Annotated in this window: 46 protein-coding genes; 26 read left to right on the top strand and 20 right to left on the bottom strand. The window is 64.0% G+C overall.

Translation table 11 applies throughout. The features are described from left to right. The 3 genes from VNK82_04655 to VNK82_04645 all read right to left on the bottom strand — a co-directional run. Window positions 1–453: hypothetical protein (locus tag VNK82_04655; protein HXE90236.1), on the bottom strand; the 453-nt coding region annotated here is incomplete at its 3' end. Between the two features lie 136 nt (window positions 454–589). Beyond that, window positions 590–1,453 carry an energy transducer TonB gene (locus VNK82_04650; protein HXE90235.1) on the bottom strand — a complete coding sequence of 288 codons (864 nt, stop codon included), beginning with the start codon at window positions 1,451–1,453 and terminating at the stop codon, window positions 590–592. Window positions 1,454–1,543: 90 nt separating this feature from the next. Continuing rightward, entirely contained in the window at window positions 1,544–1,912 is a 369-nt protein-coding gene (locus VNK82_04645; protein ID HXE90234.1) for a hypothetical protein, read from the bottom strand. A gap of 6 nt (window positions 1,913–1,918) precedes the next feature. Between VNK82_04645 and egtB the strand changes: the two genes are divergently transcribed. The 4 genes from egtB to VNK82_04625 are packed head-to-tail and all read left to right on the top strand — an operon-like array spanning window position 1,919 to window position 5,180. Further along, window positions 1,919–3,202: an ergothioneine biosynthesis protein EgtB gene (gene egtB, locus VNK82_04640; protein ID HXE90233.1), complete on the top strand. Its 1,284-nt coding sequence runs from the start codon at window positions 1,919–1,921 to the stop codon at window positions 3,200–3,202. Continuing rightward, a complete protein-coding gene (gene egtD, locus VNK82_04635) occupies window positions 3,199–4,158 on the top strand; it encodes an L-histidine N(alpha)-methyltransferase (GenBank protein ID HXE90232.1) in 960 nt (319 codons plus the stop codon). Before egtB ends, egtD begins: the two co-directional genes overlap by 4 nt. A gap of 59 nt (window positions 4,159–4,217) precedes the next feature. Further along, window positions 4,218–4,976, top strand: coding sequence for a hypothetical protein (locus VNK82_04630; protein HXE90231.1), 759 nt, complete (start codon window positions 4,218–4,220; stop codon window positions 4,974–4,976). A 36-nt stretch (window positions 4,977–5,012) separates the two neighbouring features. Further along, the gene (locus VNK82_04625; GenBank protein HXE90230.1) at window positions 5,013–5,180 is read left to right on the top strand and encodes an FmdB family zinc ribbon protein; all 168 of its coding nucleotides are present in this window, start codon (window positions 5,013–5,015) and stop codon (window positions 5,178–5,180) included. A 29-nt stretch (window positions 5,181–5,209) separates the two neighbouring features. Here VNK82_04625 and VNK82_04620 read toward each other — a convergent pair whose 3' ends face one another. Beyond that, window positions 5,210–5,836: a protein-methionine-sulfoxide reductase heme-binding subunit MsrQ gene (locus VNK82_04620; GenBank protein ID HXE90229.1), complete on the bottom strand. Its 627-nt coding sequence runs from the start codon at window positions 5,834–5,836 to the stop codon at window positions 5,210–5,212. An 8-nt stretch (window positions 5,837–5,844) separates the two neighbouring features. After that, window positions 5,845–6,804, bottom strand: a complete 960-nt coding sequence (msrP, locus tag VNK82_04615; GenBank protein HXE90228.1) for a protein-methionine-sulfoxide reductase catalytic subunit MsrP — start codon at window positions 6,802–6,804, stop codon at window positions 5,845–5,847. A gap of 175 nt (window positions 6,805–6,979) precedes the next feature. Here msrP and VNK82_04610 point away from each other — a divergent pair, with 175 nt between their 5' ends. Next, window positions 6,980–8,815: a M2 family metallopeptidase gene (locus tag VNK82_04610; protein HXE90227.1), complete on the top strand. Its 1,836-nt coding sequence runs from the start codon at window positions 6,980–6,982 to the stop codon at window positions 8,813–8,815. Window positions 8,816–8,871: 56 nt separating this feature from the next. Here the strand turns inward: VNK82_04610 and VNK82_04605 are convergent, their stop codons facing one another. The 3 genes from VNK82_04605 to VNK82_04595 are packed head-to-tail and all read right to left on the bottom strand — an operon-like array spanning window position 8,872 to window position 12,269. After that, window positions 8,872–10,092, bottom strand: coding sequence for an ABC transporter permease (locus VNK82_04605; GenBank protein ID HXE90226.1), 1,221 nt, complete (start codon window positions 10,090–10,092; stop codon window positions 8,872–8,874). 5 nt (window positions 10,093–10,097) lie between these two features. Further along, a complete protein-coding gene (locus tag VNK82_04600) occupies window positions 10,098–10,886 on the bottom strand; it encodes an ABC transporter ATP-binding protein (GenBank protein HXE90225.1) in 789 nt (262 codons plus the stop codon). A 21-nt stretch (window positions 10,887–10,907) separates the two neighbouring features. Next, entirely contained in the window at window positions 10,908–12,269 is a 1,362-nt protein-coding gene (locus tag VNK82_04595; protein ID HXE90224.1) for an efflux RND transporter periplasmic adaptor subunit, read from the bottom strand. Window positions 12,270–12,369: 100 nt separating this feature from the next. Here VNK82_04595 and VNK82_04590 point away from each other — a divergent pair, with 100 nt between their 5' ends. From VNK82_04590 to modC, 4 genes are read left to right on the top strand one after another with little or no spacing between them, the layout of a single operon-like run. Then, a complete protein-coding gene (locus VNK82_04590; GenBank protein ID HXE90223.1) occupies window positions 12,370–12,780 on the top strand; it encodes a TOBE domain-containing protein in 411 nt (136 codons plus the stop codon). Between the two features lie 16 nt (window positions 12,781–12,796). After that, on the top strand, window positions 12,797–13,555 hold the full coding sequence (modA, locus tag VNK82_04585) for a molybdate ABC transporter substrate-binding protein (GenBank protein HXE90222.1): 759 nt from the start codon (window positions 12,797–12,799) through the stop codon (window positions 13,553–13,555). Further along, window positions 13,552–14,226, top strand: a complete 675-nt coding sequence (gene modB, locus VNK82_04580) for a molybdate ABC transporter permease subunit (GenBank protein ID HXE90221.1) — start codon at window positions 13,552–13,554, stop codon at window positions 14,224–14,226. Before modA ends, modB begins: the two co-directional genes overlap by 4 nt. Beyond that, complete coding sequence (gene modC / locus VNK82_04575) at window positions 14,211–15,350, top strand: molybdenum ABC transporter ATP-binding protein (GenBank protein ID HXE90220.1); 1,140 nt, start codon at window positions 14,211–14,213, stop codon at window positions 15,348–15,350. Before modB ends, modC begins: the two co-directional genes overlap by 16 nt. Here the strand turns inward: modC and VNK82_04570 are convergent. After that, window positions 15,325–16,587: a hypothetical protein gene (locus VNK82_04570; protein HXE90219.1), complete on the bottom strand. Its 1,263-nt coding sequence runs from the start codon at window positions 16,585–16,587 to the stop codon at window positions 15,325–15,327. The two genes, modC and VNK82_04570, sit on opposite strands and share 26 nt — an antisense overlap. Next, window positions 16,587–17,528: a multicopper oxidase domain-containing protein gene (locus VNK82_04565; protein HXE90218.1), complete on the bottom strand. Its 942-nt coding sequence runs from the start codon at window positions 17,526–17,528 to the stop codon at window positions 16,587–16,589. The genes VNK82_04570 and VNK82_04565 overlap by 1 nt, the downstream gene beginning before the upstream one ends. A gap of 280 nt (window positions 17,529–17,808) precedes the next feature. Between VNK82_04565 and VNK82_04560 the strand changes: the two genes are divergently transcribed. Further along, a complete protein-coding gene (locus tag VNK82_04560) occupies window positions 17,809–18,648 on the top strand; it encodes a hypothetical protein (protein HXE90217.1) in 840 nt (279 codons plus the stop codon). A 5-nt stretch (window positions 18,649–18,653) separates the two neighbouring features. Here VNK82_04560 and VNK82_04555 read toward each other — a convergent pair whose 3' ends face one another. Then, the gene (locus tag VNK82_04555) at window positions 18,654–19,709 is read right to left on the bottom strand and encodes a UDP-N-acetylmuramate dehydrogenase (GenBank protein HXE90216.1); all 1,056 of its coding nucleotides are present in this window, start codon (window positions 19,707–19,709) and stop codon (window positions 18,654–18,656) included. Between the two features lie 176 nt (window positions 19,710–19,885). Here VNK82_04555 and aroF point away from each other — a divergent pair, with 176 nt between their 5' ends. The 7 genes from aroF to VNK82_04520 all read left to right on the top strand — a co-directional run bounded on the left by aroF (window position 19,886) and on the right by VNK82_04520 (window position 28,452). After that, window positions 19,886–20,944, top strand: coding sequence for a 3-deoxy-7-phosphoheptulonate synthase (aroF, locus tag VNK82_04550; GenBank protein ID HXE90215.1), 1,059 nt, complete (start codon window positions 19,886–19,888; stop codon window positions 20,942–20,944). A 13-nt stretch (window positions 20,945–20,957) separates the two neighbouring features. Further along, on the top strand, window positions 20,958–22,097 hold the full coding sequence (locus tag VNK82_04545; protein ID HXE90214.1) for a cytochrome D1 domain-containing protein: 1,140 nt from the start codon (window positions 20,958–20,960) through the stop codon (window positions 22,095–22,097). 7 nt (window positions 22,098–22,104) lie between these two features. Then, entirely contained in the window at window positions 22,105–23,037 is a 933-nt protein-coding gene (locus VNK82_04540) for a deoxyribonuclease IV (protein ID HXE90213.1), read from the top strand. 32 nt (window positions 23,038–23,069) lie between these two features. Beyond that, window positions 23,070–25,667: a leucine--tRNA ligase gene (gene leuS / locus VNK82_04535; protein ID HXE90212.1), complete on the top strand. Its 2,598-nt coding sequence runs from the start codon at window positions 23,070–23,072 to the stop codon at window positions 25,665–25,667. Between the two features lie 46 nt (window positions 25,668–25,713). Then, a complete protein-coding gene (locus VNK82_04530; GenBank protein ID HXE90211.1) occupies window positions 25,714–26,709 on the top strand; it encodes a hypothetical protein in 996 nt (331 codons plus the stop codon). Between the two features lie 155 nt (window positions 26,710–26,864). Beyond that, entirely contained in the window at window positions 26,865–27,878 is a 1,014-nt protein-coding gene (locus VNK82_04525; GenBank protein HXE90210.1) for a tagatose 1,6-diphosphate aldolase, read from the top strand. A gap of 94 nt (window positions 27,879–27,972) precedes the next feature. Beyond that, window positions 27,973–28,452: a cupin domain-containing protein gene (locus VNK82_04520; protein ID HXE90209.1), complete on the top strand. Its 480-nt coding sequence runs from the start codon at window positions 27,973–27,975 to the stop codon at window positions 28,450–28,452. A gap of 95 nt (window positions 28,453–28,547) precedes the next feature. Here VNK82_04520 and guaA read toward each other — a convergent pair whose 3' ends face one another. The 6 genes from guaA to VNK82_04490 form a co-directional block, all read right to left on the bottom strand. Continuing rightward, a complete protein-coding gene (gene guaA / locus VNK82_04515) occupies window positions 28,548–30,098 on the bottom strand; it encodes a glutamine-hydrolyzing GMP synthase (GenBank protein HXE90208.1) in 1,551 nt (516 codons plus the stop codon). A gap of 67 nt (window positions 30,099–30,165) precedes the next feature. Beyond that, window positions 30,166–30,903, bottom strand: coding sequence for a ribonuclease PH (gene rph, locus VNK82_04510; GenBank protein ID HXE90207.1), 738 nt, complete (start codon window positions 30,901–30,903; stop codon window positions 30,166–30,168). Between the two features lie 66 nt (window positions 30,904–30,969). Further along, the gene (gene murI, locus VNK82_04505; protein HXE90206.1) at window positions 30,970–31,809 is read right to left on the bottom strand and encodes a glutamate racemase; all 840 of its coding nucleotides are present in this window, start codon (window positions 31,807–31,809) and stop codon (window positions 30,970–30,972) included. Then, entirely contained in the window at window positions 31,806–32,396 is a 591-nt protein-coding gene (locus VNK82_04500) for a GerMN domain-containing protein (protein ID HXE90205.1), read from the bottom strand. Before VNK82_04500 ends, murI begins: the two co-directional genes overlap by 4 nt. Then, window positions 32,393–33,886, bottom strand: a complete 1,494-nt coding sequence (locus VNK82_04495; GenBank protein ID HXE90204.1) for an N-acetylmuramoyl-L-alanine amidase — start codon at window positions 33,884–33,886, stop codon at window positions 32,393–32,395. Before VNK82_04495 ends, VNK82_04500 begins: the two co-directional genes overlap by 4 nt. Before the next feature lie 24 nt (window positions 33,887–33,910). After that, window positions 33,911–35,212, bottom strand: coding sequence for a DUF1015 domain-containing protein (locus tag VNK82_04490; protein ID HXE90203.1), 1,302 nt, complete (start codon window positions 35,210–35,212; stop codon window positions 33,911–33,913). A 152-nt stretch (window positions 35,213–35,364) separates the two neighbouring features. Here VNK82_04490 and VNK82_04485 point away from each other — a divergent pair, with 152 nt between their 5' ends. From VNK82_04485 to VNK82_04470, 4 genes are all read left to right on the top strand, one after another. Next, window positions 35,365–36,429: a VWA domain-containing protein gene (locus VNK82_04485; GenBank protein ID HXE90202.1), complete on the top strand. Its 1,065-nt coding sequence runs from the start codon at window positions 35,365–35,367 to the stop codon at window positions 36,427–36,429. Further along, complete coding sequence (locus VNK82_04480; GenBank protein ID HXE90201.1) at window positions 36,413–37,417, top strand: VWA domain-containing protein; 1,005 nt, start codon at window positions 36,413–36,415, stop codon at window positions 37,415–37,417. The genes VNK82_04485 and VNK82_04480 overlap by 17 nt, the downstream gene beginning before the upstream one ends. Before the next feature lie 106 nt (window positions 37,418–37,523). After that, window positions 37,524–38,480, top strand: coding sequence for a cysteine synthase A (gene cysK / locus VNK82_04475; protein ID HXE90200.1), 957 nt, complete (start codon window positions 37,524–37,526; stop codon window positions 38,478–38,480). A gap of 220 nt (window positions 38,481–38,700) precedes the next feature. After that, on the top strand, window positions 38,701–39,849 hold the full coding sequence (locus VNK82_04470) for a PLP-dependent aspartate aminotransferase family protein (GenBank protein ID HXE90199.1): 1,149 nt from the start codon (window positions 38,701–38,703) through the stop codon (window positions 39,847–39,849). Window positions 39,850–39,917: 68 nt separating this feature from the next. On the opposite strand, the gene cutA is transcribed toward VNK82_04470, so the two are convergent. After that, window positions 39,918–40,250, bottom strand: a complete 333-nt coding sequence (cutA, locus tag VNK82_04465; GenBank protein ID HXE90198.1) for a divalent-cation tolerance protein CutA — start codon at window positions 40,248–40,250, stop codon at window positions 39,918–39,920. Window positions 40,251–40,331: 81 nt separating this feature from the next. Between cutA and VNK82_04460 the strand changes: the two genes are divergently transcribed. Together VNK82_04460 and VNK82_04455 are read left to right on the top strand one after the other, a co-directional pair. Beyond that, complete coding sequence (locus VNK82_04460) at window positions 40,332–41,744, top strand: phosphoglucomutase/phosphomannomutase family protein (GenBank protein HXE90197.1); 1,413 nt, start codon at window positions 40,332–40,334, stop codon at window positions 41,742–41,744. Between the two features lie 65 nt (window positions 41,745–41,809). Next, a complete protein-coding gene (locus tag VNK82_04455; protein HXE90196.1) occupies window positions 41,810–42,253 on the top strand; it encodes a septum formation initiator family protein in 444 nt (147 codons plus the stop codon). A gap of 220 nt (window positions 42,254–42,473) precedes the next feature. Here VNK82_04455 and VNK82_04450 read toward each other — a convergent pair whose 3' ends face one another. Next, the gene (locus tag VNK82_04450; GenBank protein ID HXE90195.1) at window positions 42,474–42,791 is read right to left on the bottom strand and encodes a hypothetical protein; all 318 of its coding nucleotides are present in this window, start codon (window positions 42,789–42,791) and stop codon (window positions 42,474–42,476) included. Between the two features lie 113 nt (window positions 42,792–42,904). Here VNK82_04450 and VNK82_04445 point away from each other — a divergent pair, with 113 nt between their 5' ends. Together VNK82_04445 and VNK82_04440 are read left to right on the top strand one after the other, a co-directional pair. After that, window positions 42,905–43,222, top strand: coding sequence for a GIY-YIG nuclease family protein (locus tag VNK82_04445; protein ID HXE90194.1), 318 nt, complete (start codon window positions 42,905–42,907; stop codon window positions 43,220–43,222). Window positions 43,223–43,330: 108 nt separating this feature from the next. Beyond that, complete coding sequence (locus VNK82_04440) at window positions 43,331–44,101, top strand: thiazole synthase (GenBank protein HXE90193.1); 771 nt, start codon at window positions 43,331–43,333, stop codon at window positions 44,099–44,101. A gap of 38 nt (window positions 44,102–44,139) precedes the next feature. On the opposite strand, the gene VNK82_04435 is transcribed toward VNK82_04440, so the two are convergent. Beyond that, entirely contained in the window at window positions 44,140–44,454 is a 315-nt protein-coding gene (locus VNK82_04435) for a hypothetical protein (GenBank protein HXE90192.1), read from the bottom strand. 15 nt (window positions 44,455–44,469) lie between these two features. Between VNK82_04435 and VNK82_04430 the strand changes: the two genes are divergently transcribed. Further along, on the top strand, window positions 44,470–44,967 hold the full coding sequence (locus VNK82_04430) for a hypothetical protein (protein ID HXE90191.1): 498 nt from the start codon (window positions 44,470–44,472) through the stop codon (window positions 44,965–44,967). Window positions 44,968–45,142: the final 175 nt, after the last annotated feature.

The raw sequence follows: 45,142 nt of genomic DNA, 5'->3' as shown, positions 1-45,142 counted from the left end.
CACGACCGCCACTCGCATTCCGGTGGGCGGCAGCTTGGGCCGCGGCAGGTAGCCGAAGTTGCGGCGGACGTAATCGACGACAAAGGCTTCCAGCTTGCCGATGTTCACCGGTTTCTCGCGGGCGGCCAGAACGCAGGCGCCCTCACACTGCTTTTCCTGGGGACAGATGCGGCCGCACACGTCGGGGAAGTTGGAGTTTTCCAGGAACACGCGCGCCGCGCCGACGATGTCGCCCTGGCTCAGCAGGAACATGGCGGTGGGAATGTCGTTGTGCAGGGGGCAGCCCTGGGTACAAGGGGAGTGCTCGCACATGAGACAACGCTGGGCCTGCTCGATGGCCTGCTCCGGCGTGTAACCCTGGAAGACTTCGTCGAAGTTGTGCAGGCGTTGCTCGGGAGACTGCTTCGGGGGCTTGGCGCCCTCGATGTCAAAACGCTCGCGGCGAGTGAGCATCCTCCGACCTCCCGGGGCACGCTCAGGGCAGGCCCGGTCGCTGAGACTGTCCTTAGCCTGCCTCAAGAGGAGCGCGGCAGGCTGTGTCATTCGTCACAAACGGGGGTGATGAACGAACCACCGAGCGGGAGAACGCTCAGTTGGTGCTGATGTTGAAGTTGATGGTGATGTAGGTCTCGGTCTCTACCGGGCGCCCATTGAAGTAGTAAGGCCGGTAGCGCCATTGGCGGGCCACCTGGATGGCGGCCGGGCCGAGTTCGGTGGGGCCGCTGACTACCGCCAGCTCCTTGATAGCTCCCTCAGCACTGATGACGGCACGCAGCTTCACCGAGCCGTTTACATTGGCTTCCTTGGAGATGATGGGTCCGGGGGTGATGCGCATGCGGTCTGCGGCCTTGGGAACGGCCTCCGCATGCTGGCTGGTGCCCTTGTCCGCCAGATTGATGATCCGCTCGCGGGGCGCGGGGGAAAAGCGCCGGTCGCGGTTATCCACGACTTCGACGCCGAAAGGGAGCTTCGACGGATCCTGGCGGACCACTTCGATGCCGCCGGCAAAGGGCCGCTCGGGAAGCGCCGCGGCTGCGACTGTAGCTGGTTCGGCCGGCGGCGTCGCAGTCGGCGCACCGGGCTTCGCGGCCGGGCGAGCGCCACCAGCCTTTCCCTTGGGCCGCGGCTGGGCAACTGACGCATCCGCGGCAGGGGACGGAAGGATCGGCCCGGAATCATCGGACGATGTACCGTCAGTCCAATCGCGAACGGTGAGGGCGAGCGGGGTCAGCACTTCGTCGGGAAGCATGAGTGGTTGGCTCGCCAGGAAGCCCAGCAGGCCGACCAGAAGCAGCAGGACCGCCAGGTTCTTCTTGCGCTGGCGTGCGGCTGCCGAAGCGTCCTCCGATTCCTTCTCGGAGAGACCCCGCAGCTTGCTCCACTCTTCACTGTCGTCCACCGGAAGGGAGGAGTAACCCTTGGAATCCGGTGCGTCTTTTGCGCCTTCGCTCATCGCAAACGGCCTCCCAGCGTGCGCGGGGGCACACCAAGTATGCGCTCAAATGGTACGGTTTTCCATACGCGCGAGGTCCGGGGTCTCATTCTAGTTTCCCCCGAGGCCGAGGACCGCGGCGATGCGTGTAATCAGATTGTTCACCTCGCCCACGGCCAGCCGGATGACACCCACCGCGGCCACCAGGCAAATCAGCATCACGAGCATGGACTCGGCCAGACCGTCCGGCTGCTTCTTGCGGCGCGGCGCGGAAACGGAAGGTTGGGTTGAGTCCGGGGACGGCATCGTCCAGAAAAGTAGCGCAAAATCGGCCTCTGCGCATTCGCTTTCTTGGTTCTGCCAGCCGGGCCGCTCGATCGCCCGGGTCGACCCGGCAAACTCTTCCGTCACCCAGGAACGGGTTGCGCATCCAATCAAAGGGAAAAAGTAGTGGAATCTAGGAAATACAGTCAGTAGCATTGTCGGATGCCTTCAGCCGTCAGGAGCGAATCGGGGGTGTTGCGGGGCGATTTGCGTCCCGCCGACCGCCTGCGGGAGGCGTTCCTGCGGGTGCGCAACCAGACTGAGCGGCTGGCCGAGCCGCTCACGCCCGAAGACATGCTGGTGCAGCCTATGACCGAGGCCAGCCCAACCAAGTGGCATCTGGCGCACACCACGTGGTTCTTCGAGACGTTCGTGCTGGCGGCACATCATCCCGGCTACAGCGATTTCAACCCCGACTTTCGCTTTCTCTTCAACTCGTACTACAACGCCGTGGGCGCACGTCCGGACCGCGACAAGCGAGGCACGTTCTCGCGGCCGGGATTGGAAGAGGTGCGCGCGTACCGCCGGTTCGTGAATCAGCGGATGCAGGAATTCCTGGCAGAGAATCCTGAGCGGGAGGCGCTCTCAATCCTGGAGCTGGGGTTGCACCACGAGCAGCAGCACCAGGAGCTAATGGTCACGGACATCAAGAATGTTTTTGGGAGTAACCCACTGCGGCCGGCGTATCGCGAGCGGGCCACGGGAGCTGCAGCGACGCCGGCGGCGCCGCTGCGGTGGCTTGAATTCGAAGGCGGCATCCAGGCGGTGGGCTCCGACGGCGATGGGTTCTGCTTTGACAACGAACTGGCCCGGCACGAGGTGCTGCTGCGGCCGTTCCGGATGGCTTCCCGACTGGTAACCAACGCCGAGTACCTGGATTTCATGGCCGACGGAGGCTACACGCGCCCCGAACTCTGGCTTTCCGATGGTTGGGACACGGTTCGGGCACAGGGCTGGGAGGCGCCCCTCTACTGGGAGAGAAAACAGGACGCCTGGCACGCCTACACCTTGGCGGGGCTAAGGGCGGTGGAGCCCGCTGAGCCGGTTTGTCATGTGAGCTTCTTCGAGGCCGATGCCTACGCCCGTTGGGCGGGCGCGCGTCTGCCCACTGAGTTCGAGTGGGAAGCCGCGGCCGCTGTCGAGCCGGTGGAGGGGAATTTTCTCGAGTCGGAAAGATTCCATCCGGCAGCGGGAATGGCGTCGCGGCCGCTGGCGCAGGTCTTCGGTGATGTTTGGGAATGGACCGCCAGCCCTTATGTGGCATATCCCGGATTCCAGGCAGCGAGCGGCGCGCTGGGCGAATACAACGGCAAGTTCATGTCCGGCCAGATGGTGCTGCGGGGAGGGTCGTGCGCGACGCCGCAGTCGCACATCCGGGCGTCGTATCGCAACTTTTTCCCGCCCAGCGCCCGCTGGCAATTCACGGGGATCCGGTTGGCCCAATGACCGCGCTGAGCCGAGAGATGGTTATTCCGGAGATTGCGTCCGAGGTCTATGAAGGGCTGACCTCGCAGCCGAAGAAGTTGTGTCCCAAGCTGTTTTACGACGCGGCGGGCTCGGCGCTGTTTGAGGAAATCACGCGGCTCCCGGAATATTACCTGACACGGACGGAAGAGCAGATCCTGCGAACGCACGCGGACGCCATCGTGGCCCAGGCCGGCGACGACCTGAGCCTGGTGGAATTGGGAGCGGGCTCGGCGCGGAAGACTTCGGTGCTGATCGGCGCGCTGCTGCGCCGTCAGCGAGAGGCGCTGTACTGTCCTATCGACGTTTCCTACGACGCGCTGCAGGCAGCCAGCCGGCGGTTGCGCGCCGGTTTCCCCGACCTGCGCGTCCGTCCGGTGGTGAGCGACTACACCAGCGACATGGAGGTTCTGCGCCAGCTTCCCGGGCGGAAACTGGTATTGTACATCGGCTCCAGCATCGGCAACTTCGAGCCGGAGGATGCGTTGCGCGTGCTGCGCCGCATGCGCGCCCGGCTCGGCGCGGGGGACGCGCTGCTGCTCGGCACGGACCTGCGCAAGGATGCGACTGCGCTGATCCCGGCGTACGACGATGCCCAGGGCGTCACCGCGCGGTTCAACAAGAACGTGCTGGCGCGCATCAACCGCGAGCTCGGCGGGGAGTTCGACCTGGACGCTTTCCGCCACCGGATCCGCTGGAATCCGGAGGCCTCGCGCATCGAGATGTACCTGGAGAGCCTGGCAGCGCAGTCGGTGTGGATCCGGCTGCTGCGGCACAAAGTCCGGTTCGAGTCCGGCGAGCTGCTGCACACGGAGAACAGCTACAAGTACACGGATGAGTGGGTACAGGAGATGCTCGAAGAGAGCGGCTTCGCACGGGAGAATTCCTGGAAAGATGCCCGCTCCTGGTTCGCTGTCCACCTGGCGCGCGTTCATTGACCGGCTTGTCCAAGGAAGTCCGGCCCGTTTAGCTTGGTTCCCACCTCGCAGAACTTCACATGCGCGACCCGGATCGCAAGAAAGAACTGCTGCGCACCCTGTGCGACGCGCGGTTGCGCCGGCAACTGCCGGCGGACTTCCCCCTTTCCGCCAGAAAGGCACACCGGGCGGCGAGATTGCTGGCGCACCGATACTACAACGGTCGCATGAAGCGCTCGTTCCAGTATTCGAGGGCGCTGTCCAGTCGTACGGGACGCCAAGCCACGGACGTGCTTGGGGGCCCGGCGTTCGATGGGTTTGTCGCGGATTGCGCGCTGGGCTCGTTCGACTCCGCCCGACGCCTGGGGGAGATGGCGGTCGTGCACCTGGACGGCGCCGCACACCCGGGTCCGTGGTGGCGCGACCTGGTGCAGTACGAGTTCGCCTACTTTCTGCAGACGGCCACGACGCAGACTACGATCCAGGTGATGCGCTACCGCCGCCGGGCCGGCGCCTGGTGCCGGTTGTTTTCCTGGCGGCTGCCGGAGGTGTTGGAGCGCTTACGCGCGGGACAAGCGGTGACCGACGACTTGCGCCACGAATGCACGCTGCTCTTCTGCCGTGGAGAAGGGAATCGCGTGATTGTGGCCGAGGTGGAGAAGGATGCGGAAGCGGTGTTCCGCGCGACCAACGGGCTGCGGCTTCCTGCGCAGATCGCACAGGCAGCCGGGCTGGATCTGGAATCCACCCTCCAGGTGCTGGAACAGTTTGTCGCGCTGGGCGCGGTCGAACCTCCCCTTCCCGAAGCGGGCATTGAAGAGGCGGCACGGAAGGCCTAGAATTTTTCCGGTGGGCGTCTACCGGCGGAGGTGCTTATGCCGCAGTACGATTTCTTCTGCCAAGCCTGCAAGAAAGACTTCACCAAGGTCCTGACGCTGGCGGAGTACGAAAAGGGCGGCGTTACGTGTCCCCACTGCGGGAGCGGGAAGGTGGAACAGAAGTGGTCCGCCTTCTACGCAGTCACGTCGCGCAAGAGCGCGTAGGACCGCTGCTTCCGTGGGCACGCGGGCGCTCAGCCCTGCTCAGGTTGGGCCGCGGCCTGTGGCGCCTGCTGGGCTCGCGCCAGCAGCCAGCGGACGATCCGGTAGCCGAGCAGCACGGCCAGCACGGTGCCGTACGCGGCAGGCTCGCGGATATCCGCCTTGACCAGCCACCAGAAGTGCACAACGGCCAGAGCCGTGCTCACGTAGATAAGCCGGTGCAACGCCTGCCAGCGCTTGCCGCCCAACCGCCGCACCCAGCCGCCGGTCGAAGTAATGGCCAGCGGGACCAGCAGGACGAAGGCGGTGAATCCGGCCGTGATGTAAGGACGCTTGTAGACGTCGGCCACGATGCGATCCCAGTCGAAGTAGTGATCGAGAACCACATAGGTGGCCAGGTGCAGGCAGGCATAGAAGAAGGCGAACAGGCCTAGCAGGCGGCGCAGTTGGATGAGCCAGTACTGCCGGGAGATCCGCCTTAGCGGCGTGATGCCGAGCGTGATCAGCAAGAAGATCAGGGCCGTCAGTCCGGTGGAATGAGTGATGAACTCGATGGGATTAGCGGTGAGGTCGTTCTGCCGATAGCGCCACAGGAGGCGGGCGAGCGGTCCCAGCGAGGCCAGGAACACGGCAAGTTTGAGCCAGGAAATCGGTTTCATCCGCTGCTTCAGTAGTTCACCCGCAGGTCCATGCCGGTGTAGAGGCCGGCGACCTGGTCGCCGTATCCGTTGAACATCAGCGTAGGCCGGCGCCGGAACTCGCCGATGCGTCGCTCGGTAGCCTGGCTCCAGCGGGGATGGTCCACGTTCGGGTTCACGTTGGAGTAGAAGCCGTACTCGCTGGGCTGCATCTTGTTCCAGGTGGTTTCGGGCATCTGCTCGACGAAGCGGATCTTCACGACCGACTTGATGCTCTTGAATCCGTACTTCCACGGCACCACCAGGCGGATGGGAGCGCCGTTCTGGTTGGGCAGCACTTCGCCGTACAGGCCGACGGCCAGGATAGTGAGGGGATGCAGGGCTTCATCGAGCCGCAGGCCCTCGACATACGGCCAGTCCAGCACGCCGGATTTTTGGCCGGGCATTTGGGCGGGATCGTAGAGCGTGACCAATTGCACGAACTTCGCCTTGGAAGTCGGCTCCAGGGTCTTGATGAATTCACCCAACGGGAAACCCAGCCAGGGGATGACCATCGACCAGGCCTCGACACAACGCAGCCGGTAGATGCGCTCTTCGAGCGGGAACATCTTGATGAGAGCGTCAATATCGTAGACCTTCGGCTTCTTGACGTGGCCCTCGACGGCGACCGTCCAGGGGCGTGTGCGCAGGGTGCCGGCGTTGGCGGCGGGATCTTCCTTGTCGGTGCCGAACTCGTAGAAATTGTTGTAATGAGTGATGTCGCGCAGGGAGTTCGGCGTTTCCGTGGTGCTGAATGCGCTTTTGCTGTGCGGCAGCTTGGCGCCAGCGGCGACTTCGTCCTCGGGCTCGGTCAGCTTCTTCAGCGCCCAGCCGCCTGCTACGAGTCCCGCTCCGGCCGCGGCCGTGAGGATGAATTGCCGGCGGTTCTGATAGGTCTGCTTGGGTGTGATCTCCGACGAAGGAATATCCGACGCTCGTTTGATCAGCATGAGGGTGCCTGGCTCCCGCCTCGATATTATGAACGCATCCGGGCCTGAAGCGGATGTTTCCCGCTGCCGAATCGACCCACTGAATAGGACGCCCGGGACGGCGAAAAGTTTCGCTGCCGCGTTGGCCGGCCGAGTCGATGGCATTTAGAATCAAAAGGATGGAGGAGAGACCTGAATGGCGCTGAAGGTGCGAGGAACCCGACTACTGACGATGGCCGCGATGGCGGCCGTTTTTCTTGTCTGTGCAGATCGGCCTGCGTCCGGCCAGGGCGCCGACAAGCCCAGCGTGGCGGAAGCCAAGGCGTTCGTCGACGACGCCGAAAAACAGTTGCTGGAGCTGAACAACAAGCTGGGCCGCGCGTCGTGGATCAAGGCGAACTTCATTACCTACGATACCGAGCAGCTGGAAGCTGATTACCAGAGCCAGTTCACTGCGGTGACCACGGACCTGGCCACCAAGGCGGCACGCTTCGATGGCCTGGAACTGCCGGAAGATGTGGCGCGCAAGCTGAAGCTGTTGAAGCTGGCGCTGACGGTCCCTGCACCCAATAATCCGGAAGAGCGCGATGAGCTGACCAAGATCACCGTCGGACTGGATGCCACATACGGCCGCGGGAAGTACTGTCCCAAGGGGAAGGACCAGTGTTTTTCACTGAACGACCTGGAGCGCACCCTTTCCAAAAGCCGCAACTACGAGGAACAGCTTGATGCCTGGCAGGGCTGGCACGCCATTGCCGTCCCTATGCGTAAGGACTTCGAGCGCGAGGTAGTGCTTGCCAACAAGGGTGCACGCGAGTTGGGCTTCAAAGACGTCGGCGCGATGTGGCGCTCGAACTATGACATGCCGGCGGACGAGTTCGCCAGGGAAGTGGACCGGCTGTGGGAGCAGGTGAAGCCGCTCTATCTCTCCCTGCACGCGTATGTGCGCGCGCAACTTGCCAAGCAATACGGCGCCGACAAGGTTCCGGCGACCGGGCCGATTCCGGCGCATCTGCTGGGCAACATGTGGGCGCAGGAATGGGGAAACATTTATCCGCTGGTGGAGCCGCCCGGCAGCCGCGGGTACGACCTGACGGAACTGCTGAAGCAGAAGAAGGTGGATGAGGTGGAGATGGTCCGCTACGGCGAGCGGTTCTTCACCTCACTGGGCTTCGAGCTGCTGCCCGAGACCTTCTGGGAGCGGTCGCTGTTCGTGAAGCCGCGCGACCGCGACGTCATCTGCCACGCCAGCGCCTGGGACGTGGATAACGATCAGGACCTGCGGCTGAAGATGTGCATCGAGGTCAAGGACGAGCATTTCTCCGTCGTTCACCACGAGCTGGGACACAACTTTTACCAGCGAGCCTACCGGCACCAGCCGTTTCTCTTTCGCGGGAGCGCCAACGACGGCTTCCATGAGGCGGTGGGCGATGCGATCGCACTTTCCATCACGCCCGAGTATTTGAACCAGGTCGGATTGCTCGAGAAAGTCCCCGGGCCCGAAGGCGACCTGCCCTACCTGATGAGAATGGCGATGGACAAGATCGCCTTCCTGCCTTTCGGTCTGCTGGTGGACCAGTGGCGATGGAAGGTGTTCTCCGGCGAGATCAAACCTGAGAACTACAACCAGTCTTGGTGGGAGCTGCGCAAGAAATACCAGGGCATCGCGCCGGCGCTGCCGCGCAGCGAGCGGGACTTCGATCCCGGCGCCAAGTATCACGTGGCGGGAAACGTGCCCTACACGCGCTATTTCCTCGCCCGCATCCTGCAGTTCCAGTTCTACCGGGCCTTGTGCCGCGAAGCGGGATACACCGGGCCGTTGCACCGCTGCTCGATCTACGGCAACAAGAAGGCGGGCGCGAAACTGAACCAGATGCTGGTCATGGGCCAGAGCCGGCCGTGGCCGGAGGCGCTCGAGGCCCTGACCGGCAGCCGCCAGATGGACGCCACCGCCATCATCGACTATTTCGCTCCCCTCAAGAAGTGGCTGGACGAGCAGAACCAGGCCCAGGGAAACAAGGTCGGCTGGTAGCGAGATTCGGCAGGCCGGCCGAGTGAGAGGAAAAGGCGCCCCGTCGGGCGCCTTTTCTATTCGTAGCGCAGGGCTTCGATGGGGTCGAGCAGCGCGGCCTTGCGTGCCGGATAGAAACCGAAGAACACGCCCACGGCCACCGAGAAAACCACGGCGATCACGATGGCCAAGGGCGAGACCAGCACCGGCCAACCAAGCGTGTTGGTGATGAGCAGGGAGGTACTCACGCCGACCGCGATCCCCACTACTCCGCCAATCATGCTGAGCACCACGGCCTCGATGAGGAATTGCCGCTGCACGTCCTGTTCCGTGGCGCCGATGGCCATGCGGATGCCGATCTCGCGCGTCCGCTCGGTCACCGACACCAGCATGATGTTCATGATGCCGATGCCGCCCACGAGTAGGGAGACGCTGGCGATGGAGGCCAGCAGCAGGGTCATGATCCGGCTGGCCTGGTTGGCCAGGTCGGCCATGTCGGCGAGGTTGCGCACCATAAAGTCGTCATCCTGGCCGGGACGGATGCGATGCCGGTCGCGCAGGAGCGCGGTGATCTGTTGCTGCGCCGCGTAGCTGGCCTGGCGCGACACCGCGGAGACCATGATGAAGCGCAGCCAGGTGTCGCCGGTGAGCTTCTTCTGGTGAGTGGTCAGCGGAATGACGATGATGTCGTCCTGATCGTCACCCATCGCCGCCGACTGACCTTTGACCGCCAGCACTCCCACGACCTTGAAGGGCAAATTTTTGATGCGGATGGTTTGGCCGACGGGATCGATGGCGCCGAAGAGATTCTTGCGCACCGTCTCTCCGATGACAGCGACGTTAGCTGCGGCCTGGACGTCCTCCTGTGTAAAGGAAGTTCCGTCCTGGAAGGCCCAATTGCGGATGTCAAAGTACTGCGGCTCGGTGCCGGTGATGCGCGTGTTCCAGTTGTCGTTCTCGAAAACGACCTGCGCCGAGGTCATGGTGCCGGGCGCGGCCGCAGCCACGGCCGGGCACTCGCGCAGAATGGCCAGCATGTCGTCATAAACCAGGGTCTTGGTCTGGCCCCAACCCATGCGCAACCCGCTGCGGTTCACCGTGCCCGAGCCCACGAAAAGCATGTTCGAACCCATGGCCGCGATCTGCTCCTGCACCTGCTGTTGCGCGCCCTGACCCAGGCCCACCATGGCGATGACCGCGCCCACGCCGATGATGATGCCCAGCATGGTCAGGCTGGAGCGCATCTTGTTGCGTGCCAGCGCGCGCAACGCGATGCGAATGATGGCGGCCGCGTTCATGGCTTCTAGTCCTCCAGCCTGGGCAGAGTTTTGAGCACCTCGGTGGCGCGTTCGGGCTGCTGGTTGAGGTCGTCGTGGCGAATCCTGCCGTCACGGAAGATCACGTTACGTCGCGCGAATTGCGCGATATCGTGCTCGTGTGTCACCAGAACGATGGTCAGCCCGTGCTCTTCGTTCAGGCGCTGCAGGATTTCCATGATCTCCACTGCAGTGCGGCTGTCCAGGTTGCCGGTGGGCTCATCGGCCAGCAGGATAGCTGGACGGTTCACCAAAGCGCGAGCAATCGCGACCCGCTGCTGCTGCCCGCCGGAGAGCTGCGAAGGATAATGGCCTTCCCGGCCGGCGAGGCCCACCATGGCCAGCGCTTCGCGGGCCCGCGCTTCGCCTTCTGCCGGAGTCAGGTGCGCATACAGAGTTGGAAGCTCGACGTTTTCGAGCGCCGTGGTACGGGAGAGCAGGTTGAAGCCCTGGAAAACGAATCCAATCTTTTGGTTGCGAATACGCGCCAGCGCCCGCTTGTCGAGACCGGACACATCGGTGCCTTCGAGCAGGTAGCGGCCGCTGCTGGGCTTGTCCAGGCAACCAAGGATGTTCATGAAAGTGGACTTGCCGCTGCCACTGGCGCCCATGATGGCCAGGAATTCACCGCGTGCAATCTCAAGGCTCACGCCGCGCAGGGCGTGGACCCGCGTTTCGCCCAGCTCGTAGTACTTGTGGATGTCCTGGACGCGAATCACCGGCTCCCGGGTCACGCCGGCCCGGGTGCCGTTCTCGACTTGGGGCGCCGTAGCCATGCTGTCGATTAGGGCGCGAGCTTACCGCCGCCTCGGCGGCCCGGCGAGGGGAGATTGTGTTCCGGAGATGCCTCCGCCCGCCGTGGCGGCTCCGATCACCAGCACGTCGCCTTCGTTCAGCGTACCTTCCAGCACGCCCACGAGTTCCGTCACGGTGCGATCGGTGATGCCGGTGCGGATGTGCACCGGCTCCAGAGTCTTATCCGGCCGCAGCTTCCAGATGATGGCAGTGCTCGCACGCGAGGCGCGAGGTTGCGGAGCCGCCTCCTCCGAGCCGCCTCCCGGCTGTTCGCGACGCCGCTGGCGCTCTTCGTTGGGGCCCAACGCATCCTTGATCCCGTATTTTGCGTACAGCGCGCGAATCTCCTCCGGCGCCATGTCAGGCTTGTAGCGCAAGGCGCCGTTTGGAACCTTGAGCACATTCTGCGCGCTGGCCACGGGAATGGTGACGTACGCTGTCATGCCGGGAAAGAGTTTCAGGTCCGGATTCTTGAATTCGATGACGGTATCGTAGGTCACGACGTTCTGTACGATGGTGGCGTTCATCCTCACCTGCGCGACGCGGCCTTCGAAGTTATCGCGGGGAAACGCATCCACCTTGAACGTGGCCCGCTGCCCGACCTGGATCTGGCCGACATCGGACTCGTCGGTTTTCGCATAGACCTGCATTTCCGTCAGATCCTGGGCGATGGTGAAAAGCGTCGGAGCCTGCAACGAAGCCGCCACGGTCTGCCCCACATCCACGTTGCGGCTGACCACGGTTCCGTCAATGGGAGCGATGATGCGGGTGTGGCTCAAGTTGGTCCGGGCGACCTCGACAGCCGCGGCACGCTGTTTGACCTGGGCCGCAGCCTGGGTGACCTGCGCCCGTCCGGCGGAGACGGCGGCGTCGGCGGATTCCGCGTTCGCGCGGGCGACCTCGAGTTGCTGCTGGCTCAGGACGCCTTCTGCCTCCAGGCGCTTGGTGCGCTCGTATTCGGCGCGGGCCTGGACCGCCGTCGCCTTGGCACGTTCCAGGTTGGCCTGCGCCGCGGCGAGATTGGCGCGGGCGTTTTCCAAATCGGCCCGGGCCTGGAGCAGGGCGCCCTCAAACAGCGAGGGCTCGATCTGGGCGATTAACTGGCCCTTTTTCACACTGGAATTGAAATCGGCGAACAATTGCGACACCGTGCCCGAGACCTGGGATCCCACCTGCACGGTGGTGACGGCGTTGATGGTGCCGGTGGCCTCCACCACTTCGCGGATATCGCCGCGCTCCACGCGGGCCGTGAAATACTCGGGCGGACTCTTGCGTCCCATGCGGAAGGCGGCGAACAGAGTTATGGCGACGACCGCAGCTCCCAGCAGCACCCACTTGTTGCGCACGTACTTCACCTCGGCCACTATCTCCTAAACCCTGATTCTATCCAAGAGTTGTGTGTCCAGCAGAACTGGAGTAAACCGTATTGCTATATCCAGTCTATACGAAGTATAGTGTATCGTCATGGCAGGGCAGGAACTTCTGCGGCCGGGCGACGCAGCTCGCATGCTGGGCATCAGTTACCCCACGCTGAAGCAGTGGATCTACCGGCGCAAGCTGCGGACGGTGCGCACCGCCGGAGGCCACCACCGCGTTCCGCAGAGCGAGATGGACCGCTTCCTGCACCGGTTCGGGGAACCGCCCGGGCCGGGGCGAAGGCGGGGCTTCCGGCGGATCAGCGGGCGGAACCAACTGGTGGGACGGATCGTCGAGGTGCGCACCAGCGGCCTGCTGGCCCAGGTGGTGTTGTCGATTGGCGGGCAGCGCATCACCTCCATCATAACGGCAGACGCGGCGCGTGAAATGCGCTTGAAAAAGGGCGAAGTGGCTGCCGCGCTGATCAAGTCCACAGAAGTCATGATCGTACGACCCTGAGCCCAAGAGAAGAGCCATGCGTGCGAGCTTCCTGCTGTTCACACTGACTTTCGGGATGTTCGCCTCCGCTGAGGAGCTTCGCGTGGCCGCCGCGAGCGATCTCACGTTTGCCCTGCCGGAAATCGTGGCCGCTTTCGAACGGCAGACGGGGCACAACGTGCGCGTCACCTACGGGTCGTCGGGGAATTTCTATGCGCAGATCCAGCATGGTGCGCCCTTCGATGTGCTGCTCTCGGCCGATGTCGAGTATCCCCGGCGGTTGGAACAGGCTGGAATTGCGGGTGCTCCGGTCTTGTACGCCATTGGCCGCATCGTGGTTTGGGCGCCCAGGAGTCGGAAATTGAATGTGCGTGTGCGGGGGCCGGAAGTTCTTCGCGATCCTGCAGTCCGCAGGATTGCCATCGCCAATCCGCGCCACGCTCCTTATGGCCGCGCCGCGGAGGCGGCTTTGAAGCACTTTGGACTGTATGAGCAGGTGGCCTCGAGAATCGTCCTCGGAGAGAACATTTCGCAGGCGGCCCAGTTCGTGCAGTCCGGCAGCGCGGAGGTTGGAATCATCGCGCTGGCCCTAGCCGAGGCACCGACAATGCGCACGAGCGGCGAATACTGGCTTGTCCCGCAAGAGGCCCATTCCCGGCTGGAACAGGCGGCGGCGATTCGCCGATCATCGCCGCACGCCAACACGGCCCGGCAGTTCCTGCAATTCCTGCGGAGCCAGAGCGCTCAAGCCGTGCTTCGTCGTTACGGGTTCGAGCTTCCGGAGGTGAAGCCGTGAACTGGGAGGCGATCCTACTGACGCTGAAGCTGGCCCTGGTTGTTTCCGCCATCCTGTTGCTGCTGGGCCTGCCCATCGCCTACTGGGTGGCTTTCGCGCGCTGGCGCTGGAAGTTCCTGGTGGAAGCGCTGGTGGCGTTGCCGCTGGTGCTGCCTCCCACCGTGCTCGGGTTCTACGTCCTGGTGGCGCTGGGACCGCGTAGTCCGGTGGGCGCCTGGTACGAATCATGGTGGGGGAGCGGGCTGCCCTTCACCTTCGAGGGACTGGTCGTGGCTTCGGTGCTGTACAGCCTGCCGTTCGCAGTGCAGCCTTTTGCGGCTGCCTTCGCTGGCATTGACCCGCGCCTGCTGGCGGCTTCGGCGACGCTGGGCGCATCGCGCCTGCGAACCTTCCTGCGAGTGATCGTTCCGTTGTCGCTGCCCGGGATCATCACCGGCACAGTGCTCAGCTTCGCACATACGGTCGGTGAGTTCGGCGTGGTCCTGATGGTGGGCGGCAACATACCGGGCGTGACACGCACGGTCTCCATCGACATCTATGACTCGGTACAGGCATTGGACTACGCGGCTGCGGGACAGACCTCGCTGGTGTTGCTGGTGTTCTCGTTCACGGTGCTTGCGGTCGTGTATGCCGTGAACCGGAGGGCGTGGGCGCCATGGGCGGCGACGTAGCGCTCGAGGTCCGCCTAAGAAAGCGCCTGTCCCAGAATGGCGGACCGGGTTTCGAACTGCAAGCGGAGTTGGCTGCGCCTCCGGGCATCACCATTCTGTTCGGGCCTTCGGGAGCGGGCAAGACCACACTGCTGGAGTGCGTCGCCGGACTGCTCCGGCCAGACGGCGGCCGCATTGCCGTGGGCTCGAAGGTCTTCTTTGATTCGGAGCGGCAGACAGACCTCGCCGTCGAGCGACGCTCGGTGGGCTACGTTTTCCAGACGCTCGCCCTGTTTCCGCATCTGACCGTGGATCAGAACGTGGCTTACGGCCTGGCGGGGTTGGGCCCGGAAGAACGCCGGCGGCGCACAGAAGCCGTTCTGGAGTCTTTCCACATTGCGCATCTGGCCGGGCGGCAGCCGGCGGAGATTTCGGGGGGCGAACGCCAGAGAACAGCCCTGGCACGGGCGCTGGTCATCGAGCCTTCTCTGCTGCTGCTCGATGAACCGTTGAGCGCGTTGGACCGGGCAGTGAAGGCGAAAATCATCGAAGACCTCAGAGCCTGGATTGCGCGGCATCCCATCCCCGCGCTCTACGTGACACACGATCGAGATGAAGTGTTCGCGCTGGGCGAGCGGGTCATCTTTCTTGAGCAGGGAAGGGTCGTAGCCTCAGGCACGCCACGAGAAGTACTGGAAGCGCCACGACGCGAAGTGATTGCCCAGGCGGCCGGCTTCGAGAACATCTTCGACGCCACCGTGACCGCACTGCATCCGGCGCAGGGAACGATGAGTTGCCGTCTGGCCGGGTCTCAGGCAGAACTCGAAGTGCCGCTGGTCCGGCTGGAGGCCGGAGCCCCCGTGCGCGTCGCCGTGCGTGCCGGCGATATTCTGCTGGCCACGGCCCCGCCCTCACAGTTGAGCGCCCGCAACGTGATCGAAGGGCGAATCAGCGGCCTCCGACAAGTGGACGTTACGCTGGTCGCGCGCGTGGAGTGTGGCGTGGAGTTCGAGGTTCACCTCACGCCCGGCGCCGCACAAGCGCTCCGGCTCGAGCCTGGAACGCGGGTGTGGCTTGTCCTGAAGACCTACTCCTGCCACTTGCTGGCGGAAGATGCGGTTACACCGTCACGAATAATCCGGTGACGTACATGACGGCGAGGCCCGCCGCGAAACCCGCTACGTTGAAGGCATTGGCCAGAGAAGCCGCGCCAGATTCGCGGATTTGGTGGCGCGTAATCTCAATCACGACCTGGATGATGGCGCCGGCTCCAACGGCCAGAAACAGCACCGACCATAGCGCGCTGTAGGCCAGCGCGCCGGCCATGGTGCCGGCGATTGTGGGCAGCCCCGCGATGAGACCCAGCCACAGCAGATGCCCCCAGCGGAACCGGGCACGAACCACGGGTGCCACCACGGCGACGCCTTCGGTCAGGTTGTGCAAGGTGAATCCCAGCACCAGCAGGGTTCCGGTCGCGATTTCGCCCAGTGCATAAGCGCCTCCGATGGCCAGTCCCTCACCCAGGTTGTGCACCCCGATGCTCAGCGCGATGGTGTAGGCCAGGAGCAAGCCGCTTCCCCCCGATCCTTCCCGGTCTTTCACGCGGCCCGAAATGGCGTAGAGCAGCAGGATGCTGAGACTCAGGCCGATCAGAATCAGGGCAACGCCCTGGTAGGGGCCGGGAACCCGCGCCGCGCTTTCCAAAGCTTCGTGAAGCGCATCCACGCCGAGGAACACCAGCAGCCCGACAGTAAGATTCAAGAAGAAGTAGTACCAACGCTGCGGCAAGGCACGCAGGAACGGCAGCCAACCGATCCCGAGAAATACCGGAATTACACCGACGTAAACACCCAGCAGAGCCAGACTGGCGAGGGTGGAGCCGCCAGCCACGGGTGTCTCAGCGGCGATGGCGATCTCGTGGGTGAAGACCAAAGTGTTTGCGGTCAGCAAGACCACCTCATAGGGTTCGCCGGCCACCCAGGGGTAGGGAATCCGGACTATGGCGCGGCCCAGCCGCGGAATGGTGGCATTGGGTGTAACGGTGAATTCCCAACTGGCTCGATTGAGCCAGCCGACCTGGACTTGGGCGATAGTCACGGGTTCGGGGCCGGTATTGATGACGTGGGCGCGGATCTCTCCCGGATAAAGCTCGACGCGCTCGAATTCGACCCGCTCGATGGGCGCCGGTGGTGCGAGATTGAGGCCGGTGCCGCGCCGCACCAGGAAATACAGAATGCCTGCCAGCAGCATGACGGGAAGCAAGGCGCTGGCGATGATCGCAATGCGCGAATGGGCGAGTGCGCCCGATTCTGCCGGGGCTGGCTGCGCGTCGTCCCGCAGGGTAGAAGTCCCGACCGGTTTCTCTGCCACGGTCCCAGCCATCAGCGCCGCTCCTTCTGCGCTACCAGCGCCTTGGGTTCGACCACGTTGAACCAGCCCATCAGGCCTTGCTCCATGTGCTCGCTCACATGGCACTGGAACATGTAGAAGCCGGGGAAGTCGTACTGGAACTCAAGCACGGCGCGTTCGGCGATGTTGAGCGTCTTGACGTCCGTGTACTCGGCGGGCTGCAACGAGGTCCCTGACGGATAGAGCTGGTACATGTTTCCGTGCAGATGGGGCACCATGCGCTCCTCGAACATGTTGAGCACGTACATGCGCACTAATTCGCCCCTGGTCAGCGTCACGGGGTGGTCGGCGTACTGGAAGGCGCGGCCGTTCCAGGCGTAGAAATCCGCTTCGCCGTCGCGGTCGAGGTCGAACGCGCTCATCACCATGGCCAGCTCACGCATCGGCTTGCGTCCCTGCTTGGGATCGATGATCAGCATGCCGTAGAGCCCGTTGTGGATGTGCTGCGAGGTGGGCATGGTGTGGCAGTGATACGGCATGATGCCGAACGGCGCGGCCGTGAATTCATAGGTGAACTGCGCGCCCGGCGCCACGATCTCGAATACCCCGTCCATCTTCGCCGGGTGGATGCCGTGAAAATGAATGCTGTGCGGCAGCCTCCCTTTGTTCACCAGAGTGACGCGAATGGTGTCGCCCTCCGTCGCCCGCAAGACCGGGCCGGGCAGGGAGCCATTGAACGTCCAGGCCGGCATCTTCACCCCTGGGGCGACTTCGTGCATCTGGTCCTCCTCCAGCACGAGCGTGAACTCGCGAATGCCGTTCGGAGCGGGCGTGGGTGGCGGCAACTCAGGATTGAACACCTGTTGCGGATCGAAGCGTCGACGCCCGGGATGTTCGTACTGGTAGAGGCCGCTGCCCAGAGTGGGCGGGTGGTGATGTCCATTGGCCCGCGCCGCCTGTTCGACCGAGATCACCGGCCGATCTCTATCACCGGCGCCCAGCAGAAGGAAGCCGGTCGCGATTATGGCGATTAGGCTGACGACTGCTGAAAGTCTGGCACGCCCACTCATTGCAAACCCTCCACCGAGAACACTGAACAATATGTTAACATACGTTAACGATCACATACCAATGTCAATTAATCGTAGCGTCTTGGCCATAGCTTATCTCGCTTTGCGCCTCCTCCTGTGTCTGGTTGTGCTTCCGTGTGTCCCGGGCGGCTTTGCGCAGGAGGGGGCGCCTTTTCAGGCTCCAGTGGGCCAGTCCCACAAGGCCGAGGAGTCTGAAAGTCCATCCAAGTCGCCAGCGGCTTCCCCGTCTGATGAAGAGCCCGCTCCCATTGCGGACAACAGCTTTCTCATCGAAGAGGCCTACAACCAGGAATGGGGGGTGGTGCAGCACATCCAGAGTTTTCAGCGCTTCTGGAACAGTCGCGACTGGACCTATACGTTCACGCAAGAGTGGCCGGTCAACGCTGCGCCGCGGCATCAGTTGAGCTACACGCTGGCGGCGGGACACGCCGGCGCTCTGGCCGGTTCCGGCTGGGGCGTCGGCGACCTGGCGTTGAACTACCGGTATCAGGTTACCGGCGACTCGGTCGCGCGCATCGCCTTTGCACCTCGGGTCAGCTTGTTGCTGCCCACAGGCGACCACGCGCAGGGAAGAGGCGCCGGCGGGGTCGGCGTCCAGACCAACCTGCCCCTCAGCTTCCGTGCGACCCGGCGGCTGGTGACGCACTGGAATGCCGGCGCTACGTTCATCCCCAATGCCAAAAACGAAGCCGGCGCCAAGGCGTTCGTCGCAGGGTACAACCTGGGCCAGAGCTTCGTATGGCTGGCCCATCCTCGCGTCAACGTCATGTGGGAGGCCTACTGGAGCAGCATGGATGGCGTCGTGGGTCCCGGCATGACGCAGCGCGAAAACACGCTGCTGCTGAGTCCGGGCATCCGCTGGGCGCACAACTTTTCCAACGGGCTGCAAATCGTTCCCGGGATCGCGGTGCCCTTCGGCGTTGGCCCGAGCGGTGGCGAGAAGGGCCTGATCCTCTATCTGAGCCTGGAGCATCCGTTCCGCAAGAAAAAGGACGGAATGTAGAGCGCCTAGCCCTTCTCAAACCCCAGGAACACCGGTTCAGGAGCCAGCCGGATGCCAAACGTCTCCTCGACGCGAGCTTGAATGGCATCCTTCAGAGCTACGATCTCGGCCGCCGTGGCTCCGCCGCGGTTCACGACAGCCAGGGCGTGCCTGCGTGAGATCCCGACAGCCCCGCGCGCGTAGCCTTTACCAAAACCTGACTGTTCTACCAGCCAGGCTGCCGGTACCTTCAGCTGTCCATTCGCGGCCGTGAAGCGTGGAACCTCAAGGCCCCGGCTTGCTGCCACTTGGGCCAGTGTGCGGTACTGTTCCTCGCTGACCACGGGATTCTTGAAGAAAGATCCGGCCGAGCGGCAATCCTCATCGCCTTCGACGATCAGCATGGCTTTACTGAGCCGGATCTGTCGCACAGCCTGCCTCGTTTCCGCCAGCGACGGCGTGCCATCACGTCCGGCAAAATGCTTCTTGAGGTCGGCATAGGCAATGCGCGGTGCGCCACCCGGTTCCAGGGCGAAGCGCACTGCCAGGACGACGTAACGCCCGCGCCGGCTGGTGTTGAAGATGCTGGAACGATAAGCGAACTCGCAAGCAGGGTTGCACAGTTCCTGGATCTGGTTGCTTTCAAGATCCAGGACGCGGACGGAATCGATCGTTTCTGCGACTTCCTGCCCGTAGGCGCCCACGTTCTGAATGGGCGTGCCACCGACGGTGCCGGGAATGCCGCTCATGCACTCGAGTCCGGCACATCCTTGGGCGACGGTGTGAGCCACAAACGTGTCCCAGTCCTCGCCCGCGCCGGCTTCAAAGATGGCCTTGCCATCCTCACGCCGCTCCTCGATCCCGCTCAGGCCGATTCTCAGCACCAGGCCGGGAAAGCCGGCGTCCGCTACCACCAGGTTGCTGCCGCCACCCAGCACGAACAGCGGCACACCACGGCTGCGGGCGAAGTCCACTGCAGCTCGGACGTCGTCCACGCAGGCAGCGTCGGCGAAGTAGCGGGCCGGCCCGCCCACTTTCAAGGTGGTGAAGGGGGCGAGCGGGATGTGCTCCTGAATCTTCAACCGACTCAGCATACAACGGCACGGCCCAGGCTACCCTCCATCTGTTGGACCAGCGCCCGTGAACCTTCCAGACGCGATGTAACCAACGCAAGGGACGACCCATCTATACGGCCTGGCGGTTCGTTGCCCGAAACCGCAAGCGGCGTTTACACTGGAACCCTTCGAGGAATCCGAACATGCTGGTCGTGATGCAGACGCACGCTACCGAAGAGCAGGTGCGAGCCGTCTGCGCGAAGATCGAGACCCTGGGTTTTCGCGCCCACCCCATGCCGGGAGCGTCGCGCACGGCCATCGGCATCACCGGCAACCAGGGGCCGATTGAGGGGGGAGGCTTGGAGGAAATGCCGGGCGTCGCCGAGCTCATTCGGGTCACCAAGCCGTACAAGCTGGTGAGTCGCGACGTCAAGGAAGAGAAGACGGTCATCCGGTTCGCGGATTGCCCGGCGACGATCGGGGGCGCGGAGCTGGCCATCATCGCCGGCCCCTGCGCCATCGAGAGCCGCGAACAGGCCCTGGCCGTAGCCGAGCGCGTGGCCCGCTCCGGGGCGCAGTTCTTCCGCGGCGGCGCTTACAAACCCCGGACCTCGCCCTACTCGTTCCAGGGCCTGGGAGAGGAAGGCCTGCGCATCCTGGCCGAGGTCCGGCGGCAGTTCGGCCTGCGGGTCGTCACCGAGGCCGTCGATAGCGACTCGCTCGATCTGGTCGAAGAGTACGCGGACGTGATTCAGATCGGCGCCCGCAACATGCAGAACTTTTCCTTGCTCAAGAAGGCTGGGCGTGCCCGAAAGCCGGTGCTCCTCAAGCGCGGCATGGCGGCCACGCTGGAGGAATTCCTGATGGCGGCCGAGTACATCATGAGCGAAGGCAACTATGCCGTGATCCTGTGTGAACGCGGGGTGCGCACCTTCGCCGACCACACCCGGAATACGCTTGATTTGAGCGTGGTGCCCGCCGTGACCCGACTGAGCCACCTGCCCATCCTGGTGGATCCCAGCCACGGGACGGGGAAGCGCGACAAGGTCTTGCCCATGTCGCGCGCGGCCGTGGCCGTGGGCGCGGACGGGTTGCTCATCGAGGTCCATTGCGACCCAGACCGGGCGCTTTCGGACGGCATGCAATCGATCTTTCCCGACCAGTTCGACACGTTGATGTGCGAGATCCGCCAGATCGCAGCCGTCGTCCAGCGCAGCGTTCCGGCGCCCGCCTCCAGCCCGCAAGCTACCGCGACGCGTTAGTACCTTGAAACGGGTGCAAGCATTTGCCGTCTGGACCCTGGCGGTCGGAGCCTTGCTTGCGGGCTGCCGCACAGAGCCGACGCCTCGCCCTCCCGCCTTCGCGTACGTGACCAACGGCGGTTCAGGCACAGTGACGGTCATCGACCTGCTGAGCTTCCGGCCTACGGCCACCATCCCCGTGGGTGAAAACCCTACCGGCATCGCTGCCAATCCCCGGAAGAATGAGGTCTACGTCGTGAACTCGGGCTCGGACAACGTCAGCATCATCGACACCGAGCGCAACCGGGTGGTGGCCACCCTCGGCGTGCATCACCGCCCGTATTTCATCGATGTTGCCGCTGACGGCAAGCGCGCCTACGTGGCCAACTCCGGCTCGGCCAATGTGAGCGTCCTCGATCTGGAAAAACGCGCGGTAATCGCGAACGTGGCGGTTGGCGCCGCGCCGGGACTGGCCCGGGTCTCGCCCGATGGCAAGCTGGTCGTCGTCTCGCTCCGGGGGCAGGACGCGGTCGCCGTCATGGATGCAGAAAAGCTCGCTGTGCGCGCCACTATCCCGCTATGCAAGGCGCCCGAGGACATTGCCATCCTGCCCGACTCATCCAAGACCTTCATCGCGTGCACCGGGTCCGCGCAAGTCGCCGCGGTCGACCTCTCGAACGACAAGCTGCTGGCCCTGCTCGATGTCGGCAGGACGCCGATTCATCTCGCCCTCAAGCCGGACGGCGGCCAGGTCTTTGTCGCCAACTACGATTCCAACACCTTTAGCGATATCACGACGACCACCAACGAGGTCGGCGGCAGCTACTTGATCGGTGAGAAACCGGTGCGCGGTGTGGTGAGCGCGGACAACCGGTATCTCTACGTGAGCAACTTCGGTTCCGATACCGTAGCCATGTTCGGCATCGACACCGGCCGCCTGCTCACGACGCTTCGCGTCGGCAGCCGGCCGGACGCCCTGGCGCTGACGCAAGGTCACCTGCTGGTGGTGAACGCCGGATCGAGCGATGTCGCCGTCATTCGCACCACCGTCGTCCGCGACCGTGCGCGTGACGTCGATGTGCCCACCCTGCGGCTGCTCACCATGGTGCCGGTCGGCAAACGGCCCAACCAGATCGCCATCAAGGACGTTCAGCCGCACACAACGCCGGACTAGCACAATCATGGTGCGCGCTCTCGCTGACGACCAGGACGTTCGCACGCTCGGTCTGCCAAAGGGGCGCGCCACGGTGTCGCCACGGCGTATCGGCATCCACACTTCCGTGGCCGGTGGGGTGGAAAACGCCGCCGAGCGCGCCTGGCGTCTGGGCTGCGGCACATTCCAGATTTTCTCCTCCAACCCGCGTCAGTGGAAGGCGGCGGAGATTGCCTCCGAGCGAGCCGAGGCCATGCTACGCCTGCGCTCACGCTATCGGCTGAGCCCGCTGGCCATCCACGCCAACTACCTGATCAACCTGGCGGGCGCAGCCCCGGAACTGCAGCGGTGCTCGGTAGCGGCCTTCCGTAGCGAGCTCCAGCGCGCGCTCGCACTCGGCGCCGAGTTCCTGATCGTCCACCCGGGGTCGTTCCGCGGTGGAAGCCGCGCCCAGGGCGTCGCGCGAGTGCTGGAATCGGTCGCCAGGGCGGCGGAGCGCCTTGATCTGGCGGGTCGTCTGACCGTCCTGATTGAAAACACGGCGGGCGCCGGATGTTCCCTGGGCGCTTCGTTTGAGGAAGTGGCGGAACTCGCCGACCGGCTCCGCCGGGTGGTGCCGGCTGGAGCCTGCATCGACACCTGCCACACACACGTTGCCGGTTACGACATTGTGAGCGAAGATGGATATGCGGTGACGCTGGCCGAACTGCAGGCTACGGTCGGCCTGCACAACGTGAGCGTCTGGCATGTGAATGACGCCAAGGCGCCGCGCGGCTCGCGCCTGGATCGACATCAGCACATCGGGCGCGGCATGATCGGCCGGGAGGTTTTTCGCCGTTTGCTGCATGATCCGCGCCTGGCGCACGCCGCCTTCATCGCGGAAACGCCGATCGACAAGCCGGGTGACGATCGCAGGAACGTAACCGTCCTGCGGCGGCTGGCTGGTGAAGGCAAAGCATAAAGGGACATCAAAGAGCCGCAACGAAGAGACGAATGGCCAAACGGAAGCCAGCGAAGGCAGCGCCTTCCGACGCCCAGCGCGACGACCGCTACGAGCCGCGCCGCATCGAGCTGAAATGGATGGAGCGGTTCGAGGCGGATCCGGCGCTCTACCGTGCCGAGCCGGCATCTTCGCCGCGTCCCAAGTATTACGTGCTGGAGATGCTGCCCTATCCCTCGGGCGCCCTGCACATGGGACACGTCCGCAATTATTCCATCGGCGATGCCCTGGCCCGCCAGATGTGGATGCGCGGCTACAACGTGCTCCATCCCATGGGCTGGGACGCGTTCGGCTTGCCCGCCGAGAACGCCGCCATCCAGGCCAAAGTCCCGCCGCGCGACTGGACGCTGCGCAACATCAGGAACATGAAGGCGCAGATGAAGCGCCTGGGCTTCGCCTACGACTGGTCCACCGAGGTGGCCAGTTGCCATCCCGAGTACTACCGCTGGAATCAGTGGTTCTTCCTGAAGATGTACGAGCGCGGCCTGGTGTACCGCAAGAAGAGCCGCGTCAACTGGTGTCCGCGTTGCGCCACCGTGCTGGCCAACGAGCAGGTGGTGGGCGGCTGTTGCTGGCGGCACGAGGATACGCCCGTCGAGCAGCGCGAACTGGAGCAGTGGTTCCTGCGCATCACCCAGTACGCCGACGAGCTGCTGCGAGACCTGGACAACCTCGAGGGCTGGCCGGAGAAGGTGCGCGTCATGCAGCGCAACTGGATCGGCCGCAGCGAGGGGGCCAGCATCGACTTCCAGCTCGATGGTCCTGCCGGCCCTGCCGGCTCCATCATCACGGTTTTCACTACCCGCGTGGACACCATCTTCGGCGCCACGTCGGTCCAGCTCGCGCCCCAGCATCCTTTGGTGGCCGATTTCGTGGCGGCCGATGCCGAACTCGGCGAGAAGGTGCGCGACCTTCAGGCCGAGCAACAGAAGGCCCGCGACGTCGGCGATGTCGCCGCCATCGAGAAGCACGGTGTCCCCACGGGGCGGTACGCTATCAACCCCTATAACGGCGAGCGCGTGCCGATCTGGGTGGCGAACTACGTGCTGATGGAGTACGGCACCGGCGCCATCATGAGCGTGCCGGCGCACGACGAGCGCGACTACGACTTCGCCAGGAAGTATGACCTGGACATTCGCGTCGTCATCCTGCCGCGCCGCGAAGGCGAACCTCCCTCCGAGGGCGAGGCCGAGGAGCCTCTGCTGCCTTTCACCCACCTGGACAGCATCCTGATCAACAGCGGCGAGTTCAGCGGGATGGGTTGCGTGGATGCAATCCACGCCATGACGAAGTACGCAGAAGAACATGGGTTTGGGCGGGCAGCCGTCACGTATCGCCTGAAGGATTGGGGAATCAGCCGTCAGCGTTACTGGGGCACTCCCATCCCCATGCTGTATTGCCACGCTTGCGGCATCGTCCCGGTGCCGGAGAAGGATTTGCCCGTGGTGTTGCCGCCGGATGTGAAGATCACGCTCGAGGGCGGCTCGCCGCTGGCCCGCGAGGAAGACTGGGTGAACACCACCTGCCCGCGCTGCGGAGGCGGGGCGCTGCGCGAAACCGACACCATGGACACCTTCGTGGACTCGTCCTGGTATTTCTACCGTTACACCGATTCGCGCAACGACCGGGCGCCGTTCGACCCCGAGATCGTCGCTTACTGGTTTCCCATCGACCAGTACATCGGCGGGGTGGAGCACGCCATCCTTCACCTTATCTACTCGCGCTTCTGGACCAAGGTCATGCGCGACCTCGGGTTGGTCAGGAACTCCGAACCGGTGGCGCGGCTGTTCACTCAGGGCATGGTGATCAAGGACGGCGCCAAGATGTCCAAGAGCCTGGGCAACGTGGTGACGCCGGATGAGATGGTGGCCCGTTACGGCGCCGACGCCACACGCCTGTACACGCTGTTCGCTGCGCCGCCCGATCGCGACCTCGACTGGCAGGATGCCGGCGTCGAGGGTATCGCACGCTTCCTGGGGCGGGTGTACCGCTTCGCGCGCAAGCATGCGCCTGCCGCTGCAGCACAACTTGGAGAGACGCAGAGTGCTGCGTCTCCGGAGACGTTGCCGGCAACGTCTCTACCCGCCGAAGCCCGCGCCTTGCAGCGCAAGCTCCACCAGACCATCCGCCGGGTCAGCGACGACTTCCAGGGTCGCTGGCACTTCAACACTTCCATTGCAGCCGTGATGGAACTGGTGAACGAGCTCTATGGGCAGGAGGAAGCCATCTCCCGCGGCGCGGTGCCCGCGGCCCTGGTCGCCGAGACGCTTCGCAAACTCACCCTGCTCCTTGCGCCCTTCGCTCCCTTTCTGGCCCACGAACTCTGGGAAATGCTGGGCGAGAAGTCCAATCTGCTGCGCGCGCCCTGGCCCAGCTACGACCCCGAACTGGCCAAGGAGGAGGAGATCGAGATCGCCGTCCAGGTGAATGGCAAGCTGCGCAGTCGCCTGCTCATTCCTGCCGACCTCGGTGAGGACGCTGTGCGCGAGCGCGCCCTGGCCGACGAAAAGGTCTGCGCTTCACTCGACGGCAAGCAGTTGGTCAAGGCCATCGTCGTGCCCGGCAAGCTGGTCAATATTGTTGTGCGCTAGCGCCTGAACGTCTGGTGGCTCGAGACCGAGTGCTATCCTTACCCCCATGCCTTCTCCTTTCCGCGTCGGGCTGCGCACCGCCACCCGCGACCCCGGCCTGGTTCTGGCGGAGATCACCTGGCGCTGGGCGTTTGGCGCGGGGGCGCTGGCCATTCTGGGGGCGGGAGCGGCCCGTTTCCTGGCCACTCTCAACGTTTCTGACTCCAACCTGACGTTGCTGCGCACCCGCATTCCCAGCCTGATGGCCGAAGCCTTGGCGGAAATCCTCCGTGGCGCAGGTGGAACGCTGCTGGCGATTCTGGCGGTAGTTCTACCGGCGGTGGCTGTGCTCTGGGTGGCGGCTGCAACCGTCGGACGGGTTGTGACGCTGCGCGTGGTGGTTCCCCGCGAGGGCAGGATCAACGTTGGCGCCGTTGCCGGTATTAACTTCTTGCGCGCCGCCCTCGCCCTGGCCACCCTGCTGGCCTTTGCCGGAGCCACGATCGTGGCCGGACTTGCGGCCACGAGCGGGGAAGAGAACAGTCCCGGACTGTTCATGCTGGTCACGCTCATCCTGTGGCTCGTGGTCTCAATGCTGTCCGGCACGCTGAACTGGTATCTCTCGGTGGCGCCCTTGCTGGCGGTTCGCGAAGGCCTGGATACACTCGGTGCGGTCGCCGAAACCGTCCGCTTCGTGCGCTCACATGCGCGCCAGTTCTCTGGGGTGAGCACCGCTTTTGGGCTGCTGCGCCTGTTTTTTCTCGGCGCCACCATCGTCCTTTCGCTCATTCCCCTGGCGCTCATGGGCACCGCACCCGGATGGCTGGTTACCGCGCTGCTGGTCTTGATCACGCTGGGATATTTCGCGGTCGCCGACTTTCTCTACAGTGCACGCCTCGCCGCTTACGCACGGATCGGGGAAGAGAGCGCTCAGCCGTCCGCCAACAGCGCTCAACTCAGTGGGGAAGCGGTCGCCGCGACGTCGCCCGCCCCGGCGATGCCAACGGCTCCGGATGGCGCAGCATCGCCATCCGAAGCCGCGCCGGCTCCACCCGTCGCGTAGGGCCGAGTTGCCGCTCCAAGAGCGGTAAAGAACGGCGGATTGAATCTTGTTTCCGTCTCTGCACGGCTAGGTGCCAACGGCTAAGTGCAAGTTGCCGAATGCTGAGTGCTAGAATGTTGTGCCCGCAATCCTGAAATCCGTTTATTGGAGGCCTTATGAAACTCACTCCTGGAAAACTGGCCGGTCTCAAGGCCGTCAGCGACCGTCGTGGCGTGATCGCCGCCGCCGCCATGGACCAGCGCGGCTCGCTTAAGAAGGCCCTGGCCAAGGAAAAGGGCGCCGACGTCTCCGACGCCATGATGGAGGAGTTCAAGTCGCTGGTCACGGAAGTGCTCACCGCGCATGCCAGCGCCATCCTGCTCGACCCGGAGTGGGGATTGCCCGCCTCCAAGCGCCGCGCGAAAAACGCCGGCCTGCTCTTGGCGTACGAGAAAACCGGCTATGACAAGACCGGTCCCGGCCGCCTGCCTGACCTGCTGGACAACTGGTCCGTTCGCCGCCTGAAGGAAGCCGGTGCCGATTGCATCAAGATCCTGCTCTACTACACGCCCTTCGATCCCAAAGACATCAATGACAGGAAGCACGCCTGGGTGGAGCGCATCGGCGACGAATGCCGCGCCAACGATATCCCCTTCTTCCTGGAGTTCGTGGGCTACGAAGAAGGCGTGGATGAGAAAGGTCTCGACTTCGCCCGCAAGAAGCCCGAGGTCGTCATCCAGTCCATGGCAGAATTCACCAAGGATCGCTACGGCGTGGACGTGATGAAGGTCGAAGTGCCCGTCAACATGAAGTTCGTCGAGGGCGCTCGCTCTTACGCGGGCCAGAAGGCCTATTCGAAGCAGGAGGCCATGGACCTGTTCCGCGGCGCCGCCGCCGTTGCCACCAAACCCTTCATCTATCTATCGGCGGGAGTTTCCAACTCCGAGTTCACCGAGTCGCTGGAGCTGGCGGCCGAATCGGGTGTGAAGTTCGCTGGCGTGCTTTGCGGACGCGCCACCTGGAAAGACGGCATCCCCGTTTACGCCAAGGAAGGCGCCGCAGCATTCCGCAAGTGGCTGGAGACCAAGGGCGTCGAGAACATCAATAACGTGAACGAACGCCTGAAGGCCGCTACGCCCTGGTTCGAGAAGTACGGCGTCAAGAGCGGAGATGAACTGGCGGCAGACTGATCCGTGTCGAGGCGTTTCTTTCCTGACGGGTTTCTCTCCATTTCCACCCCTCCTGTCGAATTGTCACGGACGGGGCTTATGAAAGGAGCACGTTATGCGGAAACATCTCTTTTTCGTGTTGATGCTGGCCACTGCAGTGGCGTTGGTGCAGCAGGCTGCGACCAGCACAAACGCAAATCACCAGGTTTGGGAACCTGGAGCTGTGCAGTGGGGTGCCGCGCCCGATATCCTGCCACCGGGCTCGCAATTGGCCGTCCTTGAGGGAGACCCCACGCAGCCCGGTGAATTCACCATGCGCCTGAAGATGCCCGACGGCTACAAGATCCCGCCGCACTGGCATCCGCGCATGGAGCACGTCACCGTGGTTTCCGGGCTCTTCAAGGTTGGCATGGGCGATAAGTTCGACGAAGCCGCCATGGCCCCCATGGCCCCGGGTGCTTTCGGCTGGATCAAGCCGCATACGCACCATTTCGCGATGGCGAAGGGAGAAACCGTGATCCAGTTGCACGGCAACGGTCCTTGGGAGCTCGTTTACGTTAACCCCGGGGACGATCCAAGGCAGCAGAAAAAATAGAGAGCGAAAGCCTGTTTTATCGGGTGGGCTGGAACAGGCCCTTCTTGTCTGTTGAGGCCGGATGCTCCCACACCAGCACGTCACTCGATCGGGAGTCACTCCCACTCAATCGTGCTCGGCGGTTTGGACGACACGTCGTACACCACTCGGTTGATGCCCTTGACCTCGTTCACCAGCCGGTTGGAGATGGTCTGCAGAACTTCATAGGGCAGTTGCACCCAGTCGGCGGTCATGCCGTCTTCGGAGTGCACGCAGCGGATGGCGCACGTGTAGGCGTACGTGCGCTGGTCGCCCATCACGCCCACACTCTTGACGGGCAACAGCACGGCGAACGACTGCCAGACCTTGGTATAAAGCCCGGCCTTCTTGATCTCCGTGACCACGATATCGTCCGCCTCCTGCAGGATGGCGACCCGCTCCGGCGTCACTTCGCCCAGGATGCGCACTGCCAGGCCCGGTCCGGGAAAAGGCTGGCGTTGCAGGATCTCATCCGGCATTCCCAGGTCCTTGCCGATGCGCCGCACTTCGTCCTTGAACAGGTCTTTGAGCGGCTCGATCAGCTTCAGCTTCATGGTTTCCGGCAGCCCGCCGACGTTGTGATGTGTCTTGATGGTCTGTGACGGCCCGCGCACCGACCGCGACTCGATCACGTCCGGGTACAGCGTGCCCTGCACCAGCCACTCCACCTTCCCGACTTCGCGTTCGATTCGGTGGGCCTCCTCCTCGAACACGGCGATGAACTCGTTGCCGATGATGCGCCGCTTCTCTTCCGGATCGGTCACGCCGGCCAGCTTCGCCAGGAAGCGCGCGCTCGCATCCACTGCGACGACGTTCAGCCCCAGTTTGTCACGCAGGCTCTGCTGCACTTTCGAGAACTCGTTCTTGCGCAGCACGCCGTTGTTCACGAACACACACGTCAGCCGGTCGCCGAGGGCGCGGTCCACCAGCGTCGCCGCTACCGCCGAATCCACTCCGCCGGAGAGCGCGCAGATGGCGCGCCCCGCAGGCCCCACGGTCTGCTTTACCTGTGCCACCGTCGCGTCGATAAAGTGCTGCGGGGTCCAGTCCGGCCGCGCGCCACAGATGCCGAACACGAAATTGCGCAGGATTTCCGTCCCCCGCGGCGTGTGGTGCACTTCCGGATGGAACTGCACCGCCCAGATGCGCCGGCTGGCATCCTCGATGGCCGCTACTGCATTCGCCGATCGTGCCACTTGCCGGAAGCCGGGCGGCAACTCCACCGCATCATCCCCGTGGGACATCCAAACCGTGAGGTTGTGGGGCAGACCTTCGAACAGCCGCGAGCCATTCAGCAACTCGACCTCAGCTCGTCCATACTCCCGCTTGGGCGCCGAGCGCACCTTGCCGCCCAGCTTGTAGGTCAGGAACTGGAGGCCGTAGCAGATGCCCAGCACCGGCGGTCCCAGGCTGAGCACGCGCTCGTCCGCCGGCGGCGCGTCGGCGTCATATACCGAACTCGGCCCTCCGGACAGGATGATGCCCGCCGGGGCGTAGCTCTTCACTTCATCGAGTGTGGCGTTGCAGGGAAGGACGACCGAGAAGACGTTCTGCTCGCGGATGCGGCGCGCGATGAGCTGCGTGTACTGCGAGCCGAAGTCGAGAATGACGATGGAGTTCGCGTCCATGTTCTACTCTAGCGGGAACTCGGCCTCTGGTGCAATGGCTTGCTGATGGCTGATGGCTGACGCTGCTCTATTGCCGCAGCATCAGCCCGCTGAGCACTCCCTGCTGCTTGGCGATGAGCGAGTCGATGCCGCGCCCGGCGAGTTCGATCATGCGGTGCAACTGCTGTTCGTCGAAGGGCTTCTGTTCCGCCGTGGCCTGTACCTCCACGATCTTCCGGGCGCCGGTCATGACGAAGTTCAGGTCCACCTCGGCCTGCGAGTCTTCTTCGTAGGTCAGGTCGAGCAGGATCTCTCCCTCCACGATGCCCACGCTGGTGGCGGCTACGAAGTCGCGCAGCGGCGCCGCCGACAGCGTCCCCGCTTCCACCAGCCGCTGCATCGCCAGTCCCACGGCGATGAACGCGCCGGTGATGGAGGCGGTGCGCGTCCCGCCGTCAGCCTGGATCACATCGCAGTCCACCCAGATGGTCCGCTCGCCCATGCGTTCCAGGTCGGTCACCGCGCGCAGCGAGCGCCCGATCAGCCGCTGGATCTCGTGCGTGCGCCCGCCCACGCGTCCCCGGGCCGATTCGCGCGGCGTGCGGGTGAGCGTGGCACGCGGGATCATGCCGTATTCGCCCGTGATCCATCCCTTGCCTGAGCCGCGCAGGAACTGCGGGACGGCTTCCTCGATGGATGCCGTGCAGATCACCCGCGTGTTGCCCACCTCGATCAGCGCCGAGCCCTCGGCCGTGGAGACGTAATCGGGCACGATATGTACCGGGCGCATCTGGTCGGGGGCGCGATTGTCCGAGCGGTAGATCATGGGCGAAGCGCGATTCTAACAGGTGCCATGCACGGAGCACGAAAGGGAAGCCTAAACCCAGAGCGACTATCCGCCCAAATCTACGTGCTCCACATCCTCCAGCCGGTGTCCCACGAATCGCTCTCCGATGCGCCGGAACTTCTCCACAGAATCCGTTGCAAAGCACTTCAGCCGCGGCGCCGTGCGACGCTCGGGTTCGGGTGACGGCGGCGGCAGAGGATGCAAGCGCAGCGCCTGCGCCACCACCTCCGCGGTGGACTCGGCCGAATCCACCAGCGCGACACCCTCCGGCCCTACGCCGGCCACCACTCGCGCCAGGAGCGGCTTCAACAGCGGGTAGTGCGTGCAGCCGAGCACCAGCACATCGGCGCCCGAGGACTCCCGGCAGAACGCTTCCTCGAGGTAGATGCGGGCTACCTGCTCCGTGACCGGGTGCTCCGTCCATCCTTCTTCCACCAGCGGAACCAGCAGCGGGCAGGCCTTCTCATAGGCTGCAACGCCGTGCGTCGCCAGCACCTTGCGATAAGCATGGCTGGCCACCGTGGCTTCGGTGGCGATTACTACCGCCCTGCGCGATTTGGAGACGCGAGCAGCGCGCTGCGCACCTGGCTCCACCACTCCCACGACCTCGATTTTCATCGCCCGGCGGATGGGCTCCAGCGCGAGCGCGCTGGCGGTATTGCAGGCGACCACCAGCATTTCCGCGCCGCGCTCCTCGAGGAAACGCGCCGCCGCGATGGCATAGCGCGCCACTGTCTCGACGGACTTGGTGCCGTAGGGCAGCCGCGCGGTATCGCCGAAGTAGAGGAATTCCGCGTCCGGGACGCGGTTTCGCAAGGCCTCCAGAACGGTCAGGCCGCCGAAGCCGGAGTCAAACACTCCCAGCACAGGGTGCCGCGCGCTCACCGCACCTCCTCGATGAGTCCGCGGACGCTGCCCGTGTCGTGCACCGCCATCAGGTCGAAGTGGCCGGCCAGGGTCTCGCGTTCGCGGCCATCCACCAGGAACTTCACCCGCCGGATGGTAGGCAGATTCGCGGTCAGCGTGTCCACCAGGGAAACCACCGTCAGAGTTTCCACCAGCACCCCGGAACGATGTCCGTCGGCGAAGGCCGCGTTCATGTCGATCACCGCCACATCGCCGCGCACCATGAAGGCGTCGCGCACGTCAGCTTCCGGGTCGATCGGGTGGGGCGAGGGTTTCTGCTGGTAGTGCGCCAGCAGTGCGCGCAGGATCTCGCGCGCCCGTGCTCCGGTCTCCTCCGGCACCACGATGGTCTTGTGCTCCCGCCGTACCACGCCCTCTCCGTCGTACGCGATCACCAGCACCACCGGCTCTTCGCGCCCCGCCACCGGCGGAGCTACCGGGCGCTCCAGCGCGAGTTCCGTCGCCCGTTCCTGCTGCTGGCGTTGCAGCCGCAGCATGTGGTACCCGAGAAGGATGCTGGCCGCGGCCAGCAGCGTCACCGCGATGACAAGATGCCGGGGAATCACGGCGCCTGCTCCAGTCCCCCGCGCGCGGCCACCAGCGCCTGCGCCAGCGACACCGCTACCGCTTGCTGGTAGGAAGCGGATTCCAGGCTGCGAATGTCCCCGTCACGCGGCGCAAGCTCCAGCGCCAGGGCGGCCGCCGCGACGTTGTTCAGCGGCCGTAGAGGCGCTGCCGTCGAAAGCACCTCGATCTTCTGCTTCTCCATTTCTCCTTGGACTGCGCCGGCGAGCATGCGGCTGCGCTCCACGTATCCGGCCTGGGCGGTTTCCCAGGGCAGGAACAGGCCGCGCTCCGGCGTCGCCGGTGGGAGCATGGACGTGTAGAGCCGCACGCCGCGGCCCTCGGCGCCGGCATGCAGCGTCACGTAGACCGCTGCGTGGGAGGCGTTCGCCAGCACGGCGCGGGCCTCCATGGGCACGGTGACGTCGTACTCGCGCACCATGGCGCACTGCACTCCGCGCGTCATCAATTCATGCTTGACGCGCCTGGCCAGCGCCAGGACCACGTGCTTTTCTTCGATGCCGGTGGCCAGCAGGGCTCCGCGCTCCTCGCCGCCATGGGCGGCATCCACGATCACCAGGAACCGTGGCCGCACTCCCGGAGGCGGCAGCGGCGGCAGCACCACGGGCGCCTGTACCAGGGACCCGAGCGCAGCGGTGGAATCCTGTCCGGCAGGCAGACCGGTGAGCGAGGCCGGAGGCTCCGGCGTGGGCGGGACATGCGGCCCCTGTCCGATGGGGAGCACCGGCTGGTTCGGATCCCGGCGCACGATCAGCGTCTTGCCGTCTCCTCCTGCTTCGGCCAGCAGCCGCCCGGAACCGGTGACGATCAGAACGGCCGCCCCGTTCACCTCGCTGAAGGTCACGTTCTCGATGACTTGGTCATCGAAGCGGAACTTTTTCTGCTGGGAGACGAGCGGGTCGCGGGCGAAATCCAGTCGCAACCCGTCTTGCCCCGACGCAATCTCGGGATGAACCGGTTCGGAGAAGCGGAGCACCAGTTCGCTGGCTTCGCCTTTGCGCAGTTCGGCGGTGAAGCGTGTGGCTACATTTCCCACAAAGATGCGCCGCGCGCCCGGGCGGTCGTCCACCCGGAGGTCCATCGCGCGCGAGATCATCTGCGCGGCGTCCTCCGCCGGGATGAGCAGCCGGTTGTCTTCGACCAGAAACTTGGACGCCAGCTTCACCACGCTGCCGGCGAACTGGCCGGTGTTCTTGCCTTCGGTGAACTCGCCGCGGATCTCGCCGAACTCCACCTTCCATTGTTTCTTGTCGCGGATCGTGCCCACACGCCCCAGCGGCCGCAGCAAGTCCATCAGGTCCACGTACCCGCGTCCGTCGCGTTCAACCACTTCGATGCTGTATCGCGCCTTGGGCGCGTAGACCGAAAGCCGCTGCTGTTGCCACGAAGGTGCGCGCAGCAGGGCGACGCCCAGCCCCACCAGCAGCATGAGTGCCAGCGCTGCGCCGTGTTCTCGAGTCCTGTGCATCATGAGCCCGCTGGGTATTGGTGTTCCTCATTCCACCGCATAGATCGTCAGTCCGCTCAGCAGCTTCGGATAAAAGTCCGTGGACTTCTGCGGCAGAACTTCGCCGGCCAGAGCGATGTCGCGCACTTGCTCCATGCCCACCGGATTCATGAGGAAGGCCACGTTCCCTCCGCGCCGCACTTCCGCCAGCGCCGCCTCCGCATCCCTGAGGTAGCGGACGTGTTCCAGCGCCCGCACCTGCTCTTCCGAGATGCCGAGCACGCGCTCGATCAACAGCTTGTGAAGCTGGACTACGTCGAGCGCCCGCTGCCGCACAGGGAACTCCTTCAGGGTGCCTGCGACGGCTTCGTCGCGCGCCCGCAACAAAAAAGTACCCTGCGATGTGGCGGCCAGCATCGCCGTGCCTTCACGGCCCGCCTCGGCTAGCAAAGCCATCGCGCGGCTGGGGTCTACTAGCCCCTGGCTCACCCCGTGCACGTCGAACCAGGTTCGGGCGCCGCGCAACAGGTCTTCCGTGTGGAATCGTTCCAACCCATGAATGACGCGGTGCGTGGCCAGGATCACCAGTCCCGGCGCGTCCATGTTGACCAGCGTCATCATCGTCCGCTCGAAGGGAGCATCCAGCCCGGCCGCCGGGTTGGCGGCCCGGCGTTCGTCCCGGTACCGGAGCGCCGTCTCGTAGCGATGATGGCCGTCGGCGATGATGAGCGGCTTGTCGGCCAGTCGCCGTTGCACGCACCCGATCACGTCCGGGTCTGCGATGCGCCACAGCCGGTGCTCGACTCCGTATTCATCCCTGAACTCGACCTCGGGTTCCTTCCGCGGCTCGAGTACGCTTTCGACTTCTCGCTGGGGATCGCTGTACAAGAGGAAGAGCTGGCCGAAGTATGCGCCCGTGGCGCGCAGTAGGTTCAAACGGTCAGCCTTGGGCGCCGCATGAGTTTGCTCGTGGCGGAACACGACTCCTTTCCCGTACTCCTCCAGCGCACCCGCAACAATGACGCCGCGGCGTTCGAGTTCCACATCGCTTCCCGGCGCTCGGAACCGCTGCCCATACACATAGAACGAGGGCTCAGGATCCTGGACCAGTACGCCTTGCTGGCGCCACTCATGAAAGCAGGCGGCGGCCCTGGTGTAGACGTTATCGCGCTCGTCGTCGTCCGCCTGGCTGCGGCCCAGCTCGATGCGTACCAGGTTGTACGGGCTCAGTCCGTAGTAGCGCTCCTGCATCTCGGGCGTGATCTTGTCGTAGGGTTGCGTCAGGACAGCTGCGGGAGAAGCTTTCGTGGGATCGTAGCGCAGCGCGCGGAAGGGAAAGACGCGAGCCATCGAGATTCGACAGGTCGATTGTAACAAGTCGGCGCGAAAAAACCGGCGGCCGTGCTCCGCGATTTCCCGCAGGGCTCCGCGCAACCTGCATCCTTCCCTTTCTACTCGAATCTTGTAGTTGATGGTGGTAGTATCTGCTTCTGGAGTGGCGCATGATGGCCCGCAACGGTGAGGGCGGGTGCGCGAAGGCTCACTCGACCCCGGCTCCCCACGCTTCCGGACGGGTCCGCGTCCGGCGGGCCTCCTGGGTCTTCGGGTTGTGCGCGCTGCTCCCGTTGTTCTTGCCGCTAGCAGCCGCCCAGGAAGTTCATATCCAGCCCCGGGCTGTGCCTCTCACCAAGACCGAAGCTCCGCCCGATCCCAAGCTGAAGACGCATGGCGGCCGCTCGCTCTCCGTGGACGTGGACCTGGTCCTGGTCAACGTCACCGTTACCGATCCGATGAACCGGCTCGTCACCGGCCTGGAGAAGGAACACTTCCGCATCTTTGAAGGCAACCAGCCGCAGCAGGTGCGGCACTTTTCCAGCGAGGATGCGCCCCTTTCCCTGGGCGTGATCTTCGACCTGAGCGGGTCCATGTCCAACAAGATCGAGAAGGCCCGCGAGGCTGTGGTGCAGTTCTTCAAGACCGCCAATCCCCAGGACGAATTCTTCATGGTCACCTTCGCCGACCGCCCCGAGATCCTGGCGGAGTTCACGCGCTCGGTGGAAGACATGCAGAACAAGCTGGTGTTTGCCGTGCCCAAAGGGCGGACGGCGCTGCTCGATGCCATCTATCTCGGCGTCACCAAGATGCGGGACGCGCAATATTCCAAGAAGGCTCTGCTGATCATTTCCGATGGCGGCGATAATCGCAGCCGCTACACCGAGTCCGAGATCGAGGACCTGGTCAAGGAAGCCGACGTGCAGATCTACGCCATCGGCATCTTTGATCTTTTCCCCACCACCCCGGAGGAGCGCACAGGCCCGTCCACGCTGGCTGCGATCTCAGAAGTCACCGGAGGGCGCACGTTCACCATCAACAGCCCCAACGACTTGGCGGATGTGGCGACGAAGATCGGAATCGAGTTGCGCAATCAGTACGTGCTCGGCTACAAGCCCACCAACATCCTGCGCAACGGCAAGTGGCGTAAGATCAAGGTGAAGCTGGTTCCCCCCAAGGGACTTCCACCGCTGCAGGTCTACGCCAAGTCCGGTTACTATGCTCCGTCGGAGTAGCGCCGTCCCGCTTGGCTTTCTCCTGCTCTTCCTGCTCTGCGCCGGGTTCGCACAGCAGGAGCCTCCGGCGGCCACCACGCCCCAGGCTCCCGCGCAGCGGCCGCGCAACGACGATTCCCAGTTCACCTTCCGCAAGGAAGTGGAAGAGGTCATCCTGCACGCCACCGTGGTAGACCAGCACCAGCGCCTGGTGACCAATCTTCCCCGCGAGGCGTTCACGGTGTACGAGGACGGCGAGCCGCAAAAGATCACGTCGTTCCGGCGGGAGGACATTCCCGTGTCCCTGGGGATCGTGATCGACAATTCCGCCTCCATGATGCGCTCGCGGTCGGCGGTGAATCAGGCGGCCATCAACCTGGTGCGCGCCTCCAATCCGCAGGACGAGGTCTTCATCGTCAATTTCGCCGACGAGTATTACCTCGACCAGGATTTCACCAGCGACGTCGCCAAGCTGAAGGAAGCGCTGGAGCGCATCTCGTCCCGGGGCGGAACCGCGCTGTATGACGCCGTCATCGCCTCCGCCGACCACCTGAAGCAGCACGCCAAGCTCGGCAAGCGGGTCCTGCTGGTAGTGACCGACGGCGAGGACAACGCCTCCATGTTCAGCCTGGAGCAGGCCATCCGGCGTGTGCAGGACAACGAAGGCCCCACCGTCTACACCATCGGCATTTTCGAATCCCGGGGCGAGGGCCTGGGACGTGGCGCCAAGAAAGCCAGGCGGGCCCTCAAGGCCTTTGCCCAGCAGACCGGCGGGCTGTGGTTTTTTCCTGACGATATGGAGGAAGTGGACGCCATCACCCGCAACGTCGCCCGCGAAATCCGCAGCCAGTACACCATCGGCTACAAGCCCTCGCATCCCGAGCGGCCCGGCTACAAGAGCGTGCGTGTGACGGCGCGCGCTCAGGGCTTCAAGAACCTGCAGGTGCGCACGCGCAGCGGGTACTACAACACACCCCAGGTTTCTTCCAGCTCGCCGGCGACTCCGTGAGTCTGGCGGCCATCGGTCCAGGCACCGAACCGATAGCGATTGCCCCCTGGGTTCCGCCAACCTCTGATTGACGCGTTCCTGCCGCTCCCTTACCCTTGAACTCGGCATGAGATCCGTCAAATCGGCGGAAGCGCTTCGCCTGCGCGTGGCCGAGGACATCACGGAACTGGTGGGCGAGACTCCGCTTCTGCGCCTGCGGCGCGTGGTTCCGGCCGGCGCGGCCGCTCTCTTCGCCAAGCTGGAATACCTGAATCCCGGGGGCAGCGTGAAGGACCGCGCCGCCATCGGCATCATCCGCCGCGCTGAGGAGGAAGGCCGCCTGCGCCCCGGTTCGACCATCGTCGAAGCCACGGCCGGCAACACCGGCATCGGGCTGGCCCTCATCGGCATCCAGCGCGGCTACAGAGTGGTCCTGTTCGTGCCGGAGAAGTTCTCGCAGGAAAAGGTGAGGATCATGCAGGCGCTGGGCGCGGAAGTAACGCGCACACCGGAATCGGAGGGCATGCAGGGCGCGATCCGTCGCGCCCGCGAGATGGCGGAAGCCATTCCGGATTCCTTCGTTGCCGGCCAGTTCTCCAATCCCGCCAATCCCGACTTCCACTACGAAACTACCGCCCGCGAAATCTTCGACCAGATGCAGGGACAGATCGACGCCGTCGTGCTGGGCGTGGGTACCGGGGGAACGTTCACCGGCGTGGCCCGCTTCCTGAAGGAGCGCTTGCCGCGAGTGCTGGCTGTCGCAGTGGAGAGCCAAGGGTCGGTGATCGGCGGGGGCGCGCCGGGCGAGCACAAAGTCGAAGGAATCGGCGCCAGCTTCATCCCGGAAACCTACGACGCCTCGGTGGCCGATGAGGTCATCATGGTCAAAGATCCGGAGGCCTTCGACATGGTCAGTCGTCTGGCGCGCGAGGAAGGAGTGCTCTCCGGCTCCTCGGGCGGCGCCGCGGTGTACGCCGCCGTCGAAATCGCTCGCCGCCTGGGGGAAGGGAAGCGCGTCATCACCATCATTCCCGATTCCGCCGAGCGTTATCTCTCCAAGAAGATTTTCGAAGGCGGAGTGTGAAGGCCGTTTCTGGTTTCGGGTTTCGCGTTTCTCGAAGCAATCAACCATGGGAGACGAGTCAGAACGCGGTTTCACAGTCTTCGAGAAACGCCACAGCGAGAAACGAGAAATTAGAAACCAAGTCACCCAAGGCCATTTGGCGAGTGGCCTGCGATTGCTCTCGAGAAACGAGAAACGAGAAACCAGCACCTGGAAAGCAGCCGCTAGAAATCTAAGAGCCATGAAATCGCCCGGATTTTCCACGCGCGCCATCCATGACGGCCAGGAGCCCGATCCTTCCACTGGGGCCGTTGTCGTTCCCATCTTTGCGACGTCCACCTACGTGCAGGAGGGCATCGGGAAACACAAGGGCTACGAGTACGCCCGCGTATCCAATCCCACGCGCACGCGCCTGGAGCAGAACCTGGCGTCGCTCGAAGGCGGGCGTTCGGCACACGTATTCTCCAGCGGGATGGCCGCCATCAATGCCATGTGCTCGACGCTCGAGGCCGGCGACCACGTCATCTGCTCGCACAACGTCTATGGGGGCGTGCCCCGGCTGTTCAACCAGGTGCTGGCCAAATTCGGGTTGCAGTTCACCTACGTAGACACCTCCGACGCCTCCGCCGTCGGGCGTGCTATCCGTCCCAGCACGAAAATCGTCTACGTCGAAACCCCGACCAACCCGCTGATGTCGGTCTCCGATATCGGCGCCATCAGCCGCATCACGCGCCGCCATAAAGTCGAACTCGTGGTCGACAACACCTTCATGTCGCCCTACTTCCAGCAGCCCATCGCTCTCGGGGCCGACATGGTGATCCATTCGACGACCAAGTTCCTGAACGGGCATAGCGACGGGCTGGGCGGGGTGATCGTCTGCACGCGTCCCGAGCAGGCGGAGAAGTTCGCCTTTCTGCAGAAGTCGGCGGGGGCGATCCTCTCGCCGTTCGAGTGCTGGCTGGTCTTGCGCGGCGTGAAGACGCTGGCGGTGCGCATGGAGCGCCACGATGCCAACGGACGCCGCGTGGCCGCCTTCCTCCATCGTCATCGGAAGGTGAAGGCCGTGTACTATCCGGGATTGCCGCAGCACCCGCAGCACAAGCTCGCGAAGCGCCAGATGTCCGGCTTCGGCTCCATGATCACCTTCGATCTGGGGTCACTCGCCGCCGCCAAGCGCATGCTGGCCAAGGTGCGCGTGTGTTCGCTGGGGGAGTCGCTGGGGGGAGTGGAAACGCTGATTTCTCATCCTGCCACCATGACCCACGCCGCGCTTGGCCCGGCCGGCCGCAAGGCCATCGGACTGACCGACGGCATGGTGCGCATCTCGGTCGGCATTGAAGACGTGGATGACATCATCGCGGACCTGGATAAGGCGCTGAAAGCCGTGTAACGAGCTACGAATCGCGAACTATGAACTGCCAACTTGTCGTCCTAAGTTCACAGTTCATCACTCGCAGTTCACATTTCGTCCGCCTCCCCGATTGAGTCTGCGATCCACGCCAGATATTCCGCGCTCCCGTCCTCGATGGTCACCATCACGCACTCCGGCAGTTCGTAGGAGTGCAGTTCCTTGATGGCGTCGCGCACGGCTCCGAACGCGCCGGCCGTGGTCTTGATCAGCAGCAGGAACTCGGCGTTCGCTTCCACCGCGCCCTTCCAGCGATACACCGATTCCACCGGTCCCACTACATTGACGCACGCTGCCAGCCGCCGTTCCACCAGGCCGCGCGCGATCTTCTGCGCCTCTTCTTTCGTTCCCGTTGTCGTCAGCACGATCCGCTTATCGGTCATATAGAATCAGTGGCCAGTGGCCTGTTGTCAGTAGCCAGTAAGCCCCACACGGTTGTATCCGCGTTCATCCGCGGCGAAAGTATGACCCAGATCAAGTTCGGCACCTCCGGCTGGCGGGCGATTATGGCCGAAGACTTCACGTTTGCCAACGTGCGCCGCGCCGTGACCGGGATCGCCCGCTACGTGGCGTCACAGAAGCCTGCGGGGGCGCGCGTCATCGTGGCCCGCGATCCGCGCTTTCTGGGCGAAAGTTTCTGCGCCCTGGCCTGCGACCTCCTGGCCGCGCACGGCATCACGCCGCTGCTGGTGGCGGAAGCTGCGCCCACGCCGGCCATCGCCTTTGCCGTGATCCGCTCGCGGGCGGACGGCGCCATCAACTTCACCGCCTCCCACAATCCTCCGGAGTACAACGGCATCAAGTTCTCCACTCCGGACGGCGCGCCCGCGCTGCCCGAAGTGACCCGGAGGATCGAGGCGGAAATCCAAAACTTAACCACAAAGGACTCAGAGGACACAGAGAAAGGCAAGGCAGGCGGGGCAGCCTGTGAAACGATTGACGTCCGCGCGGCCTATCTGGCTCGACTGAAAGAGATTGTGGACCTGGAGGTCATCCGCACATCCGGGGTCAAGGTGGCCTTTGACCCGCTCTACGGCGCGGCCCGCGGCTATCCGGATTCACTCCTGCACGGGGCCGGGATCCCGGTCACCACCCTCCACGACCGCCGCGACGTGCTCTTCGGCGGCCACGCCCCGGAGCCGGACGAGCACCTGCTCGAAGACCTGCGCCGCGCCATGCGGGAAAGCGGGGCGCGTATCGGCATCGCCACCGACGGCGATGCCGACCGCTTCGGCCTCCTCGACGAAGACGGCACCTTCCTCCAGCCCAACTATCTCATCGCGCTCCTGTTCGACTATCTGGTCGAGACCCGCGGCTGGCGCAATGGCGTGGCCAAGTCCGTGGCCACCACCAACCTCATCAACGCGCTGGCCGATCATCTGCAGGTCGAGCTGCACGAGACTCCGGTCGGCTTCAAGTACATCGGCGAGCTCATCAAGCAGGATAAGATCGTCATCGGCGGCGAAGAAAGCGCCGGACTCTCCATCCGCCATCACGTCCCGGAAAAGGACGGCATTCTGGCCGGCCTGCTGGCCTGCGAAATGGTCGCGCGCCGCGGCCAAAGTCTTTCCCGGCAGCTCCATCGCCTGTTTGACCAAGTTGGTTCCTTTTACCCGCGGCGCCAGAACTTCCGCTTGACGCCGGAGGTGAAGGAGAAGTTCACTGCTAAGTGCGGCCGCGATCCCGGGGAACTGGCCGGGCGGCGAGTGGCCCGGGTGGTTCGAACCGATGGGTTAAAGCTGGTGTTCGACGACGGCTCCTGGGTCTGCTACCGGCTCTCGGGGACCGAACCGGTGGTGCGCGTCTATTCCGAGGCGCGCTCTCCGCAGGACCTGGAAGCGTTGAGCGCGGCGGCCAGGCAGTGGATCTTCGCGTAGCCGAATGGCCGGGTAGCTGGAACAGAAGAGGCCGGGTCCCGAAGGGACGGCACGTTTCAAAGAACATGCACAAGCAAGCCACGCCATCCCGCAACCTGCGCACTCTACGGCGCCAGTCTCTGATTTCGGGGAAAAAGCCCGCGACTCTTTTCCGGGCGCGGATTCACGACCTCACCGACCGGCTCTTTTCCGCGCGCCGCAAGCTGGCCACCGCCGGCATCGCCCTGTTGGCCGCCCTGATGGCGGCGCACGTGGTCTTCGGCGCCAACGGCATGGTGGTCTACTACGGCAAGCGCTCCGAATACCGGCGGCTGGAGAAAGAGGTGCAGCAGCTCCAGGCGGAGAACGAACGCATCACCCAGCAAATCAAGGCGCTCAAGACCGATCCGGCGACCATTGAGCGCGAAGCCCGCGAGCAACTCCGCTACGCCCGCCCAGGCGAAGTGGTCTACGTCCTGCCCGCCGAGGAACCTCCTCCAGCCGTCCCCGCCACCGCCCAGAAGCGCTAGACTTATCTGCGGCTATGCTCGCAACCTGTTCACAATAAGCCTCTTACGCGACACTGACCACTAACCACTGGCCAATGCCGCCGCACGATTCGCCTCGCTCCCCCCAGCCGCCGTCGGTTTGAACCCTGCCGCGAACGTTTGCAGATTCTCGGACTTGCCGCTGACACTCGACGCCAAGAATAGGAATCTGAGAACTGAGAACTGAGAACTGAGAACTGCCTCACTCCGGCAGCTCGAGCTGCTCCCACGCCCCGTAGCGCGTCAGATGTCCCTCGGCCACCACGCCGATGTAGCGGCCCTTGGAAGAGAACTGCATCACGCGTTTGCCTTGGCGCGCCATCTGCGCCCAGCGGGACTGTGTGCGTGGATTCTGCTCGATTCCGGTGACTTGGTGCTCTCCGTAGGAGAAATCCACGGTGCGCAACCCTTTCTTGCGCGTCCGGTCCACAGGGAAGGCTCTCCTCTCGAGCCGAACGACATCCGTCTTCTCCACCAGCACCTGCTGCCAGACGGAAAGCAGGGTTTCGGCCAGGGTCATAGCGGGATGTTACATACTTGGAAATAGCGTAACTACTAGAGGTGTCATCCTGAGCGAAGCGAAGGACCTACCCTGTTTCCCTATGGGTATACTCGGACCCGTTCGGTGCTGCCATGAAGTGGTACTACGTATACATCATGTCAAACAAGGCGCATCGCCTGTACATCGGTATCACCAGCAAGCTCCGCAAGCGCGTGTTCGAACACAAGAATAAGCTCCTCCCAGGGTTTACCTCTCAGTACAACCTCCCATGGCTCGTGTACTACGAGCGCTATCGGAATGCCCGCAGTGCCATCGGCCGTGAGAAGCAATTGAAAGGCTGGACGCGGGCATGCAAGGTCGCTCTGATCGAAGCGGAGAACCCGCACTGGCTCGACCTCGCGGCCGAGTGGTTCGAGAATCCCAACCACGCCCCTTGGGAGACGGAGTAGGTCCTTCGCCCGCCTGAAGGCGGGCTCAGGATGACAATCACAGAATGGAATTGCATAGGCGCCACCTGGGACCTGACACCCGAGACCTGAGACCTCTACAATATCTCTATGGACTCCTTCCGCATCGCTGGCCGCGAGTTCCGCTCGCGGCTCATTGTGGGCACGGGGAAGTACAAGTCGGGGCAGGAGACGGCGCGGGCCATCGAAGCCTCGGGCGCCGAGATGGTCACGGTGGCTGTGCGCCGCGTTAACCTCGACCGTTCCAAGGAATCGCTGCTCGACTTCATTGATCCGCAAAAGTATTTCCTGCTGCCCAACACGGCCGGCTGCTACACGGCTGAGGACGCGCTGCGCACGGCCCGGCTCTCGCGCGAAGTCGGACTCTCGGACTGGGTAAAGATCGAGGTCATCGGCGATGAGCGCACGCTCTACCCCGACGTGCAGGCCACCATCGAAGCCACGCGCGTGCTGGTGAAGGAAGGCTTCACGGTTCTGCCCTATACGTCGGATGACGTGGTGGTTGCCAGGCGTCTGGTCGACGCGGGCGCGAGCGCCGTGATGCCTCTGGGTGCGCCCATCGGCAGCGGCCTGGGCATTCAGAACGCCGCCAACCTGCGCATCCTGCGCGAGATGATTACCGATGTGCCGCTCATCGTGGACGCGGGCGTGGGCACGGCTTCCGACGCCACCATCGCCATGGAGCTGGGTTACGACGGCGTGCTGATGAACTCCGGCATCGCCCACGCCGAAGATCCGGTGCGGATGGCAGAAGCCATGAAGCACGCCGTCCTTGCCGGCCGCGCCGCCTATCTGGCCGGCCGCATGCCGAAGAAGCTTTACGCCACCGCCAGTTCGCCCCTGGAGGGAGTGGTGCGATAGCGTGCGTGCAAATCTACTACGCCACAGACTAGAAGCGCCTATTTAGCGGCGGCGTGGATCAGCTCAAGATAGCCCTGACGGTCCGCTCCGACGAATGTGAAGGTGTCCGGCGTATAGCACGCTAACCCCAGACCGAGTTCCGGCGATTGGTGAAAGTATTCCGCTTGCTTTTCGCCAGTAACGGCGTCGATAACTGCGATCGTCACGGCCGACGTTGTTTCTCCTCTGTTTCGGTCGGGACGCCGCGTGTAAACGGCTGCGATTCTTCCCTGACCAACCTTGATTTCCCTCAGCCGAAAGCTCTCGGGCGGCGTCAGCTGTAGAGTTCTCAACAGTTCGCCGGCGGCGGACACTACAAGAATCGGCCCTTGTGGCGTACCGCGCATTACGTACACGTTGCCATCGTCACCGGACTCAAGCACACTGCCGCCAATGGCCTGGGCGAACTCGACATCAGGACTCTCAAGTGGATCATCGACCGGTTCATGCTTCGCGGGTTGTGGGTGTCGAATGTCGCCGCCGCCCGTGCCTACGCGTCGTATCAGCCTACCGTCGTCATCAACCAGCGCAAGCATCGGCCGCAGCTGTCGCGTTTCGTACCGGCCGTCAAGGACTTCGTAACCCGACAACATGAGGTCCCCGGAAGAAAAGACGGCCAGACCAGTAGGGAGCAGGGGTTCTGGAGTCCTAAATCGACTGACATACTTGCCATCCCGGTCGAACCGAGCGACAAAGTGTTCCTCTTTTCGGTTCACGAGCAAGAAAAGCTGGCCGCTTCGATCGGGCGCAAAATTGACTATGTCTGCGGCCTGGAGTTCCGGCACAGCATCCAGGCTGAAGCGAACTGTTCTCTGCCCGTCTCGTGACGCCTTCAGAATCGGCTGAGTTCCGGTCGGGCTGTACTGTTGGAGGTAAATGGACGAATCCGCGTCGCACCGGGAAATCCCCAGCAGGACCGCTGCATACACCGTTGGAACCGACACCTTGCGCTTGGCTTCCAGCTCTAAGCGAGGGACTGGCAGGGAGCTCGCGAACAAGACT

This window comes from Terriglobales bacterium, assembly GCA_035573675.1.
GTDB lineage: Bacteria > Acidobacteriota > Terriglobia > Terriglobales > Acidobacteriaceae > DATMAB01.
The sequence above is the reverse complement of the archived record's forward strand: the minus strand, read 5'-3'. Positions and strand labels throughout refer to the sequence as shown.

Excerpts from the sequence above, each read along its gene's own strand:
- VNK82_04600 (HXE90225.1), bottom strand. The coding sequence starts at position 10,886 with ATGGCTACGGCGCCCCAAGTCGAGAACGGCACCCGGGCCGGCGTGACC.
- VNK82_04650 (HXE90235.1), bottom strand. The coding sequence starts at position 1,453 with ATGAGCGAAGGCGCAAAAGACGCACCGGATTCCAAGGGTTACTCCTCC.
- VNK82_04630 (HXE90231.1), top strand. The coding sequence starts at position 4,218 with ATGCGCGACCCGGATCGCAAGAAAGAACTGCTGCGCACCCTGTGCGAC.
- rph (HXE90207.1), bottom strand. The coding sequence starts at position 30,903 with ATGATCTACCGCTCGGACAATCGCGCCCCCGACCAGATGCGCCCGGTA.
- VNK82_04450 (HXE90195.1), bottom strand. The coding sequence starts at position 42,791 with ATGACCCTGGCCGAAACCCTGCTTTCCGTCTGGCAGCAGGTGCTGGTG.
- aroF (HXE90215.1), top strand. The coding sequence starts at position 19,886 with ATGCTGGTCGTGATGCAGACGCACGCTACCGAAGAGCAGGTGCGAGCC.
- VNK82_04480 (HXE90201.1), top strand. The coding sequence starts at position 36,413 with ATGCTCCGTCGGAGTAGCGCCGTCCCGCTTGGCTTTCTCCTGCTCTTC.
- VNK82_04530 (HXE90211.1), top strand. The coding sequence starts at position 25,714 with ATGCCTTCTCCTTTCCGCGTCGGGCTGCGCACCGCCACCCGCGACCCC.
- msrP (HXE90228.1), bottom strand. The coding sequence starts at position 6,804 with ATGCTGATCAAACGAGCGTCGGATATTCCTTCGTCGGAGATCACACCC.
- guaA (HXE90208.1), bottom strand. The coding sequence starts at position 30,098 with ATGGACGCGAACTCCATCGTCATTCTCGACTTCGGCTCGCAGTACACG.
- leuS (HXE90212.1), top strand. The coding sequence starts at position 23,070 with ATGGCCAAACGGAAGCCAGCGAAGGCAGCGCCTTCCGACGCCCAGCGC.
- VNK82_04570 (HXE90219.1), bottom strand. The coding sequence starts at position 16,587 with ATGGCTGGGACCGTGGCAGAGAAACCGGTCGGGACTTCTACCCTGCGG.
- VNK82_04605 (HXE90226.1), bottom strand. The coding sequence starts at position 10,092 with ATGAACGCGGCCGCCATCATTCGCATCGCGTTGCGCGCGCTGGCACGC.
- VNK82_04590 (HXE90223.1), top strand. The coding sequence starts at position 12,370 with ATGGCAGGGCAGGAACTTCTGCGGCCGGGCGACGCAGCTCGCATGCTG.
- VNK82_04645 (HXE90234.1), bottom strand. The coding sequence starts at position 1,912 with ATGCTACTGACTGTATTTCCTAGATTCCACTACTTTTTCCCTTTGATT.
- egtB (HXE90233.1), top strand. The coding sequence starts at position 1,919 with ATGCCTTCAGCCGTCAGGAGCGAATCGGGGGTGTTGCGGGGCGATTTG.
- VNK82_04445 (HXE90194.1), top strand. The coding sequence starts at position 42,905 with ATGAAGTGGTACTACGTATACATCATGTCAAACAAGGCGCATCGCCTG.
- cutA (HXE90198.1), bottom strand. The coding sequence starts at position 40,250 with ATGACCGATAAGCGGATCGTGCTGACGACAACGGGAACGAAAGAAGAG.
- cysK (HXE90200.1), top strand. The coding sequence starts at position 37,524 with ATGAGATCCGTCAAATCGGCGGAAGCGCTTCGCCTGCGCGTGGCCGAG.
- modC (HXE90220.1), top strand. The coding sequence starts at position 14,211 with ATGGGCGGCGACGTAGCGCTCGAGGTCCGCCTAAGAAAGCGCCTGTCC.
- VNK82_04495 (HXE90204.1), bottom strand. The coding sequence starts at position 33,886 with ATGATGCACAGGACTCGAGAACACGGCGCAGCGCTGGCACTCATGCTG.
- egtD (HXE90232.1), top strand. The coding sequence starts at position 3,199 with ATGACCGCGCTGAGCCGAGAGATGGTTATTCCGGAGATTGCGTCCGAG.
- VNK82_04460 (HXE90197.1), top strand. The coding sequence starts at position 40,332 with ATGACCCAGATCAAGTTCGGCACCTCCGGCTGGCGGGCGATTATGGCC.
- VNK82_04525 (HXE90210.1), top strand. The coding sequence starts at position 26,865 with ATGAAACTCACTCCTGGAAAACTGGCCGGTCTCAAGGCCGTCAGCGAC.
- VNK82_04485 (HXE90202.1), top strand. The coding sequence starts at position 35,365 with ATGATGGCCCGCAACGGTGAGGGCGGGTGCGCGAAGGCTCACTCGACC.
- VNK82_04470 (HXE90199.1), top strand. The coding sequence starts at position 38,701 with ATGAAATCGCCCGGATTTTCCACGCGCGCCATCCATGACGGCCAGGAG.
- VNK82_04620 (HXE90229.1), bottom strand. The coding sequence starts at position 5,836 with ATGAAACCGATTTCCTGGCTCAAACTTGCCGTGTTCCTGGCCTCGCTG.
- VNK82_04455 (HXE90196.1), top strand. The coding sequence starts at position 41,810 with ATGCACAAGCAAGCCACGCCATCCCGCAACCTGCGCACTCTACGGCGC.
- VNK82_04490 (HXE90203.1), bottom strand. The coding sequence starts at position 35,212 with ATGGCTCGCGTCTTTCCCTTCCGCGCGCTGCGCTACGATCCCACGAAA.
- modA (HXE90222.1), top strand. The coding sequence starts at position 12,797 with ATGCGTGCGAGCTTCCTGCTGTTCACACTGACTTTCGGGATGTTCGCC.
- VNK82_04540 (HXE90213.1), top strand. The coding sequence starts at position 22,105 with ATGGTGCGCGCTCTCGCTGACGACCAGGACGTTCGCACGCTCGGTCTG.
- VNK82_04625 (HXE90230.1), top strand. The coding sequence starts at position 5,013 with ATGCCGCAGTACGATTTCTTCTGCCAAGCCTGCAAGAAAGACTTCACC.
- VNK82_04440 (HXE90193.1), top strand. The coding sequence starts at position 43,331 with ATGGACTCCTTCCGCATCGCTGGCCGCGAGTTCCGCTCGCGGCTCATT.
- VNK82_04520 (HXE90209.1), top strand. The coding sequence starts at position 27,973 with ATGCGGAAACATCTCTTTTTCGTGTTGATGCTGGCCACTGCAGTGGCG.
- VNK82_04610 (HXE90227.1), top strand. The coding sequence starts at position 6,980 with ATGGCGCTGAAGGTGCGAGGAACCCGACTACTGACGATGGCCGCGATG.